Annotated in this window: 36 protein-coding genes (2 of these 36 only partly in view); 21 read left to right on the plus strand and 15 right to left on the minus strand. The window is 40.7% G+C overall.

From position 1 onward, the window contains the following. The 4 genes from QZ407_RS06630 to QZ407_RS06645 all read right to left on the minus strand — a co-directional run. A protein-coding gene (locus QZ407_RS06630; protein ID WP_295768955.1) for a two-component regulator propeller domain-containing protein crosses the window boundary here: on the minus strand, nt 1-174 show its 5' end (the start). The gene continues 4,077 nt to the left of window position 1, outside the view; 174 of the gene's 4,251 nt are visible here — the first part of the coding sequence; its start codon is at nt 172-174; the stop codon falls past the left edge of the window. A gap of 248 nt (nt 175-422) precedes the next feature. Further along, entirely contained in the window at nt 423-1,517 is a 1,095-nt protein-coding gene (locus tag QZ407_RS06635; RefSeq protein WP_295768958.1) for a hypothetical protein, read from the minus strand. A 205-nt stretch (nt 1,518-1,722) separates the two neighbouring features. Further along, a complete protein-coding gene (locus QZ407_RS06640; protein WP_295768961.1) occupies nt 1,723-1,908 on the minus strand; it encodes a hypothetical protein in 186 nt (61 codons plus the stop codon). A gap of 112 nt (nt 1,909-2,020) precedes the next feature. Beyond that, nucleotides 2,021-2,302 (minus strand): hypothetical protein, encoded by a 282-nt coding sequence (locus QZ407_RS06645; RefSeq protein ID WP_295768964.1) that lies wholly within the window; start codon nt 2,300-2,302, stop codon nt 2,021-2,023. Nucleotides 2,303-2,748: 446 nt separating this feature from the next. Between QZ407_RS06645 and QZ407_RS06650 the strand changes: the two genes are divergently transcribed. The 10 genes from QZ407_RS06650 (at nt 2,749) to QZ407_RS06695 (ending at nt 22,719) form a co-directional block, all read left to right on the plus strand. Next, complete coding sequence (locus tag QZ407_RS06650; protein ID WP_295768967.1) at nt 2,749-3,852, plus strand: spore photoproduct lyase family protein; 1,104 nt, start codon at nt 2,749-2,751, stop codon at nt 3,850-3,852. A gap of 161 nt (nt 3,853-4,013) precedes the next feature. Beyond that, complete coding sequence (locus tag QZ407_RS06655; protein WP_295768969.1) at nt 4,014-6,581, plus strand: BTAD domain-containing putative transcriptional regulator; 2,568 nt, start codon at nt 4,014-4,016, stop codon at nt 6,579-6,581. 308 nt (nt 6,582-6,889) lie between these two features. Further along, a complete protein-coding gene (locus QZ407_RS06660) occupies nt 6,890-9,163 on the plus strand; it encodes a GH92 family glycosyl hydrolase (RefSeq protein ID WP_295768971.1) in 2,274 nt (757 codons plus the stop codon). Nucleotides 9,164-9,240: 77 nt separating this feature from the next. After that, nucleotides 9,241-12,417, plus strand: a complete 3,177-nt coding sequence (locus tag QZ407_RS06665; RefSeq protein WP_295768974.1) for a TonB-dependent receptor — start codon at nt 9,241-9,243, stop codon at nt 12,415-12,417. A gap of 14 nt (nt 12,418-12,431) precedes the next feature. Beyond that, nucleotides 12,432-14,249 carry a RagB/SusD family nutrient uptake outer membrane protein gene (locus QZ407_RS06670; RefSeq protein ID WP_295768975.1) on the plus strand — a complete coding sequence of 606 codons (1,818 nt, stop codon included), beginning with the start codon at nt 12,432-12,434 and terminating at the stop codon, nt 14,247-14,249. Nucleotides 14,250-14,312: 63 nt separating this feature from the next. Beyond that, complete coding sequence (locus QZ407_RS06675; protein WP_295768978.1) at nt 14,313-15,482, plus strand: glycoside hydrolase family 76 protein; 1,170 nt, start codon at nt 14,313-14,315, stop codon at nt 15,480-15,482. A gap of 3 nt (nt 15,483-15,485) precedes the next feature. Further along, nucleotides 15,486-17,663, plus strand: coding sequence for a hypothetical protein (locus tag QZ407_RS06680; protein ID WP_295768980.1), 2,178 nt, complete (start codon nt 15,486-15,488; stop codon nt 17,661-17,663). 52 nt (nt 17,664-17,715) lie between these two features. Then, complete coding sequence (locus tag QZ407_RS06685; RefSeq protein ID WP_295768982.1) at nt 17,716-20,175, plus strand: glutaminase family protein; 2,460 nt, start codon at nt 17,716-17,718, stop codon at nt 20,173-20,175. A 102-nt stretch (nt 20,176-20,277) separates the two neighbouring features. Beyond that, the gene (locus QZ407_RS06690; RefSeq protein ID WP_295768984.1) at nt 20,278-22,377 is read left to right on the plus strand and encodes a hypothetical protein; all 2,100 of its coding nucleotides are present in this window, start codon (nt 20,278-20,280) and stop codon (nt 22,375-22,377) included. A gap of 210 nt (nt 22,378-22,587) precedes the next feature. Next, complete coding sequence (locus tag QZ407_RS06695) at nt 22,588-22,719, plus strand: hypothetical protein (RefSeq protein WP_295768986.1); 132 nt, start codon at nt 22,588-22,590, stop codon at nt 22,717-22,719. A 35-nt stretch (nt 22,720-22,754) separates the two neighbouring features. On the opposite strand, the gene QZ407_RS06700 is transcribed toward QZ407_RS06695, so the two are convergent. From QZ407_RS06700 to QZ407_RS06715, 4 genes are all read right to left on the minus strand, one after another. Continuing rightward, nucleotides 22,755-24,590, minus strand: coding sequence for a PAS domain-containing sensor histidine kinase (locus tag QZ407_RS06700; RefSeq protein WP_295768988.1), 1,836 nt, complete (start codon nt 24,588-24,590; stop codon nt 22,755-22,757). Between the two features lie 111 nt (nt 24,591-24,701). After that, the gene (locus QZ407_RS06705) at nt 24,702-25,619 is read right to left on the minus strand and encodes an alpha/beta hydrolase (RefSeq protein ID WP_295768990.1); all 918 of its coding nucleotides are present in this window, start codon (nt 25,617-25,619) and stop codon (nt 24,702-24,704) included. A gap of 12 nt (nt 25,620-25,631) precedes the next feature. Next, on the minus strand, nt 25,632-26,525 hold the full coding sequence (locus QZ407_RS06710; RefSeq protein ID WP_295768992.1) for an NmrA family NAD(P)-binding protein: 894 nt from the start codon (nt 26,523-26,525) through the stop codon (nt 25,632-25,634). A gap of 69 nt (nt 26,526-26,594) precedes the next feature. Next, entirely contained in the window at nt 26,595-27,155 is a 561-nt protein-coding gene (locus QZ407_RS06715) for a Crp/Fnr family transcriptional regulator (RefSeq protein ID WP_295768993.1), read from the minus strand. Between the two features lie 462 nt (nt 27,156-27,617). Between QZ407_RS06715 and QZ407_RS06720 the strand changes: the two genes are divergently transcribed. From QZ407_RS06720 to QZ407_RS06750, 7 genes are all read left to right on the plus strand, one after another. Continuing rightward, nucleotides 27,618-29,612, plus strand: coding sequence for a DUF4832 domain-containing protein (locus tag QZ407_RS06720; protein ID WP_295768995.1), 1,995 nt, complete (start codon nt 27,618-27,620; stop codon nt 29,610-29,612). Nucleotides 29,613-29,672: 60 nt separating this feature from the next. Further along, nucleotides 29,673-30,800: an AI-2E family transporter gene (locus QZ407_RS06725; protein WP_295768999.1), complete on the plus strand. Its 1,128-nt coding sequence runs from the start codon at nt 29,673-29,675 to the stop codon at nt 30,798-30,800. A gap of 351 nt (nt 30,801-31,151) precedes the next feature. After that, a complete protein-coding gene (locus tag QZ407_RS06730; protein WP_295769002.1) occupies nt 31,152-35,288 on the plus strand; it encodes a two-component regulator propeller domain-containing protein in 4,137 nt (1,378 codons plus the stop codon). A 382-nt stretch (nt 35,289-35,670) separates the two neighbouring features. Continuing rightward, on the plus strand, nt 35,671-38,847 hold the full coding sequence (locus tag QZ407_RS06735; protein ID WP_295769004.1) for a TonB-dependent receptor: 3,177 nt from the start codon (nt 35,671-35,673) through the stop codon (nt 38,845-38,847). Nucleotides 38,848-38,852: 5 nt separating this feature from the next. Further along, nucleotides 38,853-40,550: a RagB/SusD family nutrient uptake outer membrane protein gene (locus tag QZ407_RS06740; protein WP_295769007.1), complete on the plus strand. Its 1,698-nt coding sequence runs from the start codon at nt 38,853-38,855 to the stop codon at nt 40,548-40,550. A gap of 95 nt (nt 40,551-40,645) precedes the next feature. Next, a complete protein-coding gene (locus tag QZ407_RS06745) occupies nt 40,646-43,063 on the plus strand; it encodes a sugar-binding domain-containing protein (RefSeq protein ID WP_295769009.1) in 2,418 nt (805 codons plus the stop codon). Between the two features lie 42 nt (nt 43,064-43,105). Beyond that, nucleotides 43,106-44,929: a beta-galactosidase gene (locus QZ407_RS06750; RefSeq protein ID WP_295769011.1), complete on the plus strand. Its 1,824-nt coding sequence runs from the start codon at nt 43,106-43,108 to the stop codon at nt 44,927-44,929. 68 nt (nt 44,930-44,997) lie between these two features. Here the strand turns inward: QZ407_RS06750 and QZ407_RS06755 are convergent, their stop codons facing one another. Continuing rightward, a complete protein-coding gene (locus QZ407_RS06755; RefSeq protein WP_295769013.1) occupies nt 44,998-46,008 on the minus strand; it encodes a clostripain-related cysteine peptidase in 1,011 nt (336 codons plus the stop codon). 477 nt (nt 46,009-46,485) lie between these two features. On the opposite strand from QZ407_RS06755, the gene QZ407_RS06760 reads away from it, so the two are divergent. Together QZ407_RS06760 and QZ407_RS06765 are read left to right on the plus strand one after the other, a co-directional pair. Further along, nucleotides 46,486-48,132, plus strand: a complete 1,647-nt coding sequence (locus QZ407_RS06760) for a fimbrillin family protein (protein ID WP_295769016.1) — start codon at nt 46,486-46,488, stop codon at nt 48,130-48,132. 20 nt (nt 48,133-48,152) lie between these two features. Beyond that, the gene (locus QZ407_RS06765) at nt 48,153-49,598 is read left to right on the plus strand and encodes a fimbrillin family protein (protein WP_295769018.1); all 1,446 of its coding nucleotides are present in this window, start codon (nt 48,153-48,155) and stop codon (nt 49,596-49,598) included. A 79-nt stretch (nt 49,599-49,677) separates the two neighbouring features. Here the strand turns inward: QZ407_RS06765 and QZ407_RS06770 are convergent, their stop codons facing one another. The 3 genes from QZ407_RS06770 to QZ407_RS06780 form a co-directional block, all read right to left on the minus strand. Further along, the gene (locus tag QZ407_RS06770; RefSeq protein ID WP_295769021.1) at nt 49,678-50,061 is read right to left on the minus strand and encodes a transcriptional repressor; all 384 of its coding nucleotides are present in this window, start codon (nt 50,059-50,061) and stop codon (nt 49,678-49,680) included. 198 nt (nt 50,062-50,259) lie between these two features. Further along, nucleotides 50,260-50,895: a flavin reductase gene (locus tag QZ407_RS06775; protein WP_295769023.1), complete on the minus strand. Its 636-nt coding sequence runs from the start codon at nt 50,893-50,895 to the stop codon at nt 50,260-50,262. 1 nt (nt 50,896) lies between these two features. Next, nucleotides 50,897-51,613 carry an SDR family oxidoreductase gene (locus QZ407_RS06780; RefSeq protein ID WP_295769025.1) on the minus strand — a complete coding sequence of 239 codons (717 nt, stop codon included), beginning with the start codon at nt 51,611-51,613 and terminating at the stop codon, nt 50,897-50,899. A gap of 288 nt (nt 51,614-51,901) precedes the next feature. Between QZ407_RS06780 and QZ407_RS06785 the strand changes: the two genes are divergently transcribed. Beyond that, complete coding sequence (locus QZ407_RS06785) at nt 51,902-53,308, plus strand: ATP-binding protein (RefSeq protein WP_295769027.1); 1,407 nt, start codon at nt 51,902-51,904, stop codon at nt 53,306-53,308. 112 nt (nt 53,309-53,420) lie between these two features. Then, nucleotides 53,421-55,079: a response regulator gene (locus QZ407_RS06790; protein WP_295769029.1), complete on the plus strand. Its 1,659-nt coding sequence runs from the start codon at nt 53,421-53,423 to the stop codon at nt 55,077-55,079. Between the two features lie 72 nt (nt 55,080-55,151). Here the strand turns inward: QZ407_RS06790 and QZ407_RS06795 are convergent, their stop codons facing one another. From QZ407_RS06795 to QZ407_RS06805, 3 genes are all read right to left on the minus strand, one after another. Then, nucleotides 55,152-55,691: a pyridoxamine 5'-phosphate oxidase family protein gene (locus tag QZ407_RS06795; RefSeq protein WP_295769031.1), complete on the minus strand. Its 540-nt coding sequence runs from the start codon at nt 55,689-55,691 to the stop codon at nt 55,152-55,154. A gap of 122 nt (nt 55,692-55,813) precedes the next feature. Next, entirely contained in the window at nt 55,814-57,202 is a 1,389-nt protein-coding gene (locus QZ407_RS06800; protein ID WP_295769034.1) for an exonuclease domain-containing protein, read from the minus strand. A 149-nt stretch (nt 57,203-57,351) separates the two neighbouring features. Beyond that, on the minus strand, nt 57,352-57,671 hold the 3' portion of the coding sequence (locus tag QZ407_RS06805) for a DUF1016 N-terminal domain-containing protein (protein ID WP_295769036.1). Its footprint extends 952 nt past the window's final position; the window shows 320 of its 1,272 coding nt (coding positions 953-1,272); the start codon falls outside the window, past its right edge; the stop codon is at nt 57,352-57,354.

Raw genomic sequence — 57,671 nt, forward strand, 5'->3', positions numbered from 1 at the left:
GCCTATCCAGATGAAGCCATAGTGATCTCTTATAACGGCGTTGATCGTATTTTGGGAGAGTCCCTGAAAGCTGTTGAAGGGAGAAAGATTGATAACCTCATGCTGACCATACGCTGTAAAGCCACAATAAATAAATAAACATAAAAACAGGTATATTTTACCAATCAGTCCCATAAGAACAAATTCCTCAATGTGTAATCTTTAATCAAGCCGGTTTATATGAAAGCCTGAATAGTAATGGCGGAATTAGTTTACCAATTTAAGATTTATAAGCATACAATTAAGATTTTGGTTGGTAATTACAATAAGTCTAAATAAATTTAATATGCATACCGTTATAATGGTGTTGTAAGGTAGTCGACTTCAATTTATTGCCCATTTTTGCACGTGAATGTTTTTTAAAAAAGAACCTGACTGAAGCTTTACTTTATAACATAAACTTTTTTATCATCGTTTGTAAACAAAGCATAATTCAGTTGAGGGTTGGTGTAAAAGCCATAACCGTCAATTATGATGGGTGGTTGAGCTTTATTTTTTGTTAAAGTCCCCAATTTGACTCCGTCAATTGTAATTTCAGATTGTCGCCAACTTTTATCCTGGTACATAAATTCTTTAAGTTGCAAGGTATCTCTCTTGAACACTACGTCGGTAAATAGGTTTCCATGGTATAGTTCAACATCAAAAGCCGGGGCATTGCCGCCTCCGCCCGAAAAGCGAACCTTTTCGTACTTAATACGCTGAAAGAATTTATAATTCACATTTGCACTCTTTATAAATTTTTTCTGTCTGTGAGCAGTTGTGTCAATATGCTTGAACAAGCTATTAAGCAAAAGTTCCTCAGTGTACGAGTATGGGAAATACTCGCTTACGTCTTGCCGGGTGCTGAATTGGATGCATTTATCGTTTGTAAAATAAGTAAGTACAGTATACATTTTCATGGCTTGTGTGGTTTGTAATCCTCCGCTAATTTTTGGCTGTGGTTTAAGTTCCTCTTCTTTGAAATCAACGTATACTGCTGAAGATTCTTTAGCAATCATCTTTATTTCCTTTTTCTCATTCTCAACATCCCAACTAAGGTTGGCATTTTGTACTTCTATTTTTATTGGTGTTTTTTTGCCGGTTAAGCTCCAATTATAATATTCATTATTTTTTTTGTCTATTATAAAACCATTCACAAACGCCAGATTGTAAGGTCTGCAGGTTATAACCAATGAGTCTACAACATCTCCGTCACCATTTAATTTTATAAATGTGTTGGTGTCTTTATCCGATATAGAGTACAAAATAACATTGTTGTCCTTGGTGATTATAGATTGAATTTCTTCCTGGGCGGTAATCAGCTGCTTTAGTTGTATACCGCCTGATTTGATAGTTTCTAAGCTATCGATAGATTGATAATGGTAGAATTTTGCCGGTAATTTATCATTGATTTTTTCTATGCTTTTTAAAAATTTAACACCCAAAAAAAACAGCAGGGCTATAATGATAATGGTTATAACAATGGGGAGTATTTTCATTTCAAAGGTTGAGTTTGCTTGATTAAACAGCAACATGGTTATAATGTTGCATTAGCCGCTATGAGTATATACAGACTATTATCAGTTGTTTATAAGCTGAGGCTGGATGATTAAAGATAGAAAATGATTTTAGCAAGTTATATGTACCAAAAAGCCGCTAAGCATTAATGCTTAGCGGCTTTTTGGTGTAATTTAATAACAAATGCTATAATGAAACATCAGCTATAGAGGTATATATATGGCGGCCTTTATATTTCACCCAAATGTAAGACCAACCTGGAGTATCGTAACCTAAAAATGTAACGTACGGATCTTCTTCATTAAAGCCCGCAAAACATTTGCCAATATATTTTAGTTCAAGTCCTTCAACCATTTTATCTATAAAGTGCATAATAATAAGTTTATGCTAACCATAAATGCTGTGTTTAGCAGCCGGTAAGCGGTTTATTTAATTGAGAGAATTGCTGTTTGTATAGTCAGCCTTAGCGAAATAAAAACAGCAATCATAAACGGAGATGGAAGAAAGGCTGCTTGATTAATTGAGTAAATTTCAATAAGTGGTTGCCAACGTTTGAAGGCAATGCATGTGTGAAAAAACGAGCCTTGAAAGCCGATACAGGTATGCCGACTAATGCCTTAAAATATTTTTTGAATGACTGCCTGTAAGGTGTTGATTTATATATCTTTTTTACCGTAATGGTACGTTTGCCTTTAACCTCATAACTATTGGAAAGATGCTTTGCCTTAAATACAGCTGCTTTGGGTGCAACAATATAACTAGGCATAATAAGCGCTATATGGCTGAGCACAACAAATAAATATCCCGCACTAAGCAGAATTATTTTTAATTGCTTTGCTCTACTGTTAACCATATAAGTTGATATAGGTAAAAGCCTTTACAGGAATTAACCTATTTAACGCGGTTTGCTTAAGTTTAGTGTGTGAACAGTCTCTTGGAAGTTTATTTACTCTGAATAGTTGCTGCATTATAAACTGCTGGTGTTGGCAAAGTCATGATCCAGCTTATAAAAATGTTATTTGATTCAATGGTTACGTGTCACTAAAAGTGATTGGTATAAAGTTCAGCATCACTACTATAAATCGTTGATTAGATTGACTGATGAAAGTTTATCATCATTAAATAAGTAACCTTAGCTAAATAATGTAGCGCGTAATTCAGCTAAAATCTAAAAAATATAAACTACGGCATACGTCTTGTTTAGAAAGATGTATGAGTTTAACAGAAATTCTTGAGGATATTGACACAAGTGCAAAATTGGTATCAGATGACGACAAACGATTTAAGCTTTGGATGCCTAAGCGAGTTGTGTTTACTGCTGATGCGATGAATGAACTCTACGGTCAAAAGATTTATGAAAAAGTTTCTGCATTAAACTTACCGATAGAAATAGCCAAGAATAACCGAATAACCGGCCTGCGTGGCAAAGACGAAAAGGAGACTTATCGTATCGCTAAAAACACGCTGGCTGTTGTAAAAGCACCTCCGAGCGCTTTCAATCTTCGTCCCATTCCGCCCTCTGCTGACTGGCAGTTTCATCTTGCAGAGGGTTGTCCTGCTCATTGTCAGTACTGCTACCTTGCAGGCAGCCTTTCAGGGCCGCCAGCAATACGCGTGTTTGCAAACTTGCCACAAATTCTGGAAAGCACAATCCGCTACCAGCGTTTAAATGAATTGGTGTCATATGAGGCCAGTTGTTATACTGATCCTTTAAGTTTAGAACACTTGACAGGCGGTTTAGCAGAGTCAATTAGCTTTTTTGCTACGCAACCCAACACTCATCTTCGTTTTGTTACCAAATTTGATAATGTTGAGCCATTATTGAATTTAGAACATAATGGGCATACGAGGTTCAGGTGCAGCCTGAACGCCGATGCCGTAGCTAAACGCCTTGAAGGTGGAACACCTACTGTAACAGCAAGAATTAAAGCACTGCGTAAAATGGCGTTGCCTAAGCAGCAGGGTGGAGGCGGCTATCCAATTGGCATTGTGCTGGCACCAATAATGCCAATACCCGATTGGCAATTACATTACACTGCGCTATTGGATGAAGTGTCATCAAATCTGAACTTTGAAACAGACCTGACTTTTGAACTTATTACACACCGATTTACACCCGGTTCAAGAGATATATTGCTTGGCTGGTATCCTAACACAACCTTAGATTTTAGCGAAACAAACCGCAGTATTAAAAGAAATAAATTTGGGGGTCAGAAATATGTATTTGTAAAAGACTTGATGAGAGAGTTACGTAGTTTTTTTGAAACAGAAATTGCTATCCGCTTTCCAAAAGCCAAAATATTGTATTGGACTTAAGTAGAGACAGCATCAATCTATGGGAAAGTTGCAGCTTAAGATCTACAATATCTAATAGCGTAATCAAACTTCCTGAATATATGCAAGAGTGTATATATTTGCCATAAGGCGATTTTTTGCTGCATACGCATGGATTGCTGTTTCCATTTATAAACATAATAATGATTGCGGGCTGCGGCAAATACTGGAGATCAGTAACATATACATACTTTTTAATTACGTTGTTTTCGTGCAGCCTTGTAAGCGCTCAGGGGTTGTTGTTTAACTCTAATAATGCGTCTATTTCAAAGCGCACGTCTTACCAGGTATTTGGAAAAAACGAAATAAATATCAGATCACACCTGCACGTTGATTTTGAATTAATGCTGTGGGATCAAAACCACCTAGGCTATATATTCCAGTTTGGGAATAGCGAAAACTCCATAAGCCTTAGCCACCTGAACACGCACGACACCTCATCACTCAACTTAAATATTGATCGTGTTAGCAATAAGATTAAAGCGCCGTTTGATTTAAATAAGCTAGGGAGAAAATGGGTCAAAATAGCTATTGACCTTGATGTTGCACACAATACTGTTGAGCTGAACATTGGCGGACAAAAGTTCAAAGCTTCAGGTTTACCTTTTAATAACTCAGCAACCGGCAACATAACTTTCGGCAAAAACGCGTCATACACCGAAGTGCCTGATATGGCCATTCGGAACGTTAACGTAGTTTATGATGACGATACAGAACATTTTCCGCTGCATGAGTGGTCGGGTAACAGCGTATCAAATGCCAACGGAAAGACTATAGGAAACGTTGATAACCCGATTTGGTTAATCAACGACTCCTATTTCTGGAAGCCCTTATTTAGTAAGAAGTTTGGTGAAGTTGCCGGCATAAATTACCGTAAACAACCCCAACAGCTTTTAATTTACGGTCGCGACTCACTTTACACATATTCGCCCTCTTCAAATAAATTAGATGGGCAGCGCTATGCAAATAAGAATCCGGTTGCAATGATACTCGGTAAAAGTATCTATAGTGAGAAGCAACAGCTTTTATATGTTTATGAGCCATACGATATACGAGACAATGGATTTAGTATTGCCGCATTAAATCTTCAAAATTTAACCTGGAAAGGCTCAGGCAAAGGCCAGCTACCTACGCAACGGCACCACCACAATGTATTTTTTAATGCCGCTCAAGACACGCTTTTTATGTTTGGTGGCTATGGCTCATTCAAATACCATAACTCGTTTTATAAGTTTGACCAGTCGGCAAATGATTGGGTGACAGTTAAATTTAACGGCGATGATATTCATCCGCGCTTCTTTTCAGCGTCTGGGCCGGCAGAAAACCAGGATGAGGTTTATGTATTTGGAGGTTTTGGAAATCAATCAGGTAGCCAAGTAGTTGGGGGTAAAGAATATTATGACCTTTACCGCGTCAATACAAAAAAACATTGGGTTAAAAAGTGCTGGAGTATTAAGCTTGACGGGAAAAAGTTTGTACCCGCTAACAACTTATTATTATCGCCTGATAAAAAATCATTTTACGTTTTGTGCTATCCTCATGAGGTAGCTAAAACACATCTGAAATTATATAAGTTTACCATTGAAGATGGCAGTTTTGAAGAAGTGGGAAGCTCAATACCTGTCACTTCCGAAAAAATTGAAACTGATATAAACCTGTTTTATAACAGTGATAGTCAGCAATTTTACTGTAGCATACAGGAGTTTACTGATCCGCAGCATTCCAGCTTTCGCGTTCTAGCCTTAGATGCACCTCCAATAAGCCAGGAAGCATATTTAAAACGCTTTGAAAAACCTAGTTCAGCATCCATATTATGGATAAGTGCAGGTATTGGTTGCCTTATAGTGGCTTTGGGCGGTGCGTTGCTATATTTTAAGCGTGGTAAATCTTCTCAACCGGCTCCAGTTAATAATGAATTAAATTCAGAAACTGTATTAGGCGATGAACAGCAAGATGAATCAGTCATTTCAGTAAAGCAAGATCAGGAAGAAACGGTTAAAAACGCTGTATACCTGTTAGGTGAATTTTCGGTTGCAGATAGTTCAGGTCGGGATATTACACATCTGTTCAGTCCTAAAATCAAACAGCTTTTTTTACTTATTTTGTTGAATAGCAAAGATTCAAAAGGTATTACCTCAAGGAAACTTACAGGTATTTTATGGCCCGATAAAGATGCCATCAAAGCGAAAAACCTGCGCGGGGTTACTTTTAATCATCTTCGTAATATATTAAGCGGAATAGAGGGAATTGATCTCCAATTTGTAAATGATTCCTATTTGTTTACCACAAATCAATCCTTTTTCTGCGACTATTACCTTGCATCTGACTTACTCGATAATTCATCTGCTACAGACACAGGTAAACAGCATCAACTTAATCAGCTATTACTTCGTGGACCCATTTTGGAGGGCATGTCAGAGCATTGGCTTGATGATTACAAACAGTCGTTCGACGAAAAAGCCGTAAATGCATTGCAATTACAACTTAATGAGTTGGCAGAACTCAAAAAGTGGAAAGAAGCTAATGAAATTGCAAAGCTTATTTTAAGCATCGATCCTTTTAACGATAGCGCATTCAGCTCGCGATTAAAAGCTCTTAAAGCTACAAAAGGTACTGAATATGCAAGGCAATTTTACAAATCGTTTCGCGCTAACTATTATGATGCGTTCGGTGAAGATTACCAGCATGACTTTGAAACTGCCTCAAAATAGATTTTCATTAACCGCGTCAAAACATGCTCTTTAAGCGGTTAATAACATTTTTTTAAGCGTTAACCCTAATTTTAACCCCTCTATTAAGCTTGTTGCGCTACAATTGTTATCACAATCGCAAAGCAATGCGATAACCAATTAGTACAACCAAAAGTTCAATTTCAAGTCGTTTAAGTTTTGATTAGCTAAAAGCGTTTAGCAATCAATACGGCATTAATGCTATCAAGTGTAAAATCTTGCAGAGTGTTTTATGCTTCGCAACGCACTAAAATTTGAACCCGATTTATTACAAAGCTTACACCTTTAATATGAGGATATACTTTACTACTATTTCATTATTGTTTTTTTTTCAGGCCGGCGCACAGGTTAAACCATCATCATTAACGGATGATGTAAATCCTTTAATGGGCACAATGTCAAAGCCGGGATTATCTAATGGAAACACTTACCCGGCAATTGCCTTACCATGGGGTATGAATATCTGGACGCCTCAAACAGGTGACATGGGTAACGGATGGCAATACACGTATGATGCAGATAAGATAAACGGCTTCAAGCAAACCCATCAGCCATCGCCCTGGATGAGAGATTACGGGCAATTTTCTATTATGCCGGTTACAGGCAAATTAAAGGTTGATCAAAAAGACAGGGCAAGCTGGTTTTCACATAAAACCGAAATTGCCAAGCCTTATTATTACAGCGTTTACCTTGCCGATCATGACGTAACTGCCGAGCTTACACCTACAGAACGTTCGGCACAGTTCCAATTTACATTTCCTAAAAGCGATAGTTCACTTTTGATTATTGATGCCCTTGATGAAGGCTCGTCTATACAGGTAATTCCGGGTGAAAACAAAGTTACCGGCTATTCAACTAAACATGCAAACGGACCACTGAAAAACTTTAAAAACTACTTTGTTATATATTGTGATAAGCCGTTTTCTTTCACTCGTGCTTATAAGAATGGGGTAGGTGCTCAATCGCTAAATGTACAGGCAGAACATGCGTTAGCTGCTATCGGGTTCAAGACAAAAGCTGGCGAGAAAGTGCATTTACGCGTTGCGTCATCTTTCATTAGTATTGAGCAGGCCGAACTCAATTTAAAACGCGAACAAGGCAACTCCGGCTTTGATGAGCTAAAGCAAATTGCCAAAAACGTTTGGGAAAGCACACTTGGCAGTATCAAAGTTGAAGGTGGAACTACTGCCCAGCGTCAAACATTTTATTCATGCCTTTACCGTATGCTGTTCTTTCCAAATAAGCTATATGAAGTAAATGCTAAAAATGAAATAGTGCATTGGAGCCCTTATACAGGCAATACGCACAAAGGCTACTTATTTGGAGGAACCGGCTTTTGGGACACCTTCAGGGCATTATATCCATTCTTAAACCTGGTTTATCCTTCAATTAACAAAGAAATGCAGGAGGGTTTGCTTAACGCCTATAAAGAAGGCGGCTGGCTACCTGAATGGTCAAGCCCTGGTTATGCTGATATTATGATAGGCAATAATTCCGCATCGGTTGTAGCCGAAGCCTACCTTAAAGGCTTACGCGGGTATGACGTTGAAACGCTTTATCAGGCGCTTACGCATGGCGCTAATAACGAAGGTCCGAGGGCTACCGGCAGGCGTGGAGTGTCATACTATAATTCTTTAGGCTATGTACCATATAATGTAGGCATTAAAGAAAACGCTGCACGCACCCTGGAGTACGCTTATGACGACTTTGCAATATATCAGTTGGGCAAATCATTGAATAAACCACAGGCTGAAATTGAGGTGTATAAAAAGCGCTCCTTGAATTACAAAAATCTTTATGATCCGGCGTCTGGCCTTATGCGCGGTAAAAACAAGGATGGAAGTTTCCAATCGCCATTTAATCCGCTTAAATGGGGGGATGCCTTTACCGAGGGAAACAGCTGGCATTACAGCTGGAGCGTTTTTCATGATGTGCAGGGATTGATAAACCTTATGGGTGGTAACAAAAACTTTGTCAACAAGCTTGACTCTGTCTTTACTCAACCCCCAGTGTTTGATGATAGCTACTATGGCGGTGTAATACACGAAATACGCGAAATGCAGGTTGCCGGCATGGGGCAATATGCTCACGGTAATCAGCCTATACAACACATGTTGTATTTATACAACTATGCAGGCCAACCCTGGAAAACGCAGTATTGGGTGCGCGAAGCAATGAATAAACTTTACAAACCTACGCCTGATGGTTATTGCGGCGACGAAGACAATGGCCAGACATCTGCGTGGTATGTGTTTTCGGCAATGGGTTTTTACCCGGTTTGTCCCGCAGCATCAGAATATGTGATAGGAACACCTTTGTTCAGCAAGGTCACGGTTAAGCTGCAAAATGGTAAGCAGCTTGTTATTAACGCTGCAAATAATAACGCTCAAAACGCCTATATCGGAAAAGCGCTTTTAAACGGAAAGCCCTACGATTTCAACTGGCTTAAGCATAATGAGCTTATGAAGGGGGCAATAATAGATTTCAGCATGTCGGCCAAGCCCGAATATAAACGCGGTACAGCAAAAAATGCTGCGCCATACTCACTAACCAATCAGCAGTAGGCTAAAACTGATCATGTCAGTTATCCCAAATACGAAATACAATTATAACTAACCAATTATTTTACAAAACCAAACTTATGAACAAAAAATTTACGAAGCTTATAGTTAAGCGGCAAAGGCTTAAAGTAGGTGTGCTTTCTGTATTCCTCACAACGGGATTTTGCATGGTACATGCTGCAGAAGTGATGGCAACGCCTTATGGCGCGCTTAACGTGGGTAATGAACTGCAGGCAGACATTGTTGTGCGTGGTATCATCAAGGACGAAAAAGGCGTACCAATTCCGGGTGTAAGCGTTAAGCTCAAAGGCGCTCTTAGCGTTACCTCCACCGATGTAAATGGTAGCTTCAGCATCACCGTACCTAACGAAGCGGCAGTATTAGTAATTACCTACATTGGTTATACTACCAAAGAGGTAACGGTAGGCACGCAAACTAATTTATCCATACAGCTCGAACCCAACAATAACAAATTGGAAGAGGTTGCTGTGGTTGGCTTTGGTACCCAGCGTAAGGTTTCACTTATAGGTGCACAATCAACCGTGACCCCTAAAGATTTGAAATTACCGGTATCAAGCGTAACGCAATCTTTGGCTGGGCGTATTGCAGGTGTGGTAGGCGTGCAACGCAGTGGCGAACCCGGCCGTAGCGCAGCTGATATTTGGATAAGGGGTATTGCCACTTTCGGCGGTAATTCAAGTTCGCCGTTGATATTGGTAGATGGCGTTGAGCGGTCAATTAACAACATCGATCCGGAGGATATTGAATCATTCACAGTGTTAAAGGATGCATCAGGAACTGCCGTGTATGGTGTTCGCGGAGCAAACGGTGTAGTAATTGTTAAAACCAAAACTGGTAAGGTTGGAAAGCCAAACATTTTTTTGGATTACAACGAAGGGGTTAGCTCTTTCACTAAACGACCAAGAGTTTTGGATGGCTTACAATATATGAATTTAGCCAACGAAGCACTTACCGGTCGTGGAGGCACTCCAAAGTACAGCCAGGAATACATTGATAACACTGCATCGGGTGTCGATCCGTTGCTTTACCCCAATGTAAATTGGATGGATGAGCTTTTTAACAAGTACAGCCGTAACCGCAGGGTAAACCTTAATGCAAGTGGTGGTGTTGATAATGCTCAGTATTATATCTCATTAGCTTATTACAATGAAACCGGGTTTCTTAAAACGGATGATTTGGCAGCTTACAATTCATCTCTTGATTATAAAAGGTACAACTTCACCAGTAACCTTAATATAAAGCTTACTAATACCACAAAATTGGCTTTGGGTATTCAGGGCTATGCAGCAACCGGTAACTATCCTGGCGAAAGCACACAAAATATATTCCGTTCAGCGCTTGATGTATCGGGCGTAGAGTATCCAAAACTTTACCCGGGCGGCTTCATACCAGGCCGTTCATCAAACGGCGGATTCAGGAATCCCTATGCCGATTTAACGAGGCGCGGCTACCGCACTGAATTTACTAACCAGCTTTATACAAATTTGAGGCTTACTCAGGATTTAAATATGGTTACTAAGGGGCTAAGTGCTACAGCTATGGTGGCTTTCGATAATTATAACGAAAACTTTATAACCAGGTCCAAAAGGGAAAGTACCTACTTTATTCAAAATGTTACCGGTACCAATTCTCCTTACAAACCCGATGGCACTTTAAACCTCATACAAACTTTCACAAGCGGTGGTAACTATCTAAGCTTTGATCCCGCACGCGGCGGAAATAGAAGATTATACAGCGAAGCTGCAGTTAATTATGATCGTGCATTTGGCAAACACCGTATAGGTGGGCTTGTATTAGGCTACACTCAGGATTTTAACAATCCGTTTGCGGGCGATTTTACATCTTCAATACCCGAAAGACAAGTTGGTTTAGCTACTCGTGCAACTTACTCATATGATGACCGGTATTTTGCGGAACTAAACTTTGGTTATAATGGTTCTGAACTATTTGCACCCTCTAAGCGCTACGGTTCTTTCCCGGCATTTGGTTTAGGCTGGATACCTTCAAACGAAAAGTTTTGGGAACCTATAAAAGGAGCCATATCTTTTTTAAAGTTTAGGTACTCTGATGGCAAAACGGGTATAGGCCGTATTAACGGCCGCCGCTTTGCTTACTTAACTCTGGTAAATGAAGGTGACGGTAATTCAGGCTACCAATTAGGAAAAAACTTTGCCCGTTACAGGTCTATTGACGTTTCAGATTACGGAGTTGACATTCGCTGGTCTGAGTCACGTAAGCAGGATTTGGGTATGGAGATCAGAACCCTGAATGACAACCTTTATCTTATTGTAGACTTATTTAAAGAGCGCCGTACAGGAGTGTTCTTACAACGGCAATCAATACCTGGCTATGTTGGCTTAGTAAACCAACCATACGGAAATCTTGGTGTGGTAGATAACAGGGGTATCGATGCAACCTTAGAATACAATTTTAACGTTGGTAAGGTTGACGTTGGCTTGCGTGGCACATTTACTTATAATAAAGATAAGCTGCTAAATGATGATCGCCCACCGCAACCATATCCATGGATGAATAGGGTAGGCACTAACGTCTTATCACGTTTTGGTTACGTTGCCGAAAAGTTGTTTGATACACAGGCCGAAATTGATGCTAGTGCCACTCCTGGCTCGAAGGCCAACATCAAACCGGGCGACATTAAATATGCCGATTTAAATAACGACGGTTTAATAAACGATTATGATAAAACCCGTATTGGCAGGGGTGATATTCCTAATACTGTTTACGGGTTTGGTTTCAACGTGTCGTATAAAGGTTTTGGTTTAAGCACACTATTCCAGGGTACAAGTAACGCCGATGTAATGTTGGGTGGCTCAGGTATATTTCCATTTAACGGTGGCGGTGGTTTAAGTAACGCTTATGAAAACGCTACTGACCGCTGGACACCACAAAACCCAAGTCAAAGTGTGTTTTACCCTCGTTTAGCTTACGGTGAAGATCAAAACTTCAACAACACGCTCGAAAGCTCATGGTGGGTAAAGGATATGAGTTTCCTGAGGCTTAAAACAGCTCAGCTGAGCTATAATCTACCTCAAAGCTTAACGTCAAAAATCCATGTTCGCAATGCATCCATATACCTTATTGGAGTGAATTTGCTAACGTTCAGCAAATGGAAACTTTGGGACCCTGAACTTAACACTAATATTGACGGCAGAGCAAACGGAGCCAAATATCCTATCACCGGAACACTGTCTTTAGGTTTAAACGTGAGATTTTAATTGAATTTACAGAGATGAAAAAATATTTGATTTTAGTATTGGTTGCAGGCCTTACGCTAAATACTTCCTGTTCTAAATATTTGGATCAGGTACCCGATGACCGGCTTACACTTGATGAAACTTTCGCTAACCGTGCTACTGCCGAAAGATTTTTAGCAGGAATTTATCGCAATATACCCGATGAATTTGGCCAGCGTAACCCGGATGTAAGTAAAAACGCCGGTTTATGGACCGGCGGTTCTGATGAGGCCGAATACGTTTGGGGATTTGCTCAAACTAACAACATAAACATTGGTAACTGGGATGCAAACAGCGGCTTTGTGAACGATTACTGGAATAACTTTTACAGGGGCATCAGATCGGCAAGCTTTTTTATTGCCAATGTAGACAGGGTAACGCAGGATATTACGCCACAGCTTATTGTACAATATAAAAACGAGGCTCGTGCTTTAAGGGCCATGTTTTACTTTTACCTTATCAGGTTATATGGTCCGGTAATATTACTGGGTGAAAACGTGATTGAGCCCGATGCACCATCAGAAAGTGTGAGGTTGCCTCGCAACACGTTTGATGAATGCGTTAATTACATTGCTGCCGAACTTGACGCAGCCGCAGCCAATTTGCCTGTTAACCCTGTAAATGATAATAATTATGGGCGTATAACTAAGGGCATGGCGCTATGCTACAAATTGCAGGCGTATTTGCTGGCTGCAAGCCCGTTGTATAACGGTAACACCGATTTGGCAAGCCTGCGTAACAAAGACGGAAAGCAACTGATAAGCCAAACCTTTGATGCCAGTAAATGGAAAAGAGCATCAGATGCATACAAAGCTTACATTACTGAATTTGTTCCGGGAACGTATAGCTTATACCGTAAAAACAATTCCTCGGGCGCGTTTGATCCCTACCTTTCATGTCGCGATATCTTCATAGATCGTTTCAATAACGAAATTATCATGTCGCGTATTGAGGCATCAATTGAAGGCCGTCAATATGAGCTGACTCCATACCATAACGGTAAAAACTCTGAAACAAGGGGTTCGGGCGGTTTAGCAGCTACTCAAAACCAGGTGGATGCCTTTTTTACGGCAAATGGTCGTAGTATTAACGATCCTGCATCCGGTTACCGTAACACAGGGTTTACTGATTACAAAGCTCCGGGGAGTCCTATAGCCACTAATACTTATAACCAATGGGTTAACCGTGAACCCCGCTTTTATGTCAATATTACTTACCATAACAGCGTATGGCTAAATACCACTTACGGAAATATTATTACCGAGCTTAATAACAATGGTAACTCAGGTAAAGCAACCGGCGGAAACGATTACAGTGTGACCGGTTATATTGTGCGCAAAGCAATGGGACTTGGTAACTGGCGAGAAAGTAACCGTCCCGTAATACTATACCGGGTAGGTAACTTATTCCTTGATTATGCAGAAGCATTGAACGAGTCAACTCCAGGCGATCCTGAAATTCTGACTTACCTTAACCGCATTCGCGAACGTGCAGGCATACCTCAATACGGTACAGGCACGGATGCCTTACCGGTGCCAACTTCACAGGAAGCTATGCGCGATGCTATACGCAAAGAACGCCGCTCTGAGTTGGCTTTTGAAAACGTAAGGTTTTTTGATACCCGCCGCTGGAAGATAGCCGAAACAACCGATAACGGCCCAACTTACGGACTTAGCATCACCAAAAATTTGCCTGAGTTTTTAACCGTAATTCCTTTTGAAAACCGGGTGTTTACAAAACGCCACTATTTGTTCCCAATCCCTGCTAAAGATGTTAACGCAGATAATTTAATGGTCCAAAACCCGGGCTGGTAATCTTAAAACTGAATTTCCGGATGAAGCTAATTACTTCGTCCGGAAATTTATAACGCTACATATATGACCAAATTTAATTTACCTCAAATATCACTTTCAAATAAGGTAAGGCTTTTACAACTATTTATCGTATTTGCGTCAATACACGCAGCATCGTGTAGTAAGGGGGGGGATAATGTTGACAATCCTAAGCCCGTTCCTGAAACCAAAGGCGAATACTACAGCACTGCTGATGCTACCACTGCATTTAATGCTTTTAATACTGCCTACTACAGCGCAAATGATAAACTTTATTACAGTACAACCGAGCGCAAAGATATTGGTGCCATTTGGACGCAGGCAATTTACTGGGATATGGCTATGCACATTTATGAGCGTACTAAAGACCAGACCTACTACAATCTGGTAACAGATATGTACGACGGTGGCTTTAAAAGGTATGATGGTTACAACTGGGATAACACCACCACATGGTTTATATATGATGATATGATGTGGTGGGTAATTTCACTCGCCCGGGCGTACAACATCACCAAAAACGAAACTTACTTAACCAAGGCCAAAGCCGGTTTTGAACGGGTATGGAACGGCTCATATGATCCAATTAAAGGCGGTATGTTTTGGGATTTTAAACACAGCGGCAAAAATGCTTGTATAAATTATCCTACTGCTATAGCCGCAATGAGGCTATATCAAATTACTAAAGACGAACAGTATTTGAATAAGGCAAAATCTATCTACAACTGGTCCAGAGAAAATTTATTTGACATCAGCAACGGGAGAGTAGCCGACCATAAGATAGGCAATAACAATCCCGGTTATGAAGATTATACTTACAACCAGGGCACTTGCATTGGCGCAGCAGTTATGCTTTATGAGGTAACCAAAGAGCAAAAGTATCTTGATGATGCCAATTTAGCTGCCCGCTACACACAGCAGCGTATGAGCGACAGTCAGGGAATATTACCTGCCGAGGGTGATTACAATGAGCAGGGAGTACTTAAAGCCATATTTGCACAATACCTGGCGCAACTTGCAAAGGTTTATCCGGAAGGCAATTATGATAAATGGGCCGTTATGAACGCCAATTACGCATGGAACAACCGCGACCTGGCTCGCAATATTATGCACCGTAATTATAAAGTGCCATGCCCAAAAGGTGTAGTACAGTCGTACGAATCAAGTAGCGCTGTAGCGTTTATGCAATTATTTACTCCAGTAAGTTCAAAATAGCCTGTGAATAAAAACATAATATTTCGGTGGTTAGTGCTTGCTGCTATGCCGGCGGCAATGTATCCTCTTAAGCATGCCTCAGCGCAATCGCTTCAAAAAACTTCATTTCAGGCATCTGCACCATTCAGTCCCGATTTTGACATTAGGGCTGATGTTGCCATGGTATATGGCATTAATGATGACGGGGGAGAGTTTGAAAAGCGGGTGAAAGGGTATCGTGACAAAGGCTACGAAGTGCAGTTTATGACCGGTATTGCCTGGGGGCAGTACAAGGATTATTTTTTAGGTGAGTGGGACGGCAAAAAGCATCTTGACGAAGGCCAGATGATGCAGAATGGCCAAACCATATGGCACGGCGAAAACGTGCCATATATAGTGCCTACTGCAAACTTTTTAAGCTACATGAAAACGCACGTTAAACGTGCTATTGATGCTGGTGTTACGGCCATTTACCTGGAGGAGCCTGAGTTTTGGGCACGCGCAGGTTACAGTGAAACATTTAAACAGGCCTGGCAAAAACATTACGGCTTCCCGTGGATGGCGCAGCATGAATCGCCCGAAGCTACATACTTGTCTTCAAAGCTTAAATATCAGCTGTATTTTGATGCACTTAAAGAGATTTTTACTTACGTAAAATCATACAGTAAGAGTGTTGGGCGTAGCGTTAAATGCTATGTTCCAACGCATTCTCTACTAAATTATTCGGCGTGGCAAATTGTTAGTCCTGAGGCCAGCCTGGCTAACCTTGATGGTATGGACGGTTACATAGCGCAGGTATGGACCGGTACATCGCGCGAGCCGCTATATTATAATGGTATTAAGAAAGAGCGTGTGTTTGAAAACGCTTTTTTGGAATACGGCTCAATGGTATCAATGACTGCGCCAACCGGCAGGCGCATATATTTCCTTACCGACCCTATTGAAGACTGGCAACGCTCATGGGATGATTACAAATTGAATTATCAGGCAACATTTACCGCCCAGCTTTTATATCCTACGGTAAATCGTTACGAGGTAATGCCATGGCCTAACCGCATTTACAAGGGTAAATTTAAGGTGGAAGGCATGGCCGATAAACAGCCTATTGCACCAGCCTATGCTACGCAAATGCAAGTGATGATAAACTCACTTAACAGCATGCCTCAGTCTGACAACAAACTGAACGGCAGCCATGGCATAAGCGTGCTGCTTAGCAATTCAATGATGTTTCAGCGGTACCCAACTCACAAAGGATATGAGGACCCCCAGCTGTCAAACTTTTACGGTATGGCGGTTCCCTTGTTAAAACATGGCGTGCCGGTATCAACCGTGCATATGGAAAACCTGGCCGGCAATGCACTTAAAGACACCAAAGTTTTAGTTATGAGCTACGCCAATATGAAACCTTCATCTGCCAGTGAGCATAAACTTCTTGCTGACTGGATTAAGGCCGGAGGAGTGTTGCTATACTACGGCCAGGACAATGATCCTTTTCAGCAGGTAAAAGAGTGGTGGAACACGGGCGAGAATAAATACAATGCCCCGTCTGAACATTTATTTAAACTTTTAGGCATTAACAGCGAAGTGAAAAAAGATGGTATGTTTAAGGTTGGAAAAGGCACTGTTTACATAACCAGAGAAGACCCTAAAGATATTATTATGACTGGCAACGGTCATCAAACCTTTATGGCAACTGTTAAACAAGCATACGAAACAAGTGCAAAGGCGGGCAAGCTCCTGTTCAAAAACAACTTCGTTTTAGAGCGTGGCCCTTATACCATAGCTGCCGTGCTCGATGAGTCTGCCGATAGTAAACCTCTGGAGTTGAATGGACACTTTATAGATCTGTTTGATCCGCAACTGCCGGTTGTTTATAAAAAGATCATAAAGCCTAACACTCAGGCCTATTTATATGATTTAAAACGTATACCAGGCAAACAGCAAACTCAGGTTCTTGCATCAGCTGCACGAGTAACTGATGAACAGCGAGGAAAAAAATATTATAAATTTATTGCCAAAAGCCCTGATAAAACTATCAATTCAATGCGAATTTTGTTGCCAAATAAGCCTTTAGCTATAAAAGTTGCTAATGCAGATGGTGCCTTGAAAATAAACCGCAGTGATTGGGATGCTGCCTCGCATACATTATTGCTTAGCTTTGATAACTTTAGCCAGGGAGTTAACGTGGAACTTAACTGGTAGTTTAAGTTTCCGGTTCGCAATTATATACTTTTAAACGTTTTCATTAGTACTTATGATAAAATACAAAGCAGTAGTTTTAATTTCACTTTTATTAGGCAAGGCAAGCGTAATGGCGCAAATTAATAAGGCGCCTGCTTATCCTTTAATTACACACAACACCTACTTCAGCGTATGGTCAAACACCGATAAGCTGAACGAATCGGTTACCCATCACTGGACCGGAGCAAATCAATCATTAATTGGTATTGTTAATGTCGACGGTACCAATTACCGGTTTTTGGGCCAAGAACCGGTACGCTATAAAACTGTACTAGCCACCAGTGATGAAACTGAATACTCCGTTAGATATACGGAAAAGAAACCGGCAGATGATTGGTTTAAGCCTGAGTTTGCTGCGGCTGATTGGAAAGAGGGAAAATCACCCATTGGCGACGGAAAAGAAAATAAAATTCAATGGCAATCTCGCGATATATGGATCAGGCGTGTTTTTAACATAAGCCGTGTCGACGATATCAACGAGTTGTTTTTAAAAGCGTCTTTTGATGATGATATTGAAGTAAACTTGAATGGCGAGCGCATTTACACCAAAGTAGGTGTAAGCAAGGGTTATGAAATGATCCCGCTGGCTAAGAGCAAACTAAAGGTGGGTGAAAACATCATAGCCTATCACGTAGTAAATACAGGTGGCGGCGCACGTGCTGATGTTGGCTTTTCCGATAAGCTGAAACCAATAATAAGCGATGAATTGAAGACCGCCGAACAAACCAATGTCACGGTTAAAGCAACTCAAACCACGTATAATTTCAAGGCGGGTAAAGTGAATTTAGATGTGGTATTCACGTCGCCATTGTTACTAACCGATTTGAGCTTGTTGTCAAGGCCGGTATCTTACATTACTTACCAAGCTAAATCAAACGATGGCAAAACACATTCTGTAAAAATCTTTTTTAGCGCATCGACTGACTTAGCGGTGAACTTGCCTAAGCAGCCGGTAAAAGCCAGTAAGTATAACACGTCAACCTTAAATGTTTTAAAAGTTGGCACTACCGAGCAGCCGGTATTGAAAAAAGCAGGCGACGATGTGCGCATTGACTGGGGCTATGCATATGTGGCTGTACCCAAATCAACCGGTGCTACGCAATATATCACAGCTGGTGAAGATGCTGTAAACAGCTTCAGGCAAGGTAAATTAACCACTACTGTAAGCAACGGCAGTTCTTTGGCCTTAAACACTATTGTACCATTAGGAAAAGTAGGTTCAAAACCTGTTTCAAAGTTTATTGAATTGGCCTATGATGAAATTTGGTCAATGGAATACTTTGGTACAAGGCTTAGGCCGTGGTGGAACAAGCAAGGGAATGAAACCATTGAAAACCAAATGAACAAGGCTACCAGTGAATATGCTACCGTTTTGCAGAAATGTACAGCTTTCAACCAGCGTTTATACGGTGATGCCTTGAAAACCGGTGGTAAAGAGTACGCCGGACTGTGCGTTTTGGCTTACAGGCAAAGTATAGCTGCTCATCAGCTTTTACAAAGTCCTAAGGGTGAGATTTTATGGTTTTCGAAAGAAAACTTCAGTGGTGGATTTGTAAATACTGTTGATGTAACTTACCCGTCGGCACCGCTTTACCTTTTGTACAATCCTAAATTGATGGAGGGTATGCTGAATGGTATATTTTACTTTAGCGAGAGCGGCAAGTACGGCCATGATTATGCTGCCCATGATTTGGGTACTTACCCACTTGCTAACGGACAAACTTATGGTGAGGGCATGCCTGTTGAAGAATCGGGCAATATGATTATACTTACCGCTGCCATAGCGGCTGCAGAGGGAAACCCTGCCTATGCTAAAAAGCACTGGAAAACCTTAAGCACCTGGGTTAATTACCTGGTTAAAGAAGGATTCGACCCCGCCAACCAATTGTGTACCGATGATTTTGCCGGTCACCTGGCCCGCAATGCCAACTTATCTGTTAAGGCAATTGTAGGAATAGGTTGCTATGCTAAATTAGCCAATGCTTTAGGTTACAAAGATGTTGCTGCAAAGTACAATCAAATCGCTAAAGAGATGGTTCCGCGGTGGATGAAACTGGCTGACGATGGTGATCACTACACTCTTACGTTTGATAATAAAGGTACCTGGAGCCAAAAGTATAACCTGGTTTGGGATAAGGTTTTAAATCTTGGATTATTCCCGCAAAAGGTTTACGATACAGAGATTAAGTACTACTTAACCAAACAAAATAAATTTGGCTTACCGTTAGACAGTCGTAAAACCTATACAAAATCCGATTGGATTATATGGACTGCTACCATGACCAATACCAACAAGGATTTTCAAGCGCTGATTAGTCCTATTTATAAATTTGCTACCAACACACCTTCAAGAGTGCCACTTAATGATTGGCATGAAACCACTGATGGTAAAATGGTTGGTTTTCAAGCGCGTAGCGTTGTAGGCGGGTACTTTATGCCTATACTCAAAAACAAGTTAGCCAGCGCTAAATAGCAGCAACAAGCTCTAATAATTAATTCTTATAGCCCCGCAATGTTTGCCCAAAATAGTTTTAGGCAAGCATTGCGGTTGCTTTAAATAACCAAGTGAAATGCTATGACCCATTTAAAAACATTTGTAACACCGTGTTTTAAAGTCTTCCTGTGCCTTGCTGTATTTGGCATTAAACCAACATCAGCACAAACCACGGCCAGAATCAAAAACTTGAGCACATCAAAACAGGTCAAGGTTAATTCATCGGCCAAAAAGGTTGATATAACATGGCCAACCGGAAAAGGCACAAATGGAAGGGTAGTATTTAGCTTGGAAAAGAATGCCGCTTTATTCAGTAGCATTCAGGCATCAAATAATGGCCCTTTTAAACAAATAGTATCCAACCTTAATCCTGAATTTATATTAACCGTTGGTAAGCGCGACCTTATTTCACAAAACGGCTGGAACATATTTTTTGATCGCGTACCGCTCAAGCCCTTTAAGGCATATAAAGTTACGTTAGATAAATTGGGCGCTGTTATAAAGTCAGAAGGCTCCCGTACCATAGTAAGCATAGGTGGAGCCAAAGCTGGTCCGTTTAGCGGGAATGTTGAGATTACATTTTATAACGGTAGTCCGCTGTTTAATGTGGCAGCTGTAATGAGTACGCCTATCGACTCAACAGCCGTTGTTTATGACGCCGGCATGGTTGGTAGTGACCCGCAATGGTCAAAAATTAGCTGGGCAAAAACCAATGATGAATTTACTGGTACGGCGTATGATAATGCCGATACTAGCCAGAATGTTGCCGTTAAGTATCGTACCATCATAGGAGAGACAACAGCAGGTTCACTCGCCGTATTTCCGGCACCGCATCAATACTTTTACCCGCTTGATGAAGCTTTTAATTTGAAGTTTACCTGGTACGGAAGCAATTACCGTAAAATGATACCCGGTTACGGTATAGGCATACGGCAGGATTTATACGGCGACCGCCGTTTTGTGCCGTGGTTTAATGCGCCGCCTGGCACACATCAACGTTTTAATTTCTTTTGCATTGCTACCTTATCTGCAGGGCGGCCTACGTTGAACGCAGTAAAGCAGTTTACGCACAATGATAAGTTTGTGCCACTGCCAGGCTACAAAACCATGGCCAGCCATTTCCATAACGAGTATACCACTAATGTAACGCTAAAAAATAAACCGATTGAGAAGGAGCCCGAGTATGTACAGGTTTTTAAAAAGCTGGGTGTTGATATTGTCCACTTAGGCGAATTCCATGGAACAGGTCATCCAAAAGGACCCGATGAAGATCGTTTGAAAGAATTGGATGCCTTATTTAAAGAATGTGAAAAGGAATCAAATAACAAGTTCCTGCTCCTGCCGGGCGAAGAGCCCAATGAGTTTTTTGGCGGCCACTGGATGGGGATTTTTCCTAAGCCGGTGTACTGGATCATGTCGCGTAAAGGCGAAACGCCCTTCGTTACCAATGACAGCCGCCATGGAAAGGTTTATCATGTAGGCAGTAAAGACGATATGCTGAAATTGCTTGAGTTGGAAGGTGGCTTAGCCTGGACGGCGCATGCCCGTACCAAAGGATCAACCGGGTACCCCGATTTGTACAAGGAAGAAAAGTTTTTCAAATCCGACCGCTTTAACGGTGCTGCATGGAAAAACATCCCAGCCGACTTATCAACCGAGCGTATGGGCAAGCGCATTTTTGACTTGATGGATGATATGAGCAACTGGGGCCTTAAGAAAAAGGCTATTGCCGAATCGGATATATTTACCATAACTCATGATAACGAGATGTATGCGCACGTGAACGTAAATTATCTTAAAATGGATGCCTTACCTAAATTTAGCAATGGCTGGAAACCTGTGGTAGATGTAATTCAAAAGGGTGATTTTTTTTCAACTACTGGCGAAGTGCTTATTCCTGCGTTTAAAGTGAACGGTTCTTCTCCGGCAAAAAGTGGTGGTAAAGCTAATACTTCAGTTGATTTTTCGGTTAGCTGGACGTTCCCGTTAAGTTTTGCAGAAATTATATCAGGAGATGGGCAAAAAGTTTACCGCAAGCGCGTTGATTTACAAAATACCACAGCCTTCGGTTCGAAGCAATTCAGCATACCCGTTGATTTGAAAGGAAGAAAATGGGTGAGGCTTGAGGTTTGGGACGCGGCAGTGAATGGTGCATTTACACAAAACGTCTGGCTTAATTAGGCCAGCTACTAACTAAGAAGCTTTATGTTTGTGCCCTGTATTAAATAATATAGGGCATTTTTATTTTCCAACGGCTGATTTGAAATTAAGTTGTTTAACTTTACTACAATGGCGGAGCGGAAACTATATTTCATAAATCTAACAATGATCGCAGTGATTGCTTTATTGACGAACTGCAATCAAAACTCCATCAAACAAAATAAGAGCAAAGTGGCTTTTCAGAAACCTAAAGTAAAAGCTTGTTGTACCGGCAAAACTCCGGCAAGGTTTGGTTTTGCAAACCGACTAGCTGATACCATTGTAATTACCAACCACGTAAATGCTACGCAGCAACGCAAGTAAGTTATAAACAGCAGATTTTATTGCGGTTGTTGATATCAAATTGGAAGCGTAAACCAAAAGGTGCTTCCATTGCCCACCTTACTTTCAACGCCAATACTGCCACCATGGCTGCGTATAATATTTGCACAAACGTACAGCCCTAAACCCATACCGCTGTATTTCATGTTAGCAGTATCAGCACGGTAGTATCGGTCAAACAAATACTTTATTTTATCCTCCTGTATTCCCTTACCCTGATCGGTGATTGCAACTTTCGCGTATTCATCATCCAAAGTAGCTTTTACCATAATCACTTCTGATTCTCCGGCATACTTACAGGCATTATTCACCAGGTTAACTACAACCTGTTCAATTTTGCCCGCATCGGCATTTACCATCAAACTGCTTTTGCCAACAATCTCAATAGTTGATGTGCCTATGTTGATATTGCTGGTTACATCCTGTAATAATTTAATAATGTCAAAACGCTCTTTTTTTATAAGCAGCTCGCCAAGTCCAATACTGTTTGCATCAACCAGGTCGGCAATTATTTTATTGAGCTTTTTAACGTTCTTGAAGCATGAACTGATCATGCTGATCAACACATGATCATCAGGCCTGTTTCTTAGCAATGAGCGTTCAATAAACTGCATATTGGCAGACAGGCTTGTTAATGGTGTTTTAAGCTCATGACTTGCAATATTAATGAAGTCATCTTTTTGATGCTGCAACAGTTTTTGCTCATGAATATCGGTACAGGTTCCAAACCATTTAATGATTTTGCCATGCTCATCAAAATATGGTGCTGCCCTGCCTAAAACCCAAATATATTCACCGGTAAACTTTCGCAACCTGTATTCGATTTCGTAGGGTGTTCCGGTCGCCAATGAATGTCGCCAAACGTTCCAAGCCCTTTGTTGATCTTCAGGATGAAAAACTGCATTCCATCCCTCACCATCTGATTCTCCATAAGCTATACCTGTGAAATCATACCAGCGTTTATTATAGTATTCGTGCATGCCTTCCGCATCAGTCACCCAAACCATTTGTATAATAGAGTCGGCAAGCTGCCGCAATAGCATTTCACTTTGGCGTATACGTTGGTTTGCAATTTCTTGCTCGGTAATGTCAATTAAGCTTGCTACAAACTCGGTTATTGATCCGTCGGTATGTAAAGGCAACACTTTAACAGTAAGCCACCTTGTTTCATTTAACTTATTAACTATTCGAAACTTACTTTCGAATGATCCGTTAGTTTTAACTGCTTGGTTGAATAAATCCTTTTCATGTTCAACATCATCAGGGTGCAGGGCTTTCAAATAGCCTAAGCCAATACTTTCTTCAAATGACAAGCCTGTGGTTTGCATCCAGGCTGTATTTGCGTATAAGCACGATGCCCCGGCAAACCGTAAAATCATAAAAGGAGATTCGTCGGCAAGGGCTTTGAAATATTGCTCGCGCGATTTTAAAAGTTTGCTTTCGGTTACATCGGTAATAGAATGTATGATGTAATGTAACTGACCATCAATTATTACCGGCTTATTTATTGTTAACCAAAATCGCTCAACAAAAACATCGCTGCCGGGGATGCGTACCGGATAACGCTGCACCAACATTTCATGATTTTGATGGGTTGCTATAACATTGTTAAACGATGCCGTAAGATTTTGTTCGCCGTCGGCCAACTCATCTCCAGGAACGTTGGGGAACACCTCAAAAATTCCTTTGCCTAAAATGTCTTCTCGGCGGGTATATGTAGCCTCATTGTAAGCTTCACTAATTTCAACAATAGTGAATGTGGGCGCATTAGGCAAAACAATTAAATAGTTACCAGGCAAATTCCTGATAATAGCCAGCATGGCATTGTGGTTTTTTACACCGGTAAAGTTCAACGGCTAATAATTTATGTGGTAAATGTAACCGTTAAACAATTAGAAAAAAATAAAGGCCGCCTTTTTATCTAATATAATTGAGTGATAATTGTGATAAGATTTAAATTGGCATCAGTTATTCTCTTGCATAAAAACTTCAATTGCCTTGCATACATCCTCAGGGTTTTCTTCAAACATATAATGGCCGGTGTTAGGTAAGTGGATCAAATTAAAGTTTGAAGCGCATGATGGCAATGCATATTGATAATAACCATATGATACGTTGCTTGCAATGCCCAACACCGGCATAGAAAGCTTGCTATATGATTTTGCATCTGCAATGTCCATTTCGAAGGTTTGATACCAGGCATTTGATGCACGTATACGCTCAGGATGGTTATAAACGTTGGCATAAATGTCGCGTTCAAATGCAGGCATTTTGCTTTCGTCAATCATCACGTAACTAAACAACCAGTCAAGTAAAAAGCGGTACCTGCCTTCAAGAAGTTTTTCGGGCAAACCCTTTACCTGGTTAAAGCCCATCCACCAGGTATATGGTTGCTGGTTGTCAATTTTTTCATTAAAGGTTCCGGGTGCGGGAATCAGTGGCATTTGAAAAATTCCTTCGTTTGGATGCAAACCATCAGCCACAATGAGCTTTTGAACAACCTGAGGAAAGTTGTGAGCCAGGCTCATAGCTACCATGCCACCAATATCATGCCCCATTACCGTAACATCTTGCAGATTTAGTGCGGTGATCAAATGATAAATGTCTGTAGCCATAGTCTTTTTATCATAGCCGTTAGTTGGCATTGCCGAACCACCCATTCCTCTGATGTCAACCACTATAAGGCGATAGCTGCCTGCCAGCGGAAGTACAACGTTTTTATACGAATACCAGGTTTGGGGCCAACCTGGCAGGCAAATTATTACAGGTTTATCAATACTGTTATCAACGTAGTGCAAATCAACTCCATTAACACGTATTATTTGACTTTCAAACCCCGGCCACTGTTGCACAAGTTCTGCATTACTAAATTTAGCATTCATGTCGTGAAAAGTTTAGTATTGTTTACCAAGCGTATTGTGAGCCGATGTCCAATTTATTTCAGGATAGCGGTCGTTGTCAAGACTTGTGTTTTGGGCCGAAAACATGCTGTACAAGTATTGCATTTGTTGCCATTGCGGGTATAACTGTGTTTCACCATCTGTATCTGCCGCTCGTAACCGGTCGATACTTTGGGCAAATTGCTCCATTGTACCTTGATGCTGCAACACAAATGGTGAGCCGTACAACTGCTCGCCTAACAAGCTAAAATCCAGTGGACTCAATTGGAAGCTTGCAATACGTAAGTTGCGTGGAGTTAAATCATCCAGCGCTGCAGTTGCAGTAAATTTGGCTGTATCAGCAACCGTAGTAAAGTCAATTTTCCAGTTTTCCTTGTCGTTAGGGCAGGCAACGGTTTTATTCTTAGTGTCAAAAACCGGAATTCCATATTCCAGCACATAAGAAAACGCACCATTGAAAAATGATGTAGCTTTAATATCAGTCTCATCTAAAATGATCCTAAACTCTTTACGTAAATCAAAATTTCGGTTTGCACCTTTCGGCAATTGTGTGTAATCAGTACAAAAGTCAGAAGGAATGAACCGTGGCACACCGGCTTGTACTGCTGCGTTAAGCAGCTGTGTTTGTGCTGTAACAATTACATCTTTTAACCCAGCTAGTGCCGAAACAACACAACTGGCACCCTCACATGCCGCTGAAAGTTGCGAACTGTCATCATAATTAACTATAATAACATCTACTCCGGACGTTTTTAGCTTCTCAATTTTTTCCGATTGACTTTCAGCACGTACCAAGGCTTTTACAAAAGCGCCTTTACTGATAAGTTCGTGGCAAATAAGTTCACCAAGGTTTCCGGTTGCACCAGCAACAACTATTGTTTTTTTCATAGCAGATAAATTTTAATACAAAAATATCCGCCACCACAATAGCTGAAACTACCATTTGGTAGAATGTAATTAACGAAGATTTTTACGGATGCGACTAAGCGCATTAGGCGTAATGCCCAGGTAAGATGCCAGTTGTTTAACCGATATTAACTGCATAAAGCCGGGCCTTTTCAAGAATTGAAGGTAACGTTCCTCCACGGTCATAACCTGAAAGCTTATTATTTCGTCAATCATCCGCATAGCCATAGTTTCCCAAAGTTTACGACCAAATTGTTGCCAGCTAGCGTACTTTTCAAATAACTTCTCCATGCTTGCCTTATTAATACAATACACTGTTGTTTGAGTAACCGCTTCAATATTAAAACGGGTTGGCTTTTGAGGATTGTAGCTTGTTATTTCAGTAAAAAACTCTCCTGGTTCAACAATCCATGCCGTAAGTGGTGCATCTCCACCAAGTTCAAACCGTAGTGCGCCCTTACTTACGAAATAGTAATGATTAGCAATTTGACCTCGTTTTAAAACCAGCTGCCCCTTTTCATAAGTCTTTTCACGAAACTCACTCATAATATCGTCTAACTCAATTGCATCAACGTTTAAATTGCTTTGTAAAAAATTTTTAAGGTTTTGCATTTGGTGAACTAAAACTGGTATGTGGTAAGACAGGCTATGTAATTAAACATCAACGCAATCTATGTAAATATACATCAGAAGCCGTTTTGTGAATTTTTGGTGTCGAAAAAATACCCTTTTTTGATGAATTTGTAGGTGTGTTAACTCCTTATTTACGTTTAGGTTTGCTTTGCAAGTAGCCTATAATCAGGTTTACTTTTATTTATAAACAAGCCTATGATATTGTAAAGCGCAAGGCATTGCCATATCAAGCCAATTTACCAATTATATACTGTTACATAAATTTTTCCTGATCCGTTTTACTCAAGCATTTGCATTTGCTCTTGTGCAGACGTGTTGTCCGTTATTTACGTGGCGAATGTTACTGTAAAGCTTCCTGTGCACAAAAGTTTTTAAGTTATGAATTTAATGTAATTGGTAGTCCTGCTAAAATTATTAACCAATAATCTAAATATCAGTACTATGAGAAAACCAAACTTTGAAAAAGCGGCTAAAATTGCCGTTTTAACACTTGCGTGCATTTATACGGCAGGGTGTAAAAAATCACTCGACGAAGGCGACCCAGGCATCAGCATGGCCGAAGCTGAAAAAAAAGCTGCCGAACTTGGAAACGTAATTGTAAGACCCACTTACAACAGTACATCGTTTTTGCGTAATCCGCTTAATGGCTGGGTAATGTACGGTAAACGCGATGCAACGGATGCTTATTGGGATACGCAATTTTTTGTGCCCGAGCTTGGAGCAAACGTAAAAGCTATTGACTATGCATCGGCTTGTTATATACGTACAAGCTGGCGTTCACTTAACCCAAGTCCGGGTGTTTATACCTGGCGAGATCTTACCTCGCAAATGGGAAAGCTTATAAACGGTGTTAAAACCAGGGGCTTGCCCATTGCGTTCCGTATAGTTGTAGATGGGCGCGATCAGGGTGAAAATACGCCGGCATTTGTGTTTAATGCAGGTGCCGGTTACTGGCTTTCTAACCCGGCCAATACATCGCAAAAAACTCCTTTTCCGCAAGATCCTATTTTCAGGCAGCATTTTACTACGTTGATTGAGGAGTTGGCGAAGGATTTTAACGATCCGGTGATTACCTCGTTTATAGATGCCTACGGCTTAGGCAAATGGGGTGAGGCACATAATGTAGTTTATGCAGCTCCCGGTACACTGACTGATGCGCAAACTGAAGCAGCCAAGGCCGAAACATTAGATTGGATCACAGGCTTATACGCCCGAACTTTCACAAAGATTCCGTTGGTTATAAATTATCATCGTTTAATTGGTCACCCTACAAGCTGGGGTGCGGTAAACGCTAATAGCAATATGCTGCTCACCAATTCTATTAACAACAAGGGTTACAGTTTGCGGCACGATGCATTTGCAATGACGGATTACTACCAAAGCTGGGAAAAAGCGTTTGCTGCCACCTGGAAACACAAACGTCCCATTATAATGGAAGGTGGTTGGATTGTAACCGGCACCCACAGATATTGGATTGATTCGGGCGGACAATACCGTGAAGGGCACCCCGAAGATGTAAGGCAGGCAGAGTTCGACCGATCGGCCGAGGCTGCCGTTAACATGATGGACTTCAGAGTTGGTGAAACTACATCATGGTTTCAAACCAGTTTTCCATTGGTTCAACGTTTCAACACTGAAGGTGGTTACCGCTTATATCCTGATGAAGTGGCATTACCTAACACAATTGCAGCTGGTGCTACTGCTTCGCTTAGCCACAGGTGGGTGAACATGGGGTGGGGTTACTGTCCAAACAACATACCGCAGTGGAATTATAAATACAAGGTTGCTTTTGCTCTTTTAGATGCATCAGGAGCAGTTAAAAAACTATTTATAGATAACGCCAGCGATCCATCTAAATGGATTAAAAACAACCCCATTACTTATAATTTCACTACAACATCGGTTGATCTTACACCCGGAACTTATAGCTGGGCAATTGCCATTGTTGACAAAACAAACGGAAACAAGCCAGGCATTGCACTTGCCGTTACGGGTAATGTTACCAATGGGTGGCTTAAGTTAGGTGACGTGGAAGTTCAATCCGCAGTAACCACACCACCAATAGGCCAAAGCATAAAATTAAGGGGCTCTAACAATCAGTTTGCATCTGGCGAAAACGGCCAAACAGCCATGATGTGTAATCGTCCAACTGCATCTACCTGGGAAACGTTTACCATTGTTGATGCAGGTGGAGGCAAAGTTGCCTTAAAAAGCATGAACAAATACGTGTCGTCAGAAAATGGAGCTACAACCGGCATCACCTGCAGCCGCACAACCATAAGCGACTGGGAAAAGTTTGACTGGATTGTAAATGCCAACGGACGTATATCTTTAAGAGGGAACAATGGCAAATACATTAGTTCAGAAGATGGGCAATCAGTTATGAAATGTAACCGCGCAACAGTTAGCGGCTGGGAAACTTTTGCCCTTAATTAATTAACATGAAATAAGCAAACAAAATTGTTGCAAATTCATTAGTTAGTTAAATAAAAATTTATGAGAGAGCTACCGGTAACCGTTAGACGCGCTATCGAATTATTAGGACTGGTGTTAATTGGAGCCCTATTTGTTATTGGGCAAAATCTTATAATGCCCTTGCTAATGGCATTCTTTATCAGTTTGATGTTGTTGCCGGTGCTCCGCTTTTTTGTGCGACTAAAACTGCCGGAAGTTGTAGCCATATTCATTCCCATTCTATTGCTGTTTATGTTTTTGGGGCTTATTGTATGGTTCTTTTCGGCTCAGATAGGTTCACTTATTGCCGATTTTCCACAGATTAAAAATAATGTTTCGCACCACCTGGCAGCGTTAAGCTCATGGATTGCATCGACTTTCAAATACTCTGCCGATGCGCAACTTAAACTTGTTGATGAACAAAGCAGTAAACTTTTGAATTCTGCAGGGGGTATTTTAAGCAGTATGGTAGGCTCGGTAGGTAACATACTGTTGTTTTTTGGTCTACTTCCAATTTACATTTACCTAATATTGTTATACAAAAATTTGTTACTCCGCTTCATCTTTATGTGGTTTGATCAAGCCCATCATGAAAAGGTAGAAGAGGGCGTACGTGCCAGCGAAAGCATCATAAAAAGTTACCTTATAGGTTTGTTAATACAAATCACTTATATCACCATACTTTTAGGTTTAGCGTTATTTCTATTTGGTATTAAACACGCATTACTGATAGGCGTCATATTCGCTTTTTTGAATCTTATCCCGTACCTGGGAGCGTTAATAGGAAACATACTAGGCGTATTAATCACGCTAGCTTCCTCACAAGAAATATCCTCAATATTTATAGTGCTTGGTGCTATTGCCGTAGTACAGTTTCTGGACAATAATATTCTGATGCCACGCATCGTAGGATCAAAGGTTAAGATTAATGCGTTGGCGGCAATAGTTGGAGTTTTGTTGGCCGGTACAATGGCCGGTATATCGGGTATGTTTTTGGCTTTGCCAATGATTGCCGTATTAAAAATTGTGTTCGACCGCTCAGAACATATGAAGCAGTGGGGAGTATTGTTGGGTGATGAACGTCCTCAACATAGTCCTATGAGTTTCCCCATATTCAGGAGAAAAAAGAAAATCCCGGAGGAAGCTACCACAGTGAAGTCGAATATATAGCAGCACTTTCAAAGTGCTAAGAATCAATATACGGAGAGCAAGGCATTACGCCTTGCTTTTTTTGTAAAATGTAAGTTTGCTGAGTGATTATATTAATAACAAATATTTGAACAAAATAATGCAAAGGATTACAACCCTTATAAAGTAAAAGTTTTTGCTCCCTGTTGATTAATCATAAGTCAAATTCTATTCACTATGATCAGAGGGTGCAAACTACGCAATGTTGATTACTTGAATTTCTTATTGGCTAAATTTTAGCTACTTTAGCATCCTGTAACCAATTTATTACACGCTTAATTAGCCATTAAGCAAACCAAACTGATTTTTTCAAGCAACTGCCTGCGCTGTGTTATGAGGATAGCTAAAGTATTTAGTTTATTACTATTATTTACATTTCTACATAATGTAAAAGCACAGGTATGGGTAAATCAACACGATGGCGCCTTTGATCCGCATAACTTTTCATTGCGCACTTACACAACACATGATGGCCTGCCTTCAAAAAGTACCACTGCCGCGCTTCGTGATAAGAATGGTTTGATGTGGATTGGTACTGAAAACGGACTTTGTAAGTTTGATGGTTATACGTTTAAAGCTTATGTAAACATACCCGGAGATAGTACATCAATTACCAGTAACTATATTAACGCGCTGGTAGAAGATAAAGCCGGACGTATTTGGGTAGGAACTATGGATGGGTTGAATATTTTTGACCCTAAGACGGAAAGATTTACACGGTTTTATCATAAGTTTAATCAACCTAACTCTTTAAGCAATAATAAGATATGGTCATTGTTGTGTGGCAGATCCGGGCAGGTGTGGGTAGGGACCGATAACGGCTTCAACCGTTTTATTAATGCAGATAAAGGCTTTGACGTTTATTTACCCAACCAGAGGGACAAGTTTGCGCTTAAGGGTAAATCAATAAATTCTATCATCGAAGACAAATTGGGTGATTTATGGCTTGGGAGCTGGAGCAGTGGACTAGCTAAATTCAATAAGAAATCGCACAAGTTCATTAATTATGAGCAACCACATTTGAGCGGCCAAAAAAACCCAAATGACGTATGGAATCTGTACTACGGCGTAGACGGACAAATATGGATAGCAACCTATTGGAAAGGACTATTTGCTTTTAATCCTTCAACCGAAAAGTTTATATCATTGAAATGCCCTGATGGGGCCAATACCTCTGTATTTAGTGTTGTACAAAAAGATTCAAATACATTACTGGTTGGTGGTAACGCAGGCTTTTATTGGGTTGATACGCGTACAAACAGTTGGCAAAAATTACCAGACTTAATTAATAATGCCAGCGGAGAAGTTTATGACGATAAACATGGTATAATATGGCTGTGCTCAATTAATGGACTTACACAAATTGACTACAAAGAATACAAATTTGGCTGGCTACCGCTTAACCTTAAGCCAAGAGAGGTGAAAAGTATGTTGGTAGATGGTAGAAAGATCTGGCTGTCCACAAACAACGGATTGTTTAAGTATGATTTCGCTACTGGTGCTAAACAAGCGTTTTATCATAACAATGGATCAAAGAGTTTAAGCAGCAATGAGTTAAGTAAGCTTTATAAAGATGCGGACGGCAACTTATGGATAGCAACTGAAAACGGTTTTGATAAGTATGATGAAAGGAGTAACACTTTCCAGCATCACTTCCATCATTCGGCTTTATCAAGTCTATATAATGAAGACGTTTTTAGAGATATTCTGGAGATTAAACCGGGTGTATTTATGCTGGCAACTGATGCCGGCCTAAAGGTTTTTGATAGCAATGCTAATACGTTTGAACACTATTACAGTGACGATAAAAATCCGGGCTCTATAAATAATAATCATTTATACAGCTTACTAAAAGATGCCGACGGCATGATTTGGATAGGCACCTACGGCAGCGGTTTAAATCGCTTCAATACAGTAACCAAACGCTTTACTGCCTATACATTTAACGATAAGGTTACAGGTAGTTTGAGTAATAACATTGTCCGCAGCATCTTTCTCGATTCGCGTAAAAATCTGTGGGTTTGCACTTCTGATGGTTTAAACAAGTTTAATCGCCAAACTAACAGTTTTGAAACCTACTCAAAAAAGGATGGCTTTTCGAGCAATGTATTCATCAATATAATTGAAGATAGTCAAGGCAATTTATGGGTAAACACCGAAACCGGTGTATCGAGATTTAACCCTAATAATTTACAGGTAAAAAACTTTGACGAATCAGATGGGGTGTATGCAAACAGCGTTATTGCCAAGTCACAAACAGGCGACATTTATCTTGCAGGTACAACCGGCATTGTACACATAGATCCTGCAAGGATAAAACATAATAAAGAAGTTGCACCCGTTTACTTCACCGACTTTCAAATATTCAATAAATCCATAGTTCCCGGAGTAAATTCACCGCTTAAGGTAGGTATTGGTTCAGCATCAAACATTACACTAAAACATAGGCAAAATATGTTTTCCATAACGTTTGTAGCTTTAAATTATACTCACTCCGAGCGAAATAGCTATGCTTACAAATTGGAAGGATTTGACAGGAAATGGAACTACGTAGGTAGCCAGCGAAAGGCTACATACACAAACTTAAATCCGGGTAAGTATGTTTTTAGGGTTATTGCTGCTAATAATGATGGTGTTTGGAATAAAGAAGGGCGTACTATAAGCATCACTATTTTGCCTCCGTGGTATCAAACCTGGTGGGCTTATTTGCTATACTGCTTTGGCTTGGGCTTTGTAGTGTATGGGTATATTGTATATCGTGATAAACAGGCGAAATTAAAATATGAAGTTAAGGTTGCTCACTTACAAAGTGAAAGCGAGAAGAAGCTGAACGAAAAAAAGCTTTCTTTTTTTACTAACATATCGCATGAGTTTAGGACGCCTTTAACATTGATAATCAACCCAGTAAAAGAATTGCTTTACAAGGACGATAAAAATGTAGATACTACAAATTTAAACATTGTTTACAGGAACGCACGCAGACTGTTAAGTTTGGTTGATCAGCTCTTGCTTTTTAGAAAGGCTGATGCTGAAATAGATAATTTAAAAATTGTAAAGCTTAATCTTGTCTCACTTAGTAAAGAAGTTTACTTATGTTTTACTCACCAGGCACGGGTAAAAAGCATCACTTACAATTTCAACTCCGCAAGTGACCATTTAACTATTTACGCTGATAGGGAAAAAACAGAGATTGCACTTTTTAACTTACTTTCAAATGCTTTTAAATTTACGCCTGATGGTGGTATCATAACCTTTGAGGTAAGTGATAACGATGAAAACGCTTTAATACGAGTTCAAGATAGCGGGTGCGGAATATCACCAGGCATTGGCGATAAGCTATTCAATAAGTTCTATCAGGACACCAGCAGCGGTGCTTCACTTAAGGGCGGATTTGGTATTGGGCTTTTTTTAGTTAAAAGCTTTATCAACGCAATGAGGGGTAAGATTAACTATGAAAGTGTAGAAGGAGAAGGCACAACTTTCAATATCGAACTTCCAAAAGGCCTTGAATATGCGCTTTTGTCAAATATTCAGGATGATGGCAATTCAGAATCTGTTTTGTTGAAAGAATTGATAGAGGATGAAATTACCGCTAATGCAGTTGTTGATGCTGCAAATGATGAGGTTTTATTTGATGATCCGCTTACATCCGAAACAAAAACTTTGTTAATTATTGATGATAATCATGATGTTAGAGAATATTTGAAGCAGATATTCAAGCTTGAATTTACGCTTTACGAAGCATCAAACGGAGAACATGGATTTGAGATGATTAACGAGTACCTGCCCGACATAGTCATCAGCGATGTAATGATGCAAGGAATGAGTGGCATAGAGCTTTGTAATCTTGTAAAAGAATGCGAAGCTACATCGCATATTCCTGTTATTTTATTAACGGCTAGTTCATCACCCGAAATTAAATTGAAGGGACTCGAAGGCGGGGCGGATGATTACATCAGTAAACCATTTGATAAAGAAATACTTAAAGCCAGGGTAGCGGGCATTCTTAAAAGCAAAAATAACCTTCAAAAGTATTTTTATAATGCGGTTACGCTAAATGCAAGTGATCTTAAAATATCTTCTGAATACAAGGACTTCTTAAATTCATGTATCCGTATAGTTGAAAAGCACATAACAGACCCTGACTTTAATATTCAGGTATTGGCTGCGGAAATTGGCATGTCGCGCTCTAAGCTATACAATAAAATCAAGTCAATATCAGGGCAGTCGTCCAATAGCTTTATTCGTTTTATACGGTTACGTAAGGCCGCTGAGATTTTCATCAATTCAGATCATACCATACTGCAAACTTCCTACATGGTAGGTATACGAGATCCAAGGTACTTCAGGGAACAATTTTGCAAACAGTTCAACATGAATCCCTCGCAATACATTAAAAAGTTCCGCAAGCCTTTCAGCAACAATTTGCATCTTAGTCCGGCGATGATTAAGGCCCATAAAGGCAAATAAGTCCGTTACTTATCATCTTGACTTTCTCGCGTTTGCTTGAAGTCGCAATCACACTCACTTTATTAATTGCATTTCAATTCAGGAACGAAAAAGTTCGTGGGAGGCAATTCATGAGCTTAATTCGCTTTGTCCTCATCGGGCTGTTCTTACATCAGTCGCTCTAACAATTTACAGTTAAAAAACTGCTTCACCTTTAGATATAAGCAGTTTTTTAACTGTTTACCCACCTAAATTTAACCGTTTACCACTCATGCTCATGCCGGTTTTTTTGTCAATTTAGCCTCCGAAACCAATTGTATTTCCGGCTTACTGCACTCACTATTTCTCCAATAGTAGTGTGCGTTTCCTGAAGAATTTCAAACCAATTAAACATTATTAAATTATGAACAAACTTCTACGGATTAATTGTTCTCCGTTATGGTATGGTTCCGGCGTAACCTCGGTTTTTAACAAAGCCATGATTGCCGGACTATTGATCACAACACCGTTTGCGGCCAATGCGCGCATTACAAATGCACCGCATAAATCATCGGCGGTAAGATTGGTTAAGCAAGACACGCCTATATCAGGTAGGGTGCTTGACGAAAAAGGGGAGCCCCTTGCGGGCCTCAGTGTAACCATAAAAGGTACAACCAGCGGCACCATTACCGATGTTAATGGTAAGTACAAAATCAACGTGAAAGACAAGAATGCCACGTTGATATTCACATTTACCGGTTATGACCCGCAAGAGGTTATAGTTGGTGACCGGTCGGTTATTGATATACGCATGTCGGTATCGGCAAAGTCACTGAATGATGTGGTGGTGGTGGGTTATAACAGCCAAAAAAGAGCAACGTTAACAGGATCGGTATCTGATGTAAAAGGTGCTGAAATTGTTAAAAGTCCGCAGCCAAACGTGTCGAACTCTTTAGCTGGTCGTTTTTCAGGTGTTATTGCCAACAACCGCTCAGGTGAGCCGGGCTACGATGGCTCAAGCATAACCATCCGCGGTTTAGCTACCACTAACGACAATTCTGTACTGGTAGTTGTAGATGGCATTCCAGGGCAAATTGGAGGTCTTGAACGTCTTGATCCAAATGATATTGAAAGTATTTCGGTATTAAAAGATGCCTCGGCTGCAATTTACGGTAACCGTGCTGCTAACGGTGTGATTTTGGTTACTACCAAACGCGGTAAAACCGGTAAGCCAAGTATCAGCTATACATTCAATCAGGGTTTTAGTCAGCCAACTCGCTTGCCACAAATGGCAGATGCAGCCACCTATGCACAATTGGTTAACGAAATGCTTTATAACAGCAATGCTCAAGGTGGCTTAAACCAGCGTTATAGTACCGCACAAATTGAAACCTTCCGTAACGGGTCTGACCCATTGAACTACCCGAATACTGATTGGATAGATGCTACCCTAAAAAAAGTGGCACTTCAAAATCAGCAAAGCTTATCAGTCAACGGAGGTAATGAAGATGTTAAGTATTACGTATCATTAGGTACTATATACCAGGATAATCTTTATAAGAACGGCGTTACCAAGTATAAGCAATACAACTTCCGTTCAAACATTGATGCCAACATAACTAAACGCTTTAAGGTAAGTGTATTGTTATCGGGCAGGCAGGAAGACAGGCAATACCCAACAACCGGAGGCGGCGGTATTTTCAGGTCTATATATCGTGCCAACCCAACTGTTGCCCCTTACTATCCTAACGGTTTGCCAACCATAGGTATTGAAGGCGAGAATCCTGCTTTGCAGGTAACCGATATAGGTGGCGTAAACCGTAACCCAATACATGTATTTAACGGAATATTGAAAGCCAACTATCTAATTCCGGGTGTTGAAGGACTATCTGTTGATGGTTTCTTTTCGGTAGATCGTGCTTTTAACTTCTCTAAGAACTTCTCAAAACCATATAACGTTTACAATTATATTGCGAGTACAAACGTTTATGAGCCAAGGCTGTATGGTGGCTTCAATGGTCGTCCGCAGCTTTTCGAATCGCAGATGAACGATGTACAGCTAACATCAAATGCTAAGCTGAATTATGCACGTAAGTTTGGCAAGCATGACATTTATGCGTTCGTGGGTTATGAGCAAAGTTCAAACCGTAGAGAATACTTTGATGCAACCCGTAGGAACTTCCTGTCATCTGATTTGCCCGAACTCGGACAAGGCGGTGCACTACCAACAGATGCTTTAAATTCTGGTTACAGCACAAATTTTACCCGCCGAAGTGTAATTAGTAAAATTGCTTATAACTACAATGAGAAGTACATGCTTGAAGCACAATTCAGGGCTGACGGAACTTCTAACTTTCCTTCTGATAAAAGGTGGGGATATTTTCCATCAGTATCGGGTGCATGGCGTATTTCAAAAGAGGATTGGTTTGCAAACAATGTTAAATTCTTTGATGATTTGAAAATACGCGCCTCATATGGTTCTTTAGGTAATGATAAAATTAGACAGTTTCAATACTTTGACAACTTCACTATTGTACGCAACGGTTTTGTGAGCGGAACGTCAATCCAGCCTAACCTTAACCTCATAAAATTAGGTAATGCTAACATTACGTGGGAAGTTGCCAAGAAATTGGATATAGGTTTGAATGCTGTTTTTCTTAAAAACTTCAGCATAGAGGCAATTTACTTCAACCAGGACAGAGAGAAAATTCTGATGCCTCGTAGCGGTTCAGTTCCTGCTGTAACAGGTATTGTTGATCCTTACAGTGGTGATAAATTACGACCGGATGAGAATATTGGAAAAGTAAACAGCAAAGGTTTTGAAGCTACATTGGGATACAACCATACAGGTAAAGAATTTACCTGGGGACTTTCAGGTAACGTAACTTATGCTAAAAGCACAGGAATATTTTTAGATGATGCGCCGGGCCTGTTACCATATCAAACTGTAACTGGTAATTCATTGAACACTCCGTTATTGTACCGCAGCTTAGGACTTTTCAGAAGTGCTGAAGAGCTTGCTGCTTACCCTCACGTTGTTGGCACCAAAGTAGGCGATTTAAAACTGGAAGATTTTAACCAGGATGGAGTTATTGATGACAGAGACAGAGTAAGAAACATATATGGTAACGTACCACGCATTACTTACGGCTTTACATTAAACGCAGCTTACAAAAACTTTGATTTGTCGGCATTGATTGCGGGTCAGGCCCAGGTTGCACAGTACGTACTGCCTGAGTCAGGAACCATAGGTAACTTCTATAAATCATGGGCTGATAACCGTTTTGGGCCAAATACACCGAATGGTACCTTCCCATTAGTTACTGAAAGATCGTCAAGTTCAATAAGCGGCCAATATGCAAGCACTTTCTGGTTAAATGATGCATCATTCCTACGTTTAAAAAACATACAGATTGGCTACAACGTTGACGCGGCATTTTTATCAAAAATAAAGGTGTCAAACCTAAGAGTTTACTTTAGTGCATTTAACTTATTCACCATAACAAAGGTTAAAGATTACGATCCGGAAGGCGATAGCGGAAGCGGTCAGTTTTATCCGCAGCAAAAAATATTTAACCTGGGTGTAAACCTTAAATTTTAAGCGTAATGAAAATCAACAATAAAAAATACTGGAGTGCATTGGTTAGTGCCGTCCTGCTTTTTTCTGCCTGTAAAAAAAATTACTTAGATATTCAGCCAACCGACCGTATAGCCACATCGGCATTACAGTCAGATAGCTCGGTTTTTGAAGCATACGTAACAAACCGTTACATTGGTACACAGCTTACCAATAAAGAGGGTGATGGTACACCCCCGGGTTTTGGCCGTGGCTTTGAATACGCCATGTGGAGCTCACTTACCGATGAATCAATTTACAATAACGATGATGATACGTGGTTTATCCAGCGCGGACAGCTATCATCTGACAATTTAGGTATAGCCAATGTATTTTGGGGACGGAGTTACAGAGGTATACGCGAGTGCAATTTTGCGCTAAGCTTGTTACCTAACGTGCCAATGAGCGCTTTGCACCGTACCCGGTTAGAGGGCGAGCTGAAATTTGTGAGGGCTTTCCGTTATTTTGACCTTATTCGTAATTATGGCGGGATAGTGCTTATGGGCGACCGCGTTACACAATTAGGAGAAGATTTTCAAGATCCTGCGTTGTTTAAGCGCTCAACTATTAAAGAATCAATTGATTACGTAGTAGCGCAGTTAGATGACGCGGCTGCAAAGCTTCCTTTAAATAACGACGGAAGCTGGATTCTGGGCCGCGCAACTAAGGGTGCAGTGTTGGCATTAAAATCACGTTTGTTGCTTTATGCAGCAAGTCCGTTGTATGCTTCCGGAACATGGGAAGCAGCTGCAACTGCGGCACAGGCCGTAATTGGCTTAAATAAGTATAGCTTATATTCAGGCGGATATGCCAATATGTTTACTGCTAGTGAAACATCAGAAACAATTTTCGCTAGGTATTACACCCGCGAGGCTGGTCACGTGCATTTAGAAATTGCAAACGGACCCAACGGTTACGGCGGATGGGCTGGTAACTCTCCGTTGCAAAACCTGGTTGATGACTATGAAATGAGCAACGGTAAGGCTATTACCGATCCTACATCTGGCTATAATGTTAATACACCGTACGCAAACCGCGACCCAAGATTTGCTGCAACCATTTTATATAACGGAGCTCAATACCGTGGCCGTGCCGTGGAAACATTTATACCGGGTGGAAGAGACAGCAGGGATGGAAGTGAAAACTGGAACACGTCAAAAACAGGTTATTACCTGCGCAAGTTCATTAACGAAGAGTATCCTATCCAAAACCCTTGGGGTAATGCCGGTTTCCAAACCTGGACATACTTCCGCTTGTCTGAAATACTGTTAAATTTTGCAGAGGCTGCTAATGAAGCTTACGGACCGGATGTTGTTCCTGCCGGCGCTACCTATTCTGCACGCACGGCCGTTAACGCTATCAGGTCTCGTCAGGGTGTGAATATGCCTGCACTTGCAAACGTAGCATCTAAAGATCAAATGCGCGAGGCAATACGCCACGAGCGCCGCATTGAGCTTGCGTTTGAAGAGCATCGTTTTTACGATGTACGCCGTTGGAAAATTGCAGATGTAACAGAGAATAAACCGGCCATGGGTATTACAGTTACTAAAACCGCAACCGGATTCACTTTTACTCCAAAAGTTGCGCTTGATGGAAGAAGCTTTCAGGCTAAACACTATTGGTTACCTATACCTCGTGCCGAAATTCAGGCATCAAACAATCAGCTTCGTCAAAACGAAGGTTATTAATAATTAAGCAGCTAAAGCAGGGCGCAAAGGTCCTGCTTTAGTTTTTAAATGGATAACGGGTCATTCGAAAATACACCCGTATAAATTCCTGCCAAATGAAAAAGCATCAAAGGTTATTATTATTGATGGCTCTTGCGTTGCCAGCTACGTTTAATGCCAACGCTCAAAATCAAAATGGAACGTTATTTAATGACGGCTGGATGTTCCATAAAGGTGATATTGGCCCAACAGCTATAGCACAAACCAATGGAGCTGATTGGAAAACTGTAAGCATTCCGCATGATTGGAGCATTGAGGAGCCATTTAGTGATGAATGGGCCAGTGCAACAGGTTACTTGCCAGGTGGCATAGGTTGGTATCAAAAAACGTTTACGGTACCTTCAACGTGGAAGTCAAAGGTGGTGTCAATTTACTTTGATGGTGTTTATAAAAACAGCGAAGTTTACTTTAACGGCAAGCTGCTTGGTAAAAGGCCAAATGGGTTTATACCGTTTGAGTACGAACTAAACAAACATCTTAAATACGGCACCCAAAATACCATCACAGTAAAGGCAGATCACAGCCAGTTTGCAGATTCGCGCTGGTACACAGGTTCGGGCATTTACCGCAATGTTTACTTAAAGCTCAATAATCCTTTGTACATAGCTAAATGGGGCGTTAAGTTTGTTACCCCTAAGGTAAGTGGTTCAGCTGCAGAGGCCCATGTTGAAGTTACATTGGTTAACAAGATAAAGGAAAACACTACTATTAACATCATTTCAGATTTGAAAGACGCTAACGGTAAGGTTGTGGCGTCATCAAATCAAAAGCTTTCTACAAGCAAACGCGATAGTATCAAAAGCAATGTGTCGTTTAAGGTGAAATCTCCGCAACTATGGTCGGTTAATGATCCAAACCTTTATCAACTTAACGTTCAGGTTAAAATGGCTGGCAAGGTGATTAGCTCATGGAAAGACAAGGTTGGTATTAGAAACATAAGATTTGATGCAGACAGCGGCTTTTACCTGAACGATAAAAACCTGAAACTGAAAGGCGTTTGTGTACATGATGATGCAGGTGCTCTTGGCGTTGCAGTGCCAGAAGCTGTTTGGGTGAGAAGATTAAAATTGTTAAAAGATGCGGGGTGCAATTCCATACGAATGAGTCACAACCCTCATGCTGATTACCTTTACCGTTTATGCGATCAAATGGGTTTCCTGGTAATGGATGAGGCCTTTGACGAATGGGAAGTTGGTAAGAATAAGTGGGTAAAAGGTTGGAACGTTGGCACTCCAAGTAATGATGGCTATCATAGTGCATTTAAGGAATGGGCATCAGTTGATGTACGTGACATGGTGTTACGTAACTTTAACCGGCCTTCAATAGTCATGTGGAGCATTGGAAATGAAATTGATTATCCAAATGATCCGTATACGCACGAGGTATTAAATACAGGACGTAACCCTCAAATTTACGGTAAAGGTTTCCTTGCTGATCATCCTCCTGTAAGTCGTTTAAGTGCATTGTCAAAACAACTTGCAGGTGCGGTTAAAAAATTTGATACCAGCCGACCGGTTACCGCTGCTTTGGCAGGTGTGGTAATGTCAAACACAACTGACTATCCTGGCAACCTTGACATTGTTGGTTATAATTACCAGGAGTACCGTTATACCGACGACCATAAAGCTTACCCGAAAAGAATAATTTATGGTAGTGAGAACGGTATGCAGCTTTCTGCATGGAATGCCGTTGATTCAAACCAGTATATATCTGCGCAATATTTATGGACCGGAATTGATTACTTAGGCGAAGCGGGACGATGGCCCGAGCGCAGCAACCGTGCCGGGTTACTTGACCTTGCCGGTTTCCGAAAACCCGAGTATTACTTTCGCCAAAGTATTTGGGCAACCAAACCCATGATTTACATTGGCACAACAACTGTACCCAAAGCTGAAGATAAAGGTATATGGAGCCATAAACGCGCCGAACCCAACTGGAATTGGAAAGCAGGAGATATGGTAAGAGTAAACTGCTTTACCAATTGTGAAAACGCGGAGTTGTTTGTAAACGGCAAATCAATGGGTAAAAAAGCCAAACAGGGTAATAACTTCATTTGGTGGGATATTCCATTTGAGGAGGGAGAAGTAAAAGCAATTGGTAATAGTAATGGTAATAAGCAGGTCGAATACGTATTAAAATCTTCCGGTAGTGCTTACGGCTTGCAGGTTTCTGTTGAGTCAGATAAAGCAGGGAGCGAAAATCGATTATCTCATTTAATAATCAAAGTAGTTGATAAAAATGGAATTCCGGTGTATGACGCCGATAACGAAATAACTGTTACGGTAAGCGAAAACGGCAAACTGCTCGGTCTTGAAAGCGGAAGCTCAAGTAGCCATGAAAACTACAAGGGAGCGAAGCGTAAAGCATTGCACGGCAATTTGCTTGCTTACATCCAGTCTTTAAAAAATACCGGAAATGTCACTGTTGACATCACATCTCCTGCGCTCAAACCTATAACTATCAGTATAAAGTGATAATAAATTAAACCAAAGCTATTTATTGGAAAAATAACAAACATGCGTATATCTAAATTACTATTCTTAATTCTACTCGTTTTACCCTGCGTTTTAAAGGCACAAAAAAATGTTCACACGTTTGCACTGAGCGAATCTGCATTTTTGCTTGACGGCAAACCATTTCAAATGATATCGGGTGAAATGCACTATCCGCGTGTTCCGCGCGAAGCCTGGAGAGCCCGTATGAAAATGGCCAAAGCAATGGGGTTAAACACAATAGGCACGTACGTTTTTTGGAATGTGCATGAACCTGAAAAAGACAAATTTGATTTTACCGGCGATAATAACATTGCCGAGTTTGTGCGTATTGCTAAAGAAGAAGGTCTTTGGGTAATACTTCGCCCCAGCCCTTATGTTTGTGCTGAGTGGGAATTTGGCGGCTATCCGTACTGGTTGCAAAATGAAAAAGGGCTTGAAGTAAGGAGCAAGGAAAAACAATACCTGAATGAGTATCGAAAATACATTATGCAGGTTGGTAAGCAGTTGTCGCCTCTTTTAGTAAACCATGGTGGCAATATTTTAATGGTACAAATTGAGAATGAATATGGCTCATACGGTAACGACAAAGAGTACCTTAAAATAAACGAAGCTATGTTTAAAGCGGCAGGATTTGATTGCCTGCTTTACACCTGCGACCCGGAAGCTGCTATAAAAGACGGTCATCTGCCGGGTTTGCTTCCTGCAATAAACGGCGTTGATGATGTTGCTAAAGTTAAGCGTTTAATAAACGAAAATCATGGTGGTAAGGGCCCTTATTACATTGCTGAATGGTACCCGGCCTGGTTTGATTGGTGGGGAACCAAGCACCATACCGTGCCTGCACAAAAGTATGTTCCTAAACTAGATTCTGTTTTAGGAGCGGGCATATCAATTAACATGTATATGTTTCATGGAGGTACAACAAGGGCTTTCATGAATGGTGCCAACTATAATGATAAAAGCCCGTATGAGCCGCAAATAAGCAGCTATGACTATGATGCGCCGCTTGATGAGGCCGGTAATGCTACAGACAAATTTATGCAGTTTAGAAATGTGATTGCAAAACATCTTCCACAAGGACAGCAGTTGCCTGCCGTGCCGGCAAAAAAGCCAACTATTACGGTTCCTCCAATAAAACTTACACAATTGGTTAGTTTGTTTGACATTGTTGGTGCTCCAAAAACATCAAAAATGCCAATGAGCTTTGAAGACTTGAATCAAGCTTACGGTTTTGTACTGTACCGTACAATTGTTAAAGGTGGAAGGGATGCAATGTTGAAGATTAAAGATTTACGTGATTACGGGCTTGTTTACATTAACGGTAAGCGTGTGGGAACACTCGATAGGCGCTTAAACCAGGATAGCATGCATATTCAGCTACCCAAAGGAAATGTGCAGTTGGATATTTTAATTGAGAACATGGGCCGTATAAATTTTGGTCCGTATTTGTTAAAAAACAAAAAGGGTATAACCGAACTGGTTACCCTTGATAGTAAAATAGTACAGAACTGGAAGATGTACAGTATGCCTTTCCATAAGGATGCTGCATTAAAAACCTCAAAGCGTAAGCCAGGCGCTACCGAGCCTGTTATACTTAAGGGTAGCTTTACACTGAATAAAGTTGGAGATACCTATTTAGATATGACAGCGTGGGGTAAGGGTATGGTTTGGATAAACGGCCATAACTTGGGCAAGTATTGGTCTATAGGTCCGCAACAAACCGTATATGTTCCGCAAGAGTGGCTTAAAAAAGGCTCAAACAACGTTACGGTGCTTGAATTAACCAAGCCGGGCAAACAAAAGCTCAAAATGGTTGAGAGACCCATACTAGATCAACCGAAATAGCGAAGTTGAATTTTAAACACAAAACGCCATGTATTAACATGGCGTTTTGTGTTTAAGGCAAATTAATTTTAATTGCCAAACAGAACCGGCATACCACTGGCTGTATACCAGCTCAGCTGTTGGTAATAATTAAAGTTAACGTCACCCGGAAAAGGAATATAGCAGCTTAGTCCTGAAAACTTTTGAATATTTGTACCGAGAAACTCAGGCGTTGCAGATTTATAAAGTACAGTTTTGTTAAGTTGTCCCTTTATCTCATCAAGTTGATTAGTGCTGAAGTTATGATCTAGAAAATCGGTAAAATCATAATTTGGAACCGGAAATCCCGACGTGTAATCCAGTCGTTGAACACCTGAAGATATCAACCTATCGCCACTTTTTTTGTAGTTTTTAAATAATTTATTTGCCTGCGCGGCCAAGGTTTCCAGTTCACTGCTCTTTACTAACACTACACTTGCCGATCTTCTTTCATCTGTATAAGAATTGTAATAGTCAAAATAAGCTTTTGCCAACGTTGAAAGCTGTTCTGCAGAATTAAATAATAATGGGGTAATTGTTTGGTACGGATAACTCTCTGCCAGTGTTTCGGTGGGCGAGGCTATGAGGTACTTGGCTTTATCTTTAAATTCATACAACACCTCAACAGAACCCATCGAACATGCATCAAAAATTATATACTCGAAGTTGTTTGGTAAGGCGTTCTTAAGTGCCTTAATATCCATTTCAGTGCCGTTATCACTTCCAAACGACCTCACACTTACTTTGTTGTTTGCAGGTGCCCATGATGTTGCATGCGACCATAGTACCAGTCCATAACTTTGGGCAGGATATTGACTTTGCGTATATTCAATGACAGCTTTAAGCCGGCTCGGGTCAGATGGCTTATCACCTGTAAAAACCTTTATCGTATCACTTACAATTCTATTGCCATCGTTGTCAAACTTTATTTTTAGCAGGTAAGATGTTGCGCTTTCAGTTTTAATGTATACCAGCAGATTACCATTTAGGGTCGCCGCACCACGCTCCATCATATTGATGCTATTTAAAGCATCATACTTCAGGTTGTTGTTAGCTTCCATGTAAACAAGTACTGTCTTGTTACTTATGGTTGATTGAACGGTTTCATCATTCTTTTTGCAGCTAAAAAATATAGCAACAAGTAAACAGGTCCGAAAGGTCCGTATAGTACCTGCTATTAATTTAAAAGAATTGACCACTTTAAGATTTTAATCAGCAAAATTAAGTTTTGTTTAAAATTTAAATGTTATCAAATTATTAAATGTAGTAAGTGCGTATTTCACTCGTTGATCTTCAGTTGTATAGTTAAACAGCTTCATTTGGCTGAACTTCTTTAACCGGAAACAGCCCTCTCTAATACGCTATGTGGCTTTTAGGGCTTAACAAATATTTATTGAACCGTTAACAGTTAGCCTATATTTGTACTGTTACTTTGCAGTCCTACTTAAAATATTATTTGTTTTCATAAAAATAAACATGTGAGTTAGACACTCAAAATAAAGCTATAACACTCAATTGAATTATTCTAATTAATATATATGCGTTCAAAATTTCTACGAATCTCTGCCCTCGCGGTGCTCATTCTTTTTGTAATTGCTTGTCGTAAAGACAGGCCTAACATGGATATTCCTACCGCAAGCACCGAAGTTAAATTCTCATCAATTATTAGTGGTCAAATACGAACCAAAGCCGTTAATGATACCTGGGAAACTAACGATGCCATTGGTGTTTACATGAAAACCGGTAATGGTTTAAGCAATATCCTGTCGGCAAACAAGTCATATACCACCGCTGGTAACGGCAATTTTAATGCATCATCTGCAGATCAGACCTTGTACTATCCTGAAAATGGCAGTAATGTTGATTTCATTGCTTATTATCCTTACAAACAAAACTTAAACGGTAACATGTACCCGGTTGATGTTGCTAATCAAACTAGCCAGGGAGCAATTGACCTGATGTACGCCAACAATGCTACAGGGTTAAATAAGGTGAGCACCAACGCTCAACTAACATTTACGCATCAGCTTTCTAAAATTGAAATGGTTGTGAAAAATGGCGTAGGCGTACCCAGTTTAGAGAATATCAAAGTAAATATAAACGGTTTAAAAACGGCTGCCAATTTTGATTTGGCAACCGGTGCAATAAGTGGACAAGCCAACGTTGCCGACATACAAGCGAAAACCAGCGTACGCAACAATTTAACCGTAGCCGAAGCGGTATTGCTACCAACTACTGATGAAAACCCTGCTAAGGTGGTATTCATCATTGGGTCAAAAAGCTACAGCTGGACAATGCCAGCCGGAACAAAGTTTGAGCAGGGAAAAAAATACAACTACGAAATTGAATTAGTGGGTGAGGGTGGTAATAGCGGCATCGCGGCTACGCTTAATGCAACTATTACCAATTGGATAGATGTACCGTCTGGAACGTATTCATTGAACAAGGAGGTAATTACAACCAATCCGCCATCAATTTCAGGTTATATGGAAACGCCGGTTATTACAACGGATGATAACATGATGTACGTATTCCATAAATCACCAAATAACGATAAGGTAAGAAATTACGCCATGCTGTATGATAAACGTTATAAAATGGCTTATTGGGTGGCATATCCATTGCACTCATCTTACGTTGGCGGCTCAGGCCGTACCGATGCCTGGCAATTTGACCCCTCAATTCCTCAAAATTCACAGGTTGATTTAAGCAGCTCTTTTGGTAACGGTTATGATAGGGGACACCAAATACCAAGCGGCGACCGCACGTCGACAAGGGAACTAAACCAAACAACCTTTTACTACAGCAACATGACTGCGCAGGTATCATCAATGAACCAGGGAATATGGAACAATCTTGAGCAGCAGGTAAGAAGCTGGATGGCAAAAGGTGATACTATGTACGTTGTTACCGGTGCAGCAATAAAAACTGCAAGTGACGCCACAATAACTTATATAAAAGGCTCAGCCATTCCAAAATATTACTACAAAGCGCTGGCACTAAAAAAAGGTGATGCTTACTACACTATTGGCTTTAAAATCAACAACCAGGTAATGCCAACCGGTGTAACGTATAATAACTACCGCATAAATGTAAGCGATTTGGAAAAGGAAACCGGCTTTACATTTTTTCCTAAGCTGACCGCAGCTAATAAAACTACTATTGATAATACCATTTGGAATTAAAACTCTACAACAAACAAATAATGAAAATTCAAAACATCCTTGTAGCTACATCAATGTCGCTGCTTGTATTAGGTAGCTCTTGTAAGAAAGACAAGAACAACAAGCCTGAGGTTACTGACCCTAGAGCGTTAAGCGCCGTTAAATTCACGTCATCAATAAACGGCCAGATTAAAACTAAAGCTGTGGGCGATAAGTGGGAGGCTAACGATGCCATTGGCGTTTACATGAAAACAGGCACAGGTTTAAGCAATATTTTGGCTGCAAATAAATCATATGCAACCAATGGTGATGGCGCTTTTGCTGCTTCAGCTACAGATCAAACCATTTATTATCCTGAAAATGGCGCAGTAGACTTTATTGCATATTACCCTTACAAAACCTCGTTAACAGGAACTAACTATCCGGTTGACGTAGCTGTACAAAATAATCAAAGTGCTATCGATCTTTTATATTCAGCCAACGCAACCGGACTAAGCAAAACAAGCACAACTGCAAATCTTGTATTTACACATCAATTGTCAAAAATTGAATTTACGGTTAAAAATGGTGCAGGCGTAGCTGATTTAAATGGTTTAACAGTAAGTTTAGGCGGACAAAACACCAAAGCTGATTTCGATTTAGCTACCGGCACTTTAGCAAACCAATCGGCAACTGCCGATATAAGCGCTAAAACTACAGCACAAAATGCAACGGTATTGGCTGAGGCTATTGTGCTTCCATTGGTTGATGCAAGCGGTAAAGTTGTAATCTTCAGTCTTCCTGCTGGTCAATTTAAATTAACGCTACCTGCAGCAACCAAGTTTGAAGCAGGTAAGAAATATACTTACGAAATTGAATTGAAAAATGAAACTTCTACAAACCCTAATCCTGTAGCTGTAGCATTATCGGCTTCAATAACTAACTGGACTACTGTACCTGGCGGTTCATACACTGTTGGTCAAGACCCCGTTACTAATCCACAACCAGGTACTGAAACCGTTTTATACACTGAGAACTTTGGTACTGGCGACATTGCATCAACGGCACGCCCTAAGATTGCTGCTTACACCGAATGGAAAAACACGAGCTGGACCTTCAGCGATCCATTTGCTGCTGCAGACCTGCGCACAATCAGTACACTGCCTGGCGACAGACACATTTGGCTGCCTGCTGCAAAAGACGCTGTGCTCAAAATAGATGGTGTTAAAATAAGTGGTTTTACGAAAATTAAATTGAAGTATGATTTAGCTCCTAACGCTTCATCATCAAGCTCTGTAAGCGATGTGAATGTAATAGCAGTTAAGGTTAACGGTAATGCTGTTACTGTTCCAAGCCGTCAGTTGACTAATGCTGATAACAATAAATTTGTAACTGTTGAATTAAGCAACATCGCCGTTAAAGACAATAATACAATTGAATTTATAGGTGGCGCAAGCAACAACCTTGGTATGCGTTTAGACAATGTAACCGTTATAGGTGTTAACTAATTAATCACCTCTTTAAATAAAACGTCCTGCTTAAATTAAGCAGGACGTTTTATTTATATGGCAACTTTGATGTTGTCTATTATTCGTTATTACAGTTCTTGCAAATGCCGTTTACTGAAAGATTTAAGCTTTGTATATTGAACCCTTCCGGTGCATCTACATTGGGTAATATGTAACTATGCATGCAGTATACTTTGTGACAGTTGGTGCAGTTAAAATGTATATGCTCATCATGATGTTGGTGTTCGGTACAAGCGGTTGAGCACATAGCGTAGTTAGCCGTACCATTTAAGTCAATTACCTTGTGTAATATTCCTTTTTCTTCAAAGGTATTTAATATGCGGTAAAGCGTTACTCTATCAATGCCGGTGCCTATCAGTTTTTCCAAAACAGGCTGCGACACGGCAGCACCATAACCGGCAATTACTGCCAGAACTTCCAGCCTGGCGTTTGTAACTTTCAAATGGTGATTGCGCAATAAATTTGCAAAGTTTTCTTCCGTTGAAACCATTGACTTCAAAGTTAGGATTTTGAACGCTTAAAGGCATCAACTGCATCAGTGATTTAACTATATTACACCTATGTGTTATTATATTAACGTACAATACACTATCATTTGGGATGAAGCAAATTAAATAGATATAACCTGGTCAAATCTTTGTTAAAGGATACTCTCAGTCGTGCGCTCTGGTTTTGCATAGGCAAGCTTGTCTAACAGCACAGTTTTAAAGTAGGCGTCAAGGCCAGAACCGGCTGCGCTGCCGGCAGTAATATGATCAACATCGCCGTTAGCTTGTATAACATCATCATTGGCAATTATGAGCTCAATTCGTCCTATAACTATAGTGGTACCATTTAGCTTAACGTCAATCATTTCCTGTAATCTCAAACCAATTTTAAGTGACGATTGCCTTACAAAGGGCGATTTAAAGCCTTCTTGATAGTACTTATCAAAGCCGCACTTATTAAACTCTGATACACCAGATTCATAGCTCGCACTGGTTTGATGCGCCTGCTTGTAAAAATCGCACATTACATTGCTAAGGGTATACTCGCCCGTCATCTTGATGTTCTTTAAAGTGTCATTGTGCGGCCGTTCAGGACGAATCACCATGCCTAAAAGCGGAGGGTTGGAACCCATATGGAATACAGAACTTACAATGCAAAGATTTGTATGATTGTCACGGTCTACTGTACCCAATAAGTTTAGTGGTTTGTAACCCGTAATGCTATTCATTAATGCTGTACGGTAAGCCTTCTCCATACCGTCAATTTCGTGCGCCTTTATAACCTTCATATCAAAACGTTTTAAGCGCGCCCATACCACCGTCAACTGCCAAAACCTGCCCAGTTACCCAACCAGAGTTATCTGACAGCAAGAATTCAATAGCACTGCTAATGTCATTAGGGGTGCCGTATCTTCCAAGTGGGTGTCTTTTAGCCGATGCTTCTTTTTTCTCGTTAGTGCTTAATAAGTTGGCTGCTAGTGGCGTATCTGTAAGTGAAGGAGCAACAACGTTAACACGTATTTGCTGTGCAGCTACTTCGGCAGCCAGCGCTACTGCAAAACCTTCAAGACCTGCTTTGGCTGTTGATATACTAGTATGAAAGGGCATACCGGTATTTGCTGCAACCGAGCTCACAAACACAACTGAAGCACCCGCGGCGGATTTCAGAGCCGGCAGTGCATCGCGTGTCAAATTAATCGCACCCAAGGTATTTACACGGAAGTCGTTTAAGAAATCATCGCCACTTAAGCGGCTAAACGGTTTAAGGTTGATGCTTCCGGCGCAGTATACAAAGCCGTGTAATTGCTGAGGTAGAAATCCGGCAATTCCGTCAAGGCTTTGAGTTACATCTGCCTCCAGAAAATTTACCCCTTCAGGCCAGCCATCAGATGTCTTTCTGGCAATTGCGTAAATATTAGCGCCATGCTCACTAAGCGTGTTAATTAGTGTAGTGGCTATAGCCGACGTAGCGCCCGCAATAAAGTAGTTTTTACCGTTTAAATTCATGCTTGTTAATGTATTACATTTGAAAGGAGCTTGATTAAAAGGCCGCATGAGTGTAAACGGAACGCTAATCAAACCGATATGCTTAACAAGTTTTCAGCCGGTATGTTTATTTGACTAAGTATTCGCTTAAATCTTTGCGTTGTATTGGTATTGGATACACATTCCAGAGCATTGAAACGTTTGACATCCTTATATAGGTTTGGAGCATATAGTTTATCGTGGTATATTGTTGAGCGAAATGACTGCCATATACTGCAGGCATTTCTACTTTCAACATACCGCGTTTTTATGCTTCAAATAACTCCCGAGTGGCTTAAAGGTACTGAGGTGCTCAATCAGGTACCCGACCATCAATTGCAATGGCTTATTGATAACAGCCGCCATTATATTTTAAATGATGGTGAATACCTTTTTGAGCGCGACAAGCCCATCACGGGTACACATTTTATTATATATGGTAAAGTAAGGTTGTACTTTACACAAGGCGGCGTTAGGCGCGAAATGGCAACCGTACGTGACAGGGCAATTACCGGTTATCTGCCATATTCACGCGGCAAAATATCTATGGATTTTGGTGATTCGGTTGGTGAAACTCAGGTAATGACCTTGCCGGTCGACCGGATAATGGATTTGATAAAGCAGCATTATGAACTTACTCAAGCCCTGGTTGGTGTAATGAGCAATCGCGTGCGCGAATCAACTGCTTTAATACAACAAAATGAAAAAATGATGGCATTAGGAAAGCTATCAGCTGGTTTAGCGCACGAATTGAATAACCCGGCAGCTTCCATTGTCCGTAACGCATCATCACTGATGAAGCATTTGGAAAACCAGCCCGAAACTTTTGCCAAGCTAATTGCTGTAGACCTGGATGAAAACAAAGTTGCAACCATCAAAAAGAAAGTTGCTTACATCCTGGAGAATAAAAGTGACATCAAGCTAACGCTCCGCGAAAGAAATAATCTGGAAGATGAAATTGCCGATTGGTTTGATGATCATGATATTGAAAACGGTTATGATATGGCTCAAACCTTTGTTGAAAAAGGTTTTAAAACTGAGCATTTAGACCCAATATATCAGTGCATGACACCTACGGCTGCATCACCCGTGTTTGCATGGATATACGATATTATGCTGTCAGCCAAAATGGTTGATGATATTCATCATGCCTCGCAGCGAATTGCCGATCTTATTACCTCAATTAAAACCTTCACCCACATGGACCGCGGTGCCGATAGGCAGTATGCCAGGGTTGATGTTGGTATACGCAATACCCTAAAGATGTTGGGCCATAAAATTAAGGCAGGCAGCGTAACCGTTACTGAAGACTATGATGATGAACTGCCCGAAATTAAAATGCTGGTAGGGGAGCTTAACCAGGTGTGGACCAACCTCATTGACAATGCACTTGATGCAATGGAGGTTAACGGCAAAGGTAACCTCAAAATTAAAACCCGCCGCGACCGTGAATTTGCTGAGATAGTTATCACGGATGATGGCCCGGGCATTCCAGATGATGTAAAGAACCGCGTTTTTGATCCTTTTTTTACCACTAAACAAATGGGGAAAGGGACCGGAATGGGTTTAGAAGTTGTGCAACGCATTGTTAAAACGCAGCATCAGGGTTCGGTAAAAGTGAATAGCAAACCGGGCCAAACAGAGTTTATTGTTTGCATTCCAATTAACCCTGCGTAATAGCTAAAGCGCACTTTAACAATCAAATTAAACATGCTTTTATAATACATTAACCGTTCTTTTAGATGTTTCACATTTAACGGAATTTGTATTTTTACCAAAAAGAAAAGTAATGAGCCGCCCTATCATATTTGCTATTGATGATGATTCGCAGGTGCTACGCGCACTCAACCGCGACCTGCGTTCGCAGTATGGCAAAGAATATAAAATAATGACAACCGAATCGGCCAATGAGGCGTTAGAAACCCTTGTTGAAATGAAAAATGCCGGCGATGTAATTGCGCTATTTATAAGTGACCAGCGTATGCCCGAAATGCCCGGTGTTGATTTCTTGCAAAAGGCTGTAAAAATTTATCCGGATGCAAAAAGGGTTTTGCTTACGGCATATTCAGACACCGACGCAGCTATAAAGGCCATTAACGATGTACAGCTTGATTACTACTTAATGAAGCCCTGGGATCCGCCTGAAGAGAAACTGTATCCTGTAATTAATGACTTGCTTAACGATTGGCATACGCATTACATACCTGCATTTAAGGGAATTAAGTTAATTGGGTTCCAGTTTTCGCCGCAGTCACACATTATTAAAGATTACCTGGGCAGCAACCTTATTCCTTATAAATGGCTTGATATTGAGCGCAACGAGGAAGCAAAAACATTATTTAACGCTAATAATCTGTGCAACGACCAGTTGCCGACTGTGATTTATGAAGATGGTACGTTTCAGTCAAAACCATCAATAACAGATATAGCACAAAAATTAGGTATAAGCGCACAGGTGAGTAATGAAATTTACGATGTTGTAATTATAGGTGCTGGTCCGGCCGGGCTGGCGGCATCTGTTTACGGAGCATCTGAAGGTTTACGTACCCTTTTAATTGAACGCAAAGCACCAGGCGGACAAGCCGGTTCCAGCTCACGCATCGAGAACTACCTCGGTTTTCCATCAGGCTTAAGCGGATCTGACTTAACGCACCGTGCCATAACACAAGCCAGGCGTTTAGGTGCCGAATTTTTATCACCTCACTCCGTACAGGATATTCAGGAGCGCGACGGCTACAAATACATCATTCTGGATAACGGTTCAGAAATCATCAGCAGATCAATTGTCATAACAACCGGTGTTGATTACCGTAAGCTGGAAGTTAAAGGCATTGATCAATTTACGGGTGCAGGTGTTTATTATGGTGCAGCCGTAACTGAAGCATCGGCCTGTAAAGACAAGCAGGTTTACATTATTGGTGGAGGCAATTCGGCCGGGCAAGCTGCAATGTACTTGTCTAAATTTGCGAAAAACGTTTTTATCGTAATAAGACGGGAAGATTTAACGGCAACCATGTCGGCCTATCTTATCGAACAAATTGCCGATACACCGAATATTAAAGTTGTGCCATTTACCGAAGTGATTGAAGCACGTGGGGAAAATAGCTTACAGGAATTAGCCCTTAGTAACATCAATACAAAAGAAACTACCGATGTTGAGGCCAGCGCACTATACATCTTTATAGGTGCCAAGCCTTACACCGAATGGGTTCAAATGGGTATTATAAAAAGCAAAGGATTTATTGAAACCGGGCGCGACTTGACAGGGTATGATGATTTTGGAAAGCAATGGAAACTCAAGCGCGATCCGTTCTTACTGGAAACCAGTTGTCCGGGTATATTTGCAGCCGGTGATGTACGTGCAGGCGCTATGAACAGGGTAGCGTCGGCCGTTGGTGAAGGATCGATGGCGATAAGCTTTGTTCACAAATATTTGGCCGAGGTATAGAACCAAAAAGTACGACAAACAAAAAGGGTGATGTTTATTCAAACATCACCCTTTTTGTTATAAGCTTTTTAATTAATCAATATCAAGCTTGCCCTCAATAGAGTCGTCAAGTGTTTTTCCTAATACGGCTCCGGCCGCCTGCTTAATGAAAGCTATAGCGTTACCATGTTTGTTATCCCAATAGTAACCTTCAGTTGGCTCAACTTTGATAACGGTTATACGTGGGTCGTCTTCACCTTCGGTAAACCAGGTTTTTAATATCGGCTCCCACAATTCTTTAATTTTTTCTTTGTCTTTACTTATTTCAGCAATGCCGTAAATATTCAAAAAGTCTGAGTGAGCCGAACCCTGGAACAATAAATGCACAAACGGATCATGGCTTAACTCTTCATTTTTATGGCTATCATCAGCACTTAAAAACCAAAAATTTCCATCATCATCTATTTTTTGCACCGCCATAGGGCGTGTAGAAAACGGAACTCCAGTTTTGATATTAGAGCAGAAAAAACAGCTGGCGGCTTTTTCGGCAAGTTCTTTAATTTTTTGCTTAGCCTCGTCGCCCTGTAGGTTTTTAAAATTATCTTCGGGCTGATTTTGATTTATACTATCCATGTTTTATAGGTATTTAGTGAATGCCCATAAATAACGGTTGCGCTTGTGTTTTGTTTAAAAAGTTAATAAACCAAAGTTTGAGTTAACTACGGTCACTTTAAGCTTAAAGAAGAAAGGTGTTTTTAAGAAGCGAGTTCAACTTTTTTCCATGGATATTGCTCAGCGTGGCTAATTACCATGTTACGCATATAATCATTTGAAGGATATGGGGTAAGGTAATTTTTAAGCTGCGCCAGGTTGCTTGCTTCCATATAATGAGAAATATAGCCCATACCATATAACCGACCATCTTCAATTAAAATACAGCTATGTTCGTCATCTTTGCGGCCCTCATCACGTATAGCAAATGTTGGTAAAGCTTCTTTTAGTCCCTCAATTGCCTTTTGTATTTTTTGATTATACAATTCGGTGCTTTCATGGCCGGTGCAGGCGCATTGGAGCGAGTTGACACCGGTACATGCATCAGTATTAGTTTGCACCATGCAAAGCTTAGGGCAAAGCTCATAAGCCTCAATCAATTTGGCAAGTAAGGCCCTGCCGGTAATTAATGAGCTGCATGTATGCACCGGCGATGAGTATTTACGTCGCTTATCAACTACCAGCCGCAGGTAACCGCGTTGGTCTTCATAAGTGTATAAACCAAAATTAAAATCCAGCTGCTTTTGCGAACGGTTAAACTTGGGCCACAGCCGTTTAATTTCAACAGCCTCGGTAAGCAATGCCATAAGTTCGGTACCGCATTCCTGAAAGCTGATTTGATGTATATGCCGCATAAACTCCTGCCTTTGTGCTCCGGAATTATTGCCTGCAAAATGACTGGCTACACGTTTTTTTATGTTCACGGCTTTGCCCACATACACAACCTTACCCTTGTTATCATGAAAGTAGTAAACGCCGGGCGTAGGGGGGAGCTGATCAATAAACCTGCGGTTCAAATTGGGTGGCAAAACCTGTTCTTTCGACCGTTGCTTTAAAGCATCGGTTATGTGATTGTGTACATCGCTGTTCAGTAGCAAAGTAAACAATTCGGCCGTTGCTTCGGCATCACCGGCTGCACGGTGCCTTGCTGAGTTGCTTATACCAATTTGATGACACAGTTTGCCAAGACTGTAAGAGTTCATTCCCGGTAAAATTTTGCGACTAAGCCGCACTGTGCAAAGCTTATTACACTGCAAATCAAAACCGGCAAGGTTTAAGTGGTACTTTACAAACGAATGGTCAAAGTTAACGTTGTGTGCTACAAAAATATTTCCTTGCAGCAAGCCGTAAACTTCATGTGCAACCTGTTTAAACGGCGGTGCAGTACTTACCATTTCGTTAGTAATCCCGGTAAGTGCCTGTATATAAACAGGAATATCAACACCGGGATTTACCAGCGTTTCATAACGCTTTACCACCTCATGGCCATCATGAATACATATGGCAATTTCGGTTATGCCATTTGCGCTGGCATGTCCTCCGGTGGTCTCAATATCTACAATGGCGTACATTAGGGTAACAAAAATAAGCATTTAATTGTAATGCTAAAATTGTTAGTTTAAATTAGATGAAAAAAATTTTACTCAGACAGGCTATGAAGTTTTTCAAGATTCCTGGGAAAATTTGGGAGTTTATGAGTTGTTAATGTTGATGAATAAGGTATATCAAGATTCGGGTGCGTTTACATTACTGCTACAAATTGCATGAAATATTCATTCTGAAAAACGCTCACTTGTGTTTTGGCGTTGAAAAAACTGTTCGTCTTATACTTGTGCTTACTTTTACTGTTTATTTTAAACGTCGAATTTTTTTGACGTTCGTCGACTAAACGTTTTAAGTCGCTGTGGCCAATTTTGCCTTGAGCAACTTCAAAGGCCAGCTCAATCATATCATCTTCTGTATCGAGGCGTATTAGCTCTTTGATTTGATCCCAGGTAACCAAATGACAAAAACCTACAATCAATTTTATATTGCTGAACTTAGATCCAAACAGCTGCATGT

The organism is uncultured Mucilaginibacter sp., from assembly GCF_913773635.1.
Lineage (GTDB): Bacteria > Bacteroidota > Bacteroidia > Sphingobacteriales > Sphingobacteriaceae > Mucilaginibacter.

Bases quoted from the DNA above. Each gene is read 5' to 3' on its own strand.
- QZ407_RS06635 (WP_295768958.1), bottom strand. From the start codon at position 1,517: ATGAAAATACTCCCCATTGTTATAACCATTATCATTATAGCCCTGCTG.
- QZ407_RS06640 (WP_295768961.1), bottom strand. From the start codon at position 1,908: ATGCACTTTATAGATAAAATGGTTGAAGGACTTGAACTAAAATATATT.
- QZ407_RS06645 (WP_295768964.1), bottom strand. From the start codon at position 2,302: ATGCCTAGTTATATTGTTGCACCCAAAGCAGCTGTATTTAAGGCAAAG.
- QZ407_RS06650 (WP_295768967.1), top strand. From the start codon at position 2,749: ATGAGTTTAACAGAAATTCTTGAGGATATTGACACAAGTGCAAAATTG.
- QZ407_RS06655 (WP_295768969.1), top strand. From the start codon at position 4,014: ATGATTGCGGGCTGCGGCAAATACTGGAGATCAGTAACATATACATAC.
- QZ407_RS06660 (WP_295768971.1), top strand. From the start codon at position 6,890: ATGAGGATATACTTTACTACTATTTCATTATTGTTTTTTTTTCAGGCC.
- QZ407_RS06665 (WP_295768974.1), top strand. From the start codon at position 9,241: ATGAACAAAAAATTTACGAAGCTTATAGTTAAGCGGCAAAGGCTTAAA.
- QZ407_RS06670 (WP_295768975.1), top strand. From the start codon at position 12,432: ATGAAAAAATATTTGATTTTAGTATTGGTTGCAGGCCTTACGCTAAAT.
- QZ407_RS06675 (WP_295768978.1), top strand. From the start codon at position 14,313: ATGACCAAATTTAATTTACCTCAAATATCACTTTCAAATAAGGTAAGG.
- QZ407_RS06685 (WP_295768982.1), top strand. From the start codon at position 17,716: ATGATAAAATACAAAGCAGTAGTTTTAATTTCACTTTTATTAGGCAAG.
- QZ407_RS06690 (WP_295768984.1), top strand. From the start codon at position 20,278: ATGACCCATTTAAAAACATTTGTAACACCGTGTTTTAAAGTCTTCCTG.
- QZ407_RS06705 (WP_295768990.1), bottom strand. From the start codon at position 25,619: ATGAATGCTAAATTTAGTAATGCAGAACTTGTGCAACAGTGGCCGGGG.
- QZ407_RS06710 (WP_295768992.1), bottom strand. From the start codon at position 26,525: ATGAAAAAAACAATAGTTGTTGCTGGTGCAACCGGAAACCTTGGTGAA.
- QZ407_RS06715 (WP_295768993.1), bottom strand. From the start codon at position 27,155: ATGCAAAACCTTAAAAATTTTTTACAAAGCAATTTAAACGTTGATGCA.
- QZ407_RS06720 (WP_295768995.1), top strand. From the start codon at position 27,618: ATGAGAAAACCAAACTTTGAAAAAGCGGCTAAAATTGCCGTTTTAACA.
- QZ407_RS06725 (WP_295768999.1), top strand. From the start codon at position 29,673: ATGAGAGAGCTACCGGTAACCGTTAGACGCGCTATCGAATTATTAGGA.
- QZ407_RS06730 (WP_295769002.1), top strand. From the start codon at position 31,152: ATGAGGATAGCTAAAGTATTTAGTTTATTACTATTATTTACATTTCTA.
- QZ407_RS06735 (WP_295769004.1), top strand. From the start codon at position 35,671: ATGAACAAACTTCTACGGATTAATTGTTCTCCGTTATGGTATGGTTCC.
- QZ407_RS06740 (WP_295769007.1), top strand. From the start codon at position 38,853: ATGAAAATCAACAATAAAAAATACTGGAGTGCATTGGTTAGTGCCGTC.
- QZ407_RS06745 (WP_295769009.1), top strand. From the start codon at position 40,646: ATGAAAAAGCATCAAAGGTTATTATTATTGATGGCTCTTGCGTTGCCA.
- QZ407_RS06750 (WP_295769011.1), top strand. From the start codon at position 43,106: ATGCGTATATCTAAATTACTATTCTTAATTCTACTCGTTTTACCCTGC.
- QZ407_RS06755 (WP_295769013.1), bottom strand. From the start codon at position 46,008: ATGGAAGCTAACAACAACCTGAAGTATGATGCTTTAAATAGCATCAAT.
- QZ407_RS06760 (WP_295769016.1), top strand. From the start codon at position 46,486: ATGCGTTCAAAATTTCTACGAATCTCTGCCCTCGCGGTGCTCATTCTT.
- QZ407_RS06765 (WP_295769018.1), top strand. From the start codon at position 48,153: ATGAAAATTCAAAACATCCTTGTAGCTACATCAATGTCGCTGCTTGTA.
- QZ407_RS06775 (WP_295769023.1), bottom strand. From the start codon at position 50,895: ATGAAGGTTATAAAGGCGCACGAAATTGACGGTATGGAGAAGGCTTAC.
- QZ407_RS06780 (WP_295769025.1), bottom strand. From the start codon at position 51,613: ATGAATTTAAACGGTAAAAACTACTTTATTGCGGGCGCTACGTCGGCT.
- QZ407_RS06785 (WP_295769027.1), top strand. From the start codon at position 51,902: ATGCTTCAAATAACTCCCGAGTGGCTTAAAGGTACTGAGGTGCTCAAT.
- QZ407_RS06790 (WP_295769029.1), top strand. From the start codon at position 53,421: ATGAGCCGCCCTATCATATTTGCTATTGATGATGATTCGCAGGTGCTA.
- QZ407_RS06795 (WP_295769031.1), bottom strand. From the start codon at position 55,691: ATGGATAGTATAAATCAAAATCAGCCCGAAGATAATTTTAAAAACCTA.
- QZ407_RS06800 (WP_295769034.1), bottom strand. From the start codon at position 57,202: ATGCTTATTTTTGTTACCCTAATGTACGCCATTGTAGATATTGAGACC.